This window comes from Sphingopyxis sp. GC21 (genome assembly GCF_025727575.1).
Lineage (GTDB): Bacteria > Pseudomonadota > Alphaproteobacteria > Sphingomonadales > Sphingomonadaceae > Sphingopyxis > Sphingopyxis terrae_A.
In genome coordinates, this window is record NZ_CP095845.1 from 453201 (window position 1) to 509727 (window position 56527).

Below are 56527 nucleotides of genomic sequence, written 5' to 3' on the forward strand. Positions count from 1 at the left end.
GAAGATGTAGCTGGAGCCATCGACCAGATAGAGATGATTCTTCTGTGACATGGCGCGGGGTGTAGCAGGGGGAAGGAAGGCGGCCTAGCTATGTCGGCGTGCTGTGTTGCGGAGGGTCTGCTTTGGGGTGATGGGGTGGACGCCCCCCGGCGGCATCGATGTGCCATAGTGGAGGTGTTATCACACCACTAGAGGAGGCGTCCGTGTTGGAAGTTAGCATAATCGGATTGGATATCGCGAAGAATGTTTTTCATGCGCACGGCGCGGATGCGAGCGGGCGAGCACTGTTCAGCCGCAAGATCGGCCGAGGGAAGCTGCTGGAGTTCTTTGCTGGGCACCAGCGTTGTACGGTCGCGCTGGAAGCCTGTGGGGGCGCGCACCATTGGGGCCGAGAGCTGACACGGCTGGGATACAAGGTGAAGCTGATCCCGCCGGCGTATGTGAAGCCGTTCGTGAAGCGGAACAAGAATGATGCGGCGGATGCGGAGGCGATCTGCGAGGCCGCCCAGCGCCCGAGCATGCGGTTCGTGGCGATCAAGAGCGAAGAGCAGCAGGCGTCAGGCCTGGTGTTCCGGACCCGTGACCTGCTGGTGCGGCAGCGCACCCAGCTGATCAATGCCATCCGAGGTCATCTTACCGAATATGGCTGGGTAGCGCCCAAGGGTCCCTCGCACGTCGCGATGCTCGGCGATCTGCTTGAGGACGAGATGGCCTCGTCGCTACCCGAGGCAGCCAGGGCGATGTTCCGCACGATGCTCGACCTGCTGGAGGAGCTGAACGAGAAGATCGGCGATCTCGACAAGGAGATTGCGCGCCGGGCTCGTGAGGATGCCGTCGCGAGGCGGCTTATGACGATCCCTGGGGTTGGACCGATTACGGCCACCGCATTGGCGGCTCTGGCGCCTCCAGCAGAAAGCTTCACCAAGGGACGGGACTTTGCGGCGTGGCTAGGTCTGGCGCCAAGGCAGATGTCGACGGGCGGCAAGCAGAAGCTGGGCTCGATATCCAAAATGGGCGAGCGCACACTGCGGCGATTGCTCATCATCGGTTGCAGTGCGGTGGTCCTGCAGGCCAGCAAGCGAGGCGCGCCTCAAGGCTCCTGGCTCGAGCAGATGATGGCGAGGAAACCGCGTATGCTGGTCACGGTTGCCCTTGCCAACAAGACAGCGCGGATCATCTAGGCCGTGCTTGTAAAGGGAGAGGATTACAGAGCTCCGGTCGCAGCCGCGGCGTAAGCCAAGGCGGACCAGAGGTCGCCGGAAGGCGTAGTCGGTCGAAGGAGAGTATGGCACAACAGTCGGCGAGACGGAGCCGGAAGAACCAGGGCTTTCCACTGTGCCGCGAGCACGCTGTGGGTGATGTGGTTCCGGTCCGCGAACTCCCATACGGGCCCGCAGCCTCCGATGCTGCATTGCAAGGCCGGACAGATGGCCGCATCCGACTACGTGCACTACCTCCAAAAATCGCTTGCGTCTTTTGGGGCGTCCACAGATGGGAAGCGGACGTTGCGGCGCCAAGGCAAAATTGCGAGAAGGAGGAATGCATAAGTTTCCCCAATCGCCTGAGCTGCAGTTCCTAATTGGCAGAGAACTGGCCCAAATAGCACTTGATCCAAACTCGGTGCAATTTCGATGGTCTCAGGGCGGACAGATTACCGTCACCGGCGATCTAGAACATGTGGGCGAAGACCGTATTGTGCACCCTTACGACTGTGCGGCATTCGCGGGCCCGCCCCTCCTGCTACACAGGCTTCTCATGAAGAAGGTTGTAATGATTGAAGTGCAGCCTTTGTGCCTGACTCTTGGCTTTGAAGGTGGACAGCAGTTACGTCTGAAATCTGAGGAAGGCCCTTGGGAGTGTGGTCTGATCTCGTTCACGGACGACTTGGCAGACGGATGGATCGTATACTGAACGTCCGCAACCGGCGGCTTGCCGACGAACCTCTTTTCCCGTTCGTGTCGAGCGAAGTCGAGACACCCGTCAACGCGACGCCTGGCCCGAGGGGCATCTCGACTTCGGCCAAAGGCCGAAGTTTATCCTGAGCGCCTGCCAAGGCAGTCGAAGGGCTCGATGCGAACGGGTCAGGATAGGCCAGAACGTCCGCAATCGGTCGCAATCCGCCAACCCGCCGCCCAATCACCCCGGATATCGGATCGCAAGCCTGTCCGCGGCCGCGACGGCGGCTGCCCGCGCGTCTTCGGTGGTGCCGCCCGCGACCTTGGCCAGTGCCACTCCCATGCGGCGATAGGGCCGCGTGACGGGTTTGCCGAAGAGGCGCGCGTCAACCGAGGTTTCGGCGTTCGGCGGCGTCAGGGCTTCGGCGAGGCCGGTGATCGCGAAATCACTTGCGTCGCGGTCGGCGAGCAGCACGGCGCTGGCGCTGGGGTGCGGCACGTCGACCGGCGGAATCGGCAATCCCAGTATCGCGCGCGCGTGAAGGTCGAATTCCGAATACTGCTGCGAGATCAGCGTCACCATGCCGGTGTCGTGCGGGCGCGGGGAAAGTTCGGAGAAGATGACATCGTCGCCCTTCACGAAAAATTCGACCCCGAAAATGCCATGGCCGCCGAGCGCATCGACGACCTTCGTCGCCATCGCCTGCGCGGCCTGCAGCGCCGCCGCCGACATGGCTGCGGGTTGCCAGCTTTCGCGATAGTCGCCGCGTTCCTGCCGATGTCCGATCGGCGGGCAGAAGGCGACGCCGTCCTTGTGGCGCACCGTCAGCAGCGTGATCTCATAATCGAAATCGATGAAGGCCTCTGCGATCACGCGCAGCCGGTCGCCGCGCATCCCGGCGGCCGCATAATCCCATGCGGCGTCGATCCCGGCGGCGTCCTTCACAGTGCTCTGCCCCTTGCCCGAGGAGGACATCACCGGCTTCACGACGAGCGGAAAGCCGATCCGCGCCGCGGCGGCGGCGAGTTCTTCGCGGCTGGTGGCATATTCGAAGGTCGAGGTCGTCAGGCTCAGCTCGCTTGCGGCAAGGTCGCGGATCGCATCGCGGTTCATCGTGAGCTGGGCCGCGCGTGCCGAGGGGACGATGTGAAACCCTTCGGCCTCGAGTTCGGCCAGCACTTCGGTCCGGATCGCTTCGATCTCGGGCACGACATGGTCGGGGCGGTGCTTTTCGATCGCGGCACCCAGCGCGTCGCCATCGAGCATCGAGAAAACCTCGGCCTCGTCCGCGACCTGCATCGCGGGCGCGCCGGCGTAACTGTCGCAGGCGATAACATGGCAGCCGAGCCGTTTTGCCGAAATGACGAACTCGCGGCCAAGCTCACCGGAACCGAGCAGGAGAATCTTTGCAGTGGGGGTCATTCAGGCCAGCTTTCGGTATCGTGGTCGGGATGTTGATGATTGGTCGCCGCGATCGCCGCGACAAGATCGGCCATGGTTTCCTCGGTCGTGCCTTCGGCCTGGATCGGCAGATCGGCAAAGACGGGCAGGCGGGCCTCCAGCCCGAACTGGAAACGCGGCGCGAAACGGCTGGGGTCGTCGAACGACCCCGTGGTCAGATTGATATGCTTGCTCTCGAAATAATCGTAGAGCAGCGGCGTGCCGCAATCGGCGCAGAAGCCGCGCGCCGCCTTGTCCGAACTGTTGAAGGTCGCGGGCATCCCGCGCGTCCAAGCGATGGCATCGCGCGGAACGCCGATCAGCGCGATGAAGAAGTTGCCAGCGGCCTTCTGGCACATGCGGCAGTGGCAGATGTGCGACGTGTCGAGCACCGCGCTGACGCGATAGCGCACCGCACCGCACTGGCAGCCGCCGGACGCATCGACCTCAAGTCGTTCGTGGCTGCCCATGATGCGTCACTCCCACTCGATAGTTCCCGGCGGCTTCGAGGTATAATCGTACACCACGCGGTTGATGCCCTGCACCTCGTTGATGATGCGCGTCGCGCAGCGGCTGAGAAAGCTCGCGTCGAAGGGGTAGATGTCGGCGGTCATGCCGTCGGTCGAGGTCACGGCGCGCAGCGCGCAGACATGGTCGTAGGTGCGCCCGTCACCCATCACGCCGACGGTCTTGACAGGCAGCAGCACCGCGAAAGCCTGCCAGATCGCATCGTAGAGGCCGGCATTGCGGATCTCTTCCAGATAGACGGCATCGGCCTTGCGGAGGATGTCACAGCGCTCCTTCGACACCTCACCGGGGATGCGGATTGCGAGCCCGGGGCCGGGGAAGGGGTGGCGGCCGACGAAGATGTCGGGGAGACCGAGTTCCTTGCCGAGCAGGCGGACCTCGTCCTTGAACAGTTCACGCAGCGGTTCGACGAGCTTCATGTTCATCCGCTCGGGAAGGCCGCCGACATTGTGGTGGCTCTTGATCGTGACGCTCGGCCCGCCGGTGAAGCTGACGCTCTCGATGACGTCGGGATAGAGCGTGCCTTGCGCGAGGAAATCGGCGCCGCCGATCTTCTTCGCTTCCTCCTCGAAGACGTTGATGAATTCGGCGCCGATGAATTTGCGCTTCTTTTCGGGGTCGGTGACCCCTGCGAGGCCGGCCATGAAGCGTTCCTCCGCATCGACGACGACAAGCGGGATGTTGTAATGGTCGCGGAACAGGCGTTCGACCTGCTCGCGCTCGTTCATGCGCAGCAGGCCATGGTCGACGAAGACACAGGTGAGTTGCTCGCCGATCGCTTCATGGATCAGCACCGCGGCGACCGCGCTGTCGACGCCGCCCGACAGGCCGCAGAGGACGCGCTGGTCACCGACCTGCGCCCGGATCTCGGCGATTTTCGTCGCGCGGAACTCGGCCATCGTCCAGTCGCCGCTGCAACCGCAGACATGGCGCACGAAATTGGCGATCAGCTTGGCGCCGTCGGGCGTGTGGACGACCTCGGGGTGGAATTGCGTGCCATAATAACGGCGTTCGTCGTCGGCGATCAGCGCGAAGGGGGCGCCGTCGCTGACCGCGACGATGCGGAAGCCGGGAGCGAAGCGGGTAACGCGGTCGCCGTGGCTCATCCACACCTGATGCCGTTCACCGACCTCCCACAGCCCGTCGAAGAGCACGCAGGGTTCGGTGACGGTCAGGAAGGCGCGGCCGAATTCGCCGTCGCGCTCGCCATCGGCGCCGCCCGGTTCGACCTGCCCGCCGAGCTGCTGGCTCATCACCTGCTGGCCGTAGCAGATACCGAGGATGGGAAGGCCGCTTTCGAATACCGATTGCGGGGCGCGCGGGCTGCCCGCCGCAGGGACCGATGCCGGTGAGCCCGAGAGGATCACGCCCTTGGGCTTCATCCGTTCGAGCGCGGCCTCGGCGGCGTTGAACGGAACAATCTCGCTGTAGACGCCGGCTTCGCGGACACGGCGGGCGATGAGCTGGGTGACCTGGCTGCCGAAATCGACGATCAGGATCGATTCGGGGGCGGCGGAAGAGGCTGGAGTCGGCATGGCTGGCCGATACGGATGCCGGCGCCGACTGTCTAGGGTCAAGCCGGGCGCTCGGGCGCTTCGTCGGTCCGGGACAGGCGTTGGTGGAAGCGCCCTCGCGATGCCATAGTGTTGCGACAATTGGCGAATAGCTGCCCGGCAAGACCGAAATTCGCTTCATCGCCGGTTCAATCGGGTCCGGCATGATGACCAAAAGACAAGATAAAGGTTCTCCCCACCATGTATCTTCGACCGCTCCTTCCCATGCGCGCCCTGTTGCTGACCGGCGCCGCGATTGCCGCCGCCCCGGCCGCGATGGCGCAGGATCAGGCGACCGTCCCCGTCGTTTCGAGCTCGGGGACCCCGACCGACGACGATATCGACTATGCCGACGAGATCGTCGTGACCGCGCCGCGGATCGCGGGGCAACTCGATACCGATATCGCGGCCGAGGCCGAACTCGATGAAGCCGCGATCGCCAGCTATGGCGCCTCGTCGATCGAGGAATTGTTGACGGCGCTCGAACCGATCACGCGGTCGGGACGCGGGCGCGGTAGCGGGCGGCCCGTGATCCTGGTCAATGGGCGCCGAATCGGCGGCTTCGGCGCGGTGCGCAACCTTCCGCCCGAAGCGATCGCCAAGGTCGAGATTTTCCCCGAGGAAGTCGCGCTGCAATATGGCTATGCCGCAACCGACCGCGTCGTGAATTTCGTGCTCAAGCCCGATTTTAAACAGGTGTCGGTGGAGGGCGAGGCAGGCGTGCCGACGCAGGGCGGGCAGTTCAAGAGCGAGCTGGAACCCGCGGTCGTCGCGATCGGACAGAATGGCCGCTTCAACCTCAACGGGGGGTGGGAGCATCAGGCGATGCTGCTCGAGCGCGAGCGCGACCTTGGCGACACGGGGCGCAGCCTGCTGCCCGCCAGCGACACCTATATCATCGACGGCACGATCGTCCGCAATCTCGACAAGGTCACCGACCTGTCGGCAAGCCTGCGGTTCGACCAGACCGACAGCCTCAGCCTTCTCGGCCCCGGCGCGGGCGGTGTCAGCGATCCGCTGCGCCGCGACAGCCGGACGCAGAACTGGACGGGTTCGGCAAGCGCCAACGGCATGCTCGGCGCGTGGCGCTGGTCGGTTACGGGCAATTATGCCGACAGCGATCAGCGCATCTTTACCGAACGCCTGAGTGGCGGGCGCGACCGTTTCGACAGCAGCCAGCAGAGCTTCGGCGGCAATGCCAATATCTCGGGGAGCGTGGTCGAGGGATGGGCCGGCCCGATCCGCGCATCGATCACCGGCGCTTATACCGGCCTGCGTTATGATAGCCGCGCCGACCGCAGCGGCGTCATCACGACGAGCGACCTCGCGCGCGACACGCCGAGCGTTTTCGGATCGCTGACCGTGCCGATCCTCGATCCCGACTATGATGTCGGCAAGATCGGTCGCATTTCGCTGACGCTGAACGGCCAGGTCGAAAACCCCAGCGATTTCGCCGCGCTCAAAAGCTGGGGCGCGACGCTCAATTGGGGGCTGACCGACAATCTGTCGTTGCTCGCAAGCTTCAACCGCGACGAGGCGGCGCCTTCGGTGACACAGCTTGGCGCGGCGCCGCTGGTTACCGACAATGTCACCTACTACGACTTCCGCACCGGCCAGACGGTGCAGATCCAGACGACGACCGGCGGCAATCCTTTCCTCCTCGCCGAACAGCGCCGCGATGTGAAGCTCGGGCTCAACTGGTCGCCGCCGATGGTCGAGGGGTTGAACCTTTCGATCAACTACAACAGCAACCGTAGCGACGACACCAGCAACGGCTTCCCGCTGTTGACGCCCGAGATCGAGGCCGCTTTCCCGGATCGCGCGACGCGCGTCGGCGGCGTGCTTGTCGCGCTCGACCAGCGCCCGGTGAATTTCGACCGCGCAACCAATTCACAAATTCGCTGGGGGATCAATTTCGGCCGCAGTTTCGGCCAGTCGCAAGCGGGTCCGGGTGCGGGCCGCTTCGGTGGCGGTCGTCCGGCTGGCGGCGCCGAGCGACGTCCGCAGCCGGCGCAGGGCGACGCCCCGCCGCCGCCCGACGGGCAGGCCGCTAAACCCGCCGGATCGGGCGATGCGCCCGCCGCAGCGCCTGCACGCCCGCGTGGCCCCGGCGGCGGCTTTCGCGGCGGGCGCGGTGGTCCGGGCGGCATGTTCGGCGGACCGCAGGGCGGCCGCTGGCAATTGTCGCTCTATCACACGATCAAGCTGGCCGACCGCGTGCTGATACGGCCCGGCGTCCCTGAACTCGATCTGCTGAACGGATCGGCGATCGGCAATGGTGGCGGCAGCAACCGCAATCTGGTCGAACTCGACGGCGGCGTCTTTTACAAGGGCGTCGGTGCCCGGGTCAGCGCCAAATATGACAGCGGCAGCCGCGTCGTCGGCGGCGCCAACGGCGACCTGGCCTTCCACGATCTTGCGACCTTCAACCTGCGCTTCTTCGTCGATTTCAATCAGAAGCCCGAACTGACCAAGGCGCTGCCGATCCTGAAGGGATCGCGCCTGCGCCTGTCGATCGATAATCTGTTCGATGCGCAGCGCAAGGTCACCGACGCCAGCGGCGTCGTGCCGCTCACCTACGCGCCGGGCTATATTGACCCGCTCGGCCGCTATATCGAGCTGGAGTGGCGCAAGGCCTTCTAGAGTCCTGACTCACTCTAAACCAGGCGGGCCGAAACCGTGGCCGGCGCCGATGCGGATTCGGCGGGCACGAAGGTCAGTGCGCGCAGAAACTGCCGGGTGCAGTTCGGCCAGCTGTAGCGTTGGCCCAAGGCCGCGGCGCGGGCCGGATCGCGTGTCAGTGCCAGCGCGATCGCACGATCGAGATTGGTATCGAGAGCGCCAGCATCGTCGGTGACGATGTCGGCCGGGCCGGCAACGGGATAGGCCGCGACCGGCGTGCCGCACGACAGCGCTTCGATGACGACAAGGCCGAAGGTGTCGGTACGGCTGGGGAAGACGAAGACGTCGGCCCCGGCATAGGCGCCGGCAAGACGCTCGCCGCCGAGCTTGCCGAGGAAGCGGACATCCGGAAAGCGGGCGCGCAGATCATCGAGCGCCGGACCGTCCCCTACGATCACCTTCGTTCCCGGATGTCGGGCTTCGAGGAAGGCTTCGATGTTTTTTTCCACCGCGACGCGGCCGACATAGAGCTGGATCGGGCGGGCGAGGCCCGCGAAATCGGGATGGGGCGTGCGATCGGGATGAAAGAGGGCGTGATCGACGCCGCGTTCCCACATCATCGTCTGCCCAAGACCCTGCTCCGCAAGCTCGCGTTTCAGCGAGCGCGTTGCGACCATGATGTGCTGCGCGGGGCGATGGAACCAGCGGATAAAGCGCCACACGAACTGCGGCGACACCGGGATGCGCGCCGCGACATATTCCGGAAAGCGCGTGTGATAGGCGGTGGTGAAGGGAAAGCCGGTATCGATGCACCAGCGCCGCGCCGCAAGGCCGAGCGGTCCCTCGGTCGAGATATGAATCGCCTCGGGAGCGAAGGCGCGTATGCGCCGTGCGACGGCGCGCTTGCCCGCAAAGGCCAGGCGGATCTCGCCATAGGTCGGGCAGGGGATTGACCGGAACAGATCGGGCGAGATCACCCCGACGACATGCCCCAGCGCGCGCAACTCGGCGATCGTCGCCTGCAGCGTGCGCACGACACCGTTTACCTGTGGCTCCCAGGCGTCGGTAACGATCAATATCCGCATGCGGCGCTCACGCGGCCTTGGCGGCAGCGGGTAGGCCGAGCGGTGCCGGCGATTCGCGTGCGGCGAATTCTTCGGCCCAGTGCAGGATTTCCATCCGGCCGTCATGATGTTCTACCAGCGCGGTGCAACCTTCGACCCAGTCGCCGTCGTTGTAATAATCGACGCCGTCGATCGCGCGCATTTCGGCGCTGTGGATATGGCCGCACACTACCCCGTCGACCCCGCGCGAGCGCGCCGCATGGGCGACCACCTCTTCATAGTGACCGATGAACTGGACGGCGTTCTTGACCTTGTGCTTGGCGACCATCGACAGCGACCAATAGGGCAGGCCGAGGCGGCTGCGGACCGCGTTGACGACCACATTGCACTTCATCAGCGCGGTGTAGGCCGCGTCGCCGACAAAGGCGAGCCAGCGGTGCGCGAGCATTACCGCGTCGAATTCGTCGCCGTGGACGATCAGCAGCTTTCGGCCATCGGCGGTCTCGTGAACCGCCTCCCGCCGGATTTCGACGCCGCCGAAATCGAAGCCGTCGAACGGCTTGACCATCTCGTCGTGATTGCCGGGGACATAGACGACGCGCGTGCCGCGCTTCGCGCGCTTCAGCACGCGCCAGACGACGTCATTATGCTCGGGCGGCCAGAAGTGCCGCTTCTTCAGCCGCCAGCCGTCGATGATGTCGCCGACGAGATAAAGCGTCTCGCAATCGACATGGTCGAAAAAGTCGATCAGCAGCCCGGCGTTGCAGCCGCGCGTGCCGAGGTGGATGTCGCTGACCCACACGGTGCGGTAATTGCGCCGTTCGCCGATAACCCGCTCGGGCACATGCGGTTCGGTGGTGAAGGGATCGGGAAAGCGGTTCGGGATCGGCAGGGTCGAGATCGAGGCCATGTCTCACTCCGTAGGCAGCCTTGGCTGCCCACGGCCTAGACACGAGTTTTGTTACATGCGGCGAATCAAAGCCGCGACAGTTTGAAGAATGTTTTGCGGCGGTTCGGTGACTATTGGCCGTTTCCAGACGCAGTTTATCGAGGATCAGACGCGCCGGATCACCAGGTTGCGGATTTCGCTCATATCCTCCATCGCGAAACGGATGCCCTCGCGCCCGAGGCCCGAATCCTTGACCCCGCCATAGGGCATATTGTCGACGCGGTAGGAGGAGACGTCATTGACGACGATGCCGCCGACGTCGAGGTCGTCCCACGCTTCCAATATCTTGTGAATGTCGCGGGTGAAGATCCCGGCCTGCAAGCCGAATTTGCTGTCGTTGACCTCCGCCAGTGCGGCGTTCCAGTCGGTGAAGCGCGACAGGACGACCACCGGGCCGAAGGCTTCCTCGCGCACCACGTCCGCCCCCTCGGGCACATTTTCGAGCAGTGTCGCCTCGAGCATATTGCCCCCGCAGCCGCCACCGGCGAGCAACGTCGCCCCGGCCGCGACGGCGTCGTCGATCCAGCCCTTGAGCCGCTCTGCTTCCTTTGCCGAAATCATCGGGCCGATGAAGGTGTCGCGCTTTTTGGGATCGCCCGATTTGAGCGTCTTCACCTTGGCAGCAAGCATATCGCGGAAACGGTCGTAGATGTCGGCGTGGATGATGACGCGCTGCACATGGATGCAGCTTTGCCCCGACTGGTAATAGCCACCGAAGATGATCCGCGCGAGCGCATGATCGAGCTCGGCGTCCTTGTCGACGATCACGGCAGCATTGCCGCCGAGTTCGAGCACGACCTTTTTCTTGCCGGCCTTGGCCTTGAGGTCCCAGCCGACGCCGGGCGAGCCGGTGAAGCTCAGCAATTTCAGCCGGTCATCGGTGGTGAACAGATCGGCGCCGTCGCGGCTCGCGGGCAGGATGCTGAACGCGCCTTCGGGCAATATGTCACATTCCGCCAGAACTTCGCCCATGATGATCGCGCCCAGCGGCGTCATCGAGGCGGGCTTCATCACGAAGGGGCAGCCCATCGCGATCGCGGGCGCGATCTTGTGCGCCGCAAGGTTGAGCGGAAAATTGAACGGCGAGATAAAGCTGCACGGGCCGATCGGCACCCGCTTCCACATCCCCATATAGCCCTTGGCGCGCGCCGATATGTCGAGCGGCTGGATCTCGCCATAGTTGCGCGTCGCCTCTTCGGCGGCGATGCGGAAGGTGTCGATCAGGCGCCCGACCTCACCCTCGCTGTCGGCGATCGGCTTTCCCGCTTCCACGCACAGCGCATAGGCAAGCTCGTCAAAGCGTTCCTTGAAGCGCGCGACACAATGATTGAGGACATCCTGCTTCTCGTAACTCGCGAGCCGCGCCATCGGCTCGGCGGCGCGCACCGCGCCGGCGATGGCTTCATCGATGACATCGGGGGTCGCCAGTGCGGTACAGAAAGCGATTTCGCCGGTGAATTTGTCGATCACCTTGAGGTCGGTGTTCGGCTGCACCGCCTTGTTGTTGAGATAGAGCGGGTAGACGTCCTTGAGCTGCATTTCTTACTCCGTTCGGGCTGAGCCTGTCGAAGCCCTGTCCTTCCTTGAAGACAAAAACGGCCCTTCGACAAGCTCAGGGCGAACGGGTTTCGCGACCGTCAGAGTTCCTTCGACAGCTTCTTGATGTCGATGTTCAAAATCTGGTCATTCTCCGAATAATCTACCGGGCAATCGATCAGGTGCACACCGGGAGTATCGCGCGTATGCGCAAGAAGTTCCTTGAGGTGCGCCGCGCTTTCGACGCGGTGGCCGTGCGCGCCATAGCTTTCGGCATATTTCACGAAATCGGGGTTGCCATAGGTCAGGCCCCAATCCTTGAACCCCATATTCGCCTGTTTCCAGCGGATCATGCCATAGCTTGAATCGTTGAGGATCAGCACGGTCAGGTTGAGCCCCAAGCGGACCGCGGTCTCCATCTCCTGACTGTTCATCATGAAACCGCCGTCGCCGCAGATCGCCATGACCTTGCGGTCGGGGTAGACCATCGCCGACATCATCGCGCTGGGCAGGCCTGCGCCCATCGTCGCGAGCGCATTGTCGAGCAGCACGGTGTTCGGGCGGTAGGCGGTGTAGCCGCGCGCGAACCAGATCTTGTAGACGCCATTGTCGAGGCAGATGATGCCGTCGTCGGGCATCGCGTCGCGGACCTGCTGCACCAGATGCGGCGGAAAGATCGGGAAGCGCGTGTCGGCGGCGAGCGGGGCGGTATGCTCGACCTCGGCTTTGCGATAAGCGAGCATATGGTCGAACGACCATCCGCCGTTCGGCACGATATCCTCCTTCATCTGCCAGATCGCATTGGCAATATCGCCAATGACCTCGATGCCGGGGAAATAGACCGGATCGACCTCGGCGGTCTTGGTGGACACATGGATAACGGTGGGCCCGCCGCGCTGCATGAAGAAGGGCGGCTTTTCAATCACATCGTGACCGATGTTGACAATGCAGTCCGACGCCTCGACCGCGCGGTGCACGAAATCTCCGGATGACAGCGCCGCGCACCCGAGGAATTTCGGATGCCGCTCGTCGATCACGCCCTTGCCGAGCTGGGTGGTCAGAAAGGGGATGCCGGTCTTTTCGATGAACTGCAGCAGCATCCGGCTGGTCATCGTGCGGTTCGCGCCCGCGCCGATTACCAGTACCGGCGCCTTCGCACTTTCGAGCGCCTTCACCGCCTCGCGGATCGATTTGACGTCGGCGGTGGGGCGGCGGGAATGGCTGCGCTTCAGCGGCAGGCTTTCGGTATGTTCGTCGGCGATATCCTCGGGCAGTTCGATATGCACCGCGCCGGGTTTTTCTTCCTCCGCGAGGCGGAAAGCCTCGCGCACGCGGCTCGGGATATTGTCCGACGAGGCCATCTGGTGCGTATATTTGGTGATCGGCCCCATCATCGCGACGACGTCGAGGATCTGGAACCGGCCCTGCTTCGATTTCTTGATCGGCTTCTGCCCGGTGATCATCATCATCGGCATGCCGCCAAGCTGGGCATAGGCGGCAGCGGTGACGAAATTGGTCGCGCCGGGCCCCAGTGTCGCAAGGCACACGCCGGTCTTGCCGGTGTGACGGCCATAGGTCGCGGCCATGAAGCCCGCCCCCTGCTCATGGCGGGTCAGGATCAGCTTGATTTTTTTCGAACGCGACAGGCTGTCGAGAAAGTCGAGATTTTCCTCGCCCGGAACGCCGAAGATATATTCGACGCCTTCTTCTTCCAGACATTCGATGAACAGGTCAGATGCTTTTTTCACGGTCACTCGCCCCCTTCAGCAGCGCACCCCAAATCGGTGCGGCCCAAGCCCGTGCCGGCGACCATCGGCCCGTCAATCGGCGTAGCGAGTCCCGTCGTGGGGCTGCGAGTCCCTGCGGCGCCGGCGGCAATGTGTAACCGGCAGCGAAGGGGTTGTCACCAGCGCTCAAGCACATCCAAAAGTGATTGAATTGCTCTTGTTGGTCACATCCCTTCGTGGCAATCGGCGCCTGTAAGTTTTTAAGGGGGATATTGTGGGGCGTTTTGCAAATTATCTTGCGGTTACTGGGTTGGTCATTCTTGCCCCCTATCCCGCCCAAGCGGAGACGCTGTCGAACGACACCATCGTATTGCTCCACAATGCCGGCATCAGCGACGAGGCGATCATCGCAAAGATCGCGAATGAGGATGCGGAATTTGATACATCCACCGATGCGTTGATCCAACTTAGTGGCAAGGGCATTACCGGATCGGTAATCGCGGCGATGATTGAACGGAATGCCGCGAAGGCGCCGCCACCTTCGTCACTGTCGCTCGACTCGCCTGATCCGATGATACCTCACCCTGCTGGGTTGTATATTCTTCAAAGTGATGCCGCGCCCCGGATGCACAGGATCGACTACACGGTCTCAAATCAAGCGAAGACAGGTGGCATTTTTGGGTATGCGCTTACCGGGGGCATCGCGTCCATGAGCATAAAGGTTGCGATCGCTAACGAAAGCGCGCGGACCATCACCCCTTCGAAACGGCCCATCTTCTACTTCTTTTTTGACGAGTCCAATCCGGCCACAGCCAGTAATGTCAGTCCGTGGGCGGGCGCCACGGTGGCCGCTGCGGCGTCGCCTAACGAATTTTCTCTGATCGGGCTGATGCCAAAGAAGGGGCGACGTGAGGCAAGGGTCGGAAGCATGAATATCGGTGGCAGCAAAATGGGGGTAATGGACAAGGATCGTCTGTCTTTCGATTATGATCTGGTTCGTCCGGGCGTCTATAAAGTTACGCCGACAGTCGACCTTTCTCCCGGAGAATATGGGTTCATCCAAGCGATGCCTGGTGCTGCGGTCGGTGGTGCAATGACAGCTCGTGTGTTTGATTTCACGGTTAAATGATGTTGCTTTTCCCTATTTTTTTTGATGCTCGCGGGAACCGGAGACCAGTTACCAGTAGATTTGGCGATCGAGGGTGAACGCAAGGTAGGGGGCGTAAAAAAGGCTTGGTTTGCGTTCCGGCGGGAGCCCTTAAGGCGCGCGACATCGCGCTTCCGTCTCGACGCAATGTGGCTGAGCGTGTTGGCACGGATGACGCCCTCCCTAGCATTGTCAGTATCGAGGCAAGCGTGTGCACGGCGTACATGGGCATTGGGAAGGCGCCAAAATCCCAACTTAGAATCCAGGTAGAATGGAGTTCCGCATCGGGGTCGTTGTGCGAAAAGTCGTGGGAAGGCGAAGCCAAAATCAAAGGGCGAGATTTGCGCGATGATCCAACCGTTATGCTTGAGGCAATAGACGTATCGTTCAAGCGGTGGGCAGCGGGGCGAGCGAGCTCTCCGGACTGCTCAGGCTAGCGCCCCCCCTCCGCTACGCTCATTCTATGTCGAACAACCCCGCCAATTGTTCGACCATCGTGCCGCCCAATTGCTCGGCATCCATGATCGTGACCGCGCGGCTGTAATAGCGCGTTACGTCGTGGCCGATGCCGATCGCGCACAGCTCGACCGGCGATTTCTTTTCGATCCAATCGATCACCTGGCGCAGATGCTGGTCGAGATAGGCGCCATGATTGACCGACAGCGTGCTGTCGTCGACCGGCGCGCCGTCGCTGATCACCATCAGAATGCGGCGTTCTTCGGGCCGATTGACGATGCGGGCGTGCGCCCACATCAGCGCTTCGCCGTCGATATTCTCTTTCAGCAACCCCTCGCGCATCATCAGGCCGAGCGACTTGCGCGCGCGGCGATAGGGTTCGTCGGCGGGCTTGTAGATAATGTGCCGCAGGTCGTTGAGGCGGCCGGGGTGCGGTGGGCGTCCCGCGGCGAGCCAGTCCTCGCGGCTCTGCCCGCCCTTCCACGTCCGCGTCGTGAAGCCCAGAATCTCGGTCTTCACGCCGCAGCGTTCGAGCGTGCGGGCCAGAATATCGGCGCTGATCGCCGCAATGCTGATCGGCCGCCCGCGCATCGACCCGCTATTGTCGAGGAGCAGCGTGACGACGGTATCGCGAAAATCGGTATCGCGCTCGATCTTGTAGGACAGCGAATGGCCCGGCGACACGACGATGCGGGCAAGACGCGAGGCGTCGAGCTGGCCTTCCTCCTGATCGAAATCCCAGGCGCGGTTCTGCTGCGCCATCAGGCGGCGCTGCAACCGGTTGGCGAGCTTCGTCACCGCGCCCTGCAGATGCGTCATCTGCTGGTCGAGATAGGCGCGCAGCCGCGTCAATTCCTCTTCGTCGCACAATTCGGTGGCGGCGACGATCTCGTCATGCTTCTCGGTGAAGCGGACATAGTTGAAATCGGGAACGTCGGTGGGCAGGCGGTTGGGCCGCACGGGCAACATGCCCTCGTCGCCTTCGCCGCCCATCTCCGGCTCGCCGTCGGCTTCCATTTCCTGCGCGTCGGGATCGCTTTCGCCATCGTCGGCCTGATCGCCCGACATTTCGGCGCGCGCGTCGACCTGACTCTCGCCGGTGCCGCCGTCCTCGCTTTCCTGTTCTTCCTGGCTCTCTTCGGCTTCGGTCTGATCGTCCTCGCCGCCGTCCTCGGCGCCTTCCTCCAGCGGGTCGTCGGCCTGCATCAGGTCGAGGTGGCGCAGCGCCAGCCGCGCGGTTTCGGCAAAGGCGGCTTGATCGTCGATCAACATCGCGAGCGCGGTCAGGTCGGCGCCGGCGTCCTGGCTGATCCACTCGCGCACCAGCGACAGCCCGGTTTCGGTGCCCTGCGGCGCCTGTTCGCCGGTCAGCGCCTCGCGCAGCATCAGTTCGAGCGCGCTCGATATCGGGACTTCGCCGCGATCCTGCGCGCGGCTGATCGGGTCGCTGCGCATCCGCATGGCCAGGCTGGCGCGCAGATTGGCGCGCATACCCGCCATGCTGCGGGCGCCCAGCGCCTCGACCCGCGCGCGCTCCATCGCATCGAAGGCCGCGGCGGCGAGCGGTTCGACCGGTCGCGCTGCGGCATGCACCGTGTCGCTATGATGCTTCATGCGCAGCGCATAGCTGTCGGCAAAGCCGCGCGCCTCGGCCACCTGATCGGGCGGAAGGGTGCGCGACGGGGTCGGCACCTTGATCTGCTTGCCGATCTGTACCGGCGCGTCAGCGGTGAAACCCACCTCGACCTCGGCATCGCGCGTCACGGCGCGCGCTACACTCGACAGCGCGGTCTTGAAATCGTCGAGGGGAGACTGGCCGGACATCGAATCGGCTCTAACGGGCTTTCACCGACGAAGGAAGAGCATCGGCTCTAATCCGTGTCGCCATCGGGGAGACGGTTGCAAATCGTCTCGTCGAGCCGGCTCGGCACCTGTGGATCGGGGGCGAGGCGAAAGACATGGGCGAGATGCGTGGGCGTGCGTTCGGGCCGGCTGCGCTTGTCGCGGATCATGTCGACAAAATCCATACAGGCGAGCGCGCTGCGCAGGAAATCGCTGTGCCCCGTCGATCCGCGCGAAATGTCGGTGGTGTCGACGATCGTCAGGCCCGGAATGGCGGCGGCGTAGCAGCGTTCGGGCAGGCCCTTTGCGCGCAGATCGGCCGCCTCGAACGGATCGAAGCAATAGGGAGAGCCGAGCCGCGGATAGCCGTGCAGCGCGCGCGATGCGGCCAGCGCCTTGTCGCTGCGCGACACATAGGCGGTGATGCGTCGGTCGCGCGCGACCCGCGCGGTGGCGAGTACGTCGTTCGCAATGTCGCGCTCGAACGTCTCGCGGTCGAAATCGGGCGAGGCGAGGATGATGTTGGAAATGTTGCTGCTGTCCGCGCTCGGCGCCGTCCGGTCGACATAGGCGATTGCGGGTATCACCAACCGCGCGCCGAGCGAGTGCGAAACGACGACGATTTCCTTTACCCACGGACGCTCGGCCAGCGCCTTCAGGAACAGGCGGAAATTGCGCACGTCATGATACATGTTGGTTTCGTCGACGGCATAGCTCAGCAGCTTGCCCTGCGACGGCCAGCTATATTCGACGATCGGCCCGTCGAATCCCGTCATCCGCGCGATCTGCGCCGCATCCTTCGACGTCGTTTCGAACGTCTCGCGATAACCATGGACATAAAGGAGGACGCGGCCTTGGCGGCGATCGGTTTCGGCCTGCAGACCCGCCCACCAGTCGCCCGCCTCCTGAAACGCAAGCGGGGTCAGAAAGCGCGTCTTGCCGTCGACCTTTCTGTCGTGCGGCGCGGCGAAGCGGCCATAGCGGATGCGGTCGCCGCGATTGTTGGTCAGCCGGATGTCGGGCGTCCGGCAATCGGGAAGGCGGCTCGTGACGAAGAAGAGCGGCAACGCCGCGGTATCGACCTCCGCCCCGGCCTGCGCGGTGCAGCGTGCGTCGGCGACATAGGCCGAATGCGGAACCTTGCCATAATCGACCGCGGTCGCGCATCCTGCAAGCGGGAAGGCGAGAGCGAAAGCGAACAGGCGCTTGGGGAGGCGGGGCATGCGCGGGAATCGCCGGATCATGGCGGCGACGCTGGCAGAGCGCAGCGGGCTTTGGAAGCGCGAAGTGCGGCTTCAGGCTGTATTGATGAATTAATACACGTTGTTATAGTGGCTCCGCTGCGCGCGGTTGGCCGTGCAGCGACAGGGAAGGAAAATCATGTTCGCACTTGCCGCGCTGATGCTCGCTGCAACCGCCGCGCCCGCGGCTCCCGCCTATGAGCCGAGCTTCGACCCGAGCCGGCTCAAGCAGACTGTCGCGGGCGAGCCGGGGCAGGCGCTCGTGCTCGGATCGCCGCACCTGTCTGGCTTTCCCAAGGATTTCGATGCCAAAGCCCTCGACCCGCTGCTGGCCAGGCTCGCCGCGTGGCAGCCGCAGATCGTCACCATCGAAGGGCTCTCGGGCCCCGATTGCGAGATGCTGCTGCGCTACAAGCCGATCTATCCCGGCGTGTATGACGATTATTGCTGGAGCCCCGAACCTGCGCGCGCGGCGACGGGGCTCGACGTTCCGGCAGCGACGGTCGAGGCGGAGCGGCTCCTCGCCGACTGGCCCGCCGAGCCCACCGCGGCGCAGCGCCGGCATCTCGCCGCGGTTTTCCTGGCCGGCGGCGAGCAGGCATCGGCGCTGGTCCAATGGCTGCGCTTGCCCGCGACCGAACGGCGCGCGGGCGACGGGCTCGATGCGGTGCTGGCCGAACGGCTGACGATGCTGACGACGCGTCGCAACGAAAATTTCCTGATCGGCGCGGCGCTCGCCGCGCGGCTGGGGCTCGAGCGTGTCTATTCGGTCGACGATCACAGCGCCGATGCGGCGACCAATCGCGTCTCGGGTGAAGCGGGTTATGGCGAAGCGATCCAGCGCGCTTGGGACAATCCGGTGACCGCGAAGCGCAGCGCTATCGACGCCGACCTCAGAAAGCGGCTCGACGGTGACGGCGTGCTCGCCCTCTATCGCGCCTACAACAGCCCGGAGGCGACGCGGATGGCGTTCGACAGCGATTTCGGTGCCGCGCTCGCCGAGCCGTCGCCGCAGCATTACGGCCGCTACTACACCGGCTGGTGGGAAACGCGGAACCTGCGCATGGTCGCCAATATCCGCGCCGCGATGGCGGCGCAGCCCGGTGCGCGTGCGCTCGTCATCGTCGGCGCGTCGCACAAGGGCTATTTCGAAGCCTATCTGCACATGATGCACGACATCCGGCTCGTCGATGCCGAGGCGGTGCTGCGCTGAACGGGAGGGGAAAGGCGCGCGCTCTCTCGCCTTATTTGCCGACGACGCCTTCGGGCAGGTCTTCGCCGAACACGCGCTGATAATATTCGGCGACGATCATCCGTTCGGCCTCGTCGCACTTGTTGAGGAACGACAGACGGAAGGCGAAGCCCAGGCTGTGGAAGATCGCCGCATTCTGGGCCCAGCTGATGACGGTGCGCGGCGACATGACAGTCGAGATATCGCCGTTGACGAAGCCCTGACGCGTCAGATCCGCAACCTTCACCATATTGGCGACGGTGGCATCGTCGGTACCCGGCACCTTCTTCAGGATGATCTCGCTCTCGGTCGCCGCGGGCAGATAGTTCAGCGTCACAACGATGTTCCAGCGGTCCATCTGGCCCTGGTTGATCTGCTGCGTGCCGTGATAGAGCCCGCTCGTGTCGCCCAGCCCGACGGTGTTCGCGGTGGCGAACAGGCGGAAGTGCGGGTTCGGGCGGATGACGCGGTTCTGATCGAGCAGCGTCAGCTTGCCTTCGGCTTCCAGCACGCGCTGGATCACGAACATTACGTCGGGCCGCCCCGCGTCATATTCGTCGAAGACGAGCGCGGTCGGCGTCTGCAACGCCCAAGGGAGCAGGCCTTCGCGGAATTCGGTCACCTGCTTGCCGTCGCGCAGCACGATCGCATCGCGCCCGACAAGGTCGAGGCGGCTGATATGCGCGTCGAGGTTGATACGGATGCACGGCCATTTCAGCCGCGCCGCCACCTGTTCGATATGCGTCGATTTGCCGGTGCCGTGATAGCCCTGCACCATGACGCGGCGGTTATATTTGAAGCCCGCGAGGATCGCGAGCGTGGTGTCGCCGTCGAAGACATAGGAGGGGTCGAGGTCGGGAACCCGCTCGTCGGATTCGCTGAACGCCGGCACCTTCATGTCGATGTCGACCCCGAACAGCTCGCGCGCATCGACCTCGGTATCGGGCGCTGCCAGCAGCGTCGAACCATGATGGTCGGGAAGGCTGTTCGGAATATCGGTCATGATCGCGTCCATCAGTTTCATGCTCGTCATGCTGAACTTGTTTCAGCATCCATTCGGCGCACCGTCTGAAATGGAGCGCTGAATGGACCCTGAACCAAGTTCAGGGTGACGGGGAAGAGGAGTCGGCGGGGTACCGCCGACCTTGGGAGCGCGGTATCGCGATGGGTTGCCCCATGCAACGCCTTATTCAGAACAGATCAAGCGCCTTCATCACCGCCGACTGGTCGTAATAGGGGCGCTCGCAGACGATCCGGTCGCTGCCGGGGGCGAATTCGAAACTCGCCGCCATGCGAATGCGAAACGCCTTGCCCGTCGGCTCGACGGTTCGTAGCCCCAGCTTCAGCGGGCCGAGGTGCGTGCCGGTCAGCCAGAATTCGACGAGCACCGTGTCGGTCGCTGCGTCGGCGGCGATCGCGATGATCTCGTTCGCCTGATCGGGAAAGGGTTCGCGCGACGCGGCGAAATAGGATCGCACTGCGGCCTCGCCGTCAAAGACGGTGCCGGGGCCGAGCAGTTCGTAACGTGGATGATCGAATGTCGCGATCACTCCGTCCCAGTCGTGGGTGATCTCCAGCGCCATATGGCGTTTCACCGTTTCGATCCGCGCCGCGTCGAGTTCGCTCATCCGTGCCTCTCCTATGCAAATGGCCTGGCCTTGCGCAGCAATTGATAGGCCGCGACGACTTCGCCCAGCCGCACCTCATGGCTGCGGTCGCCGCCGTTGCGGTCGGGGTGATATTTGCGCACCAGCTCGCTGTAGCGGCGGCGCAGCGCCGCGCGGTCGGCATCGGTGGCGAGCCCCATCAGCTGCAGCGCGCGATGCTCCTCGCGGGTGAAGCGCGGGTCGGCGGCTTCGCGCCGCGCCTCGTCCATGCGCTGGCGAAAGCGCGCGCCGAGAGCATCCATCGGATCCTTGAAATCGGCCCAGCGCGGCGGCAGGTCGGCGCTGCCGGCAGCGCGAAAGGTGCGGCTTTCGGTCTCCCAACCCGCGGTCGGCGACTGCGCGGCCATGATCTGGTCGGCGTTCATGCCCTCGAAATAATTATAGCCCGCGTTGAATTCGCGAACATGGTCGAGGCACAGCCAGCGATAGGGTGGCGGTCCGTCGGGCGAGCGGTGCGGCGAAGCGGGGGCGCGAAATTCGCCGGGCTCTTGGCAGCCGGGAACCGCGCAAGGGGCCTCACGCGGAACGCGGCCGTGGAATCGGGGGGAGCGGGGGCTTGTCATGCTGGGTATCTGCTCCCAACATGGAGGCATGACGCAAAAAGGTCCAGCCCAACGCGAAATGGAAACGCTGCTCGCCGCGGCTTTCCCCGACGCCGATTTCACCCTGAATAACGACAGCGCGGCGCATCACGGCCACGCCGGCGATGACGGCAGCGGCGAATCGCATTTCAGCCTGACGATCCGATGGGCGGGCTTCGCGGGCCAGACCCGCGTCGCGCGCCAGCGGGCAGTAAACAAGGCGCTCGGCGACATGCCGGGCAACCGCGTTCACGCGCTGGCGATCCGGGCGCTCGCGCCGGGCGAATGAGGCGCGGATGACCGAGCATCGCATCTATCGGATGAGCTTCGCGAAGGTTTACCCGCTGCTGGTCACCAAGGCCGAACGCAAGGGACGAACGAAGGCCGAGGTGGATCAGGTTATCGGTTGGCTCACCGGCTACTGCCAGCAGGAGCTCGAGGCTTTGCTCGCGGCCGGCACCGATTACGCCGGCTTTATCGCGGGCGCGCCGGCGATGAATGCGGCACGCACGCAGATTCGCGGCGTCATCTGCGGCGTGCGTATCGAAGAAATCGACGATCCGCTGATGCGCGAGATACGCTATCTCGACAAGCTGATCGACGAACTGGCGAAGGGCAAGGCGATGGACAAGATATTGCGGGCGCCCGCGCCATGACGATCGGCAAGGTCAACCTCGCCGCAGCCTTTGCGACCTTCCACGATCACTGGAACCCGCGTGTCGCCGGCGACATCAATGATTTTCAGGTCAGGCTGGTCAAATTCGAAGGCAAGTTCGACTGGCATCACCATGAAACGGAAGATGAATTGTTTCTGGTGGTGCAGGGCCGGATGAAGATGGGCCTGCGTAGCGGCGACGTGATCGTCGGGCCGGGCGAATTCATCATCGTGCCGCACGGAACCGAACATTGCCCCGAGGCGCTGGACGGCGAGTGCCATGTGCTGCTGCTCGAACCGGGATCGACGCGCAACACCGGCACGGTCGAAACCGACAAGACGCGCAACAGGCTGGAAAGGATCGGCTGATGTTCACCGTCATTACCCCCTCGACCCATGACATCGGGGCTTTCGATGTGCGGCGCACGCTGCCGAACAAGGAGCGGACGATGGTCGGCCCCTTCATCTTCGTCGATCAGTTCGGACCGGCGCATTTCGACATCGGGCAGGGGATGGACGTGCGCCCGCATCCGCACATCAACCTCGCCACCGTCACCTATTTGTTCGAAGGCGCGATCGACCATCGCGACAGTCTTGGTACGTGGGCGACGATCCGGCCGGGCGCGTGCAACCTGATGACCGCCGGGCGCGGCATCGTCCATTCGGAGCGCACGCCCGCGGCCGAACGCGCGACCGGATCGCCGATCTCGGGCATGCAGACGTGGCTGGCGCTGCCCGACGGCAAAGAAGAGATCGACCCGGCGTTCGAACATGTCGCCAAGGAAGATCTGCCGCTGATTGAGGACGGCAAGGTGTCGGCACGCGTGATCATGGGGACGCTATGGGGCGCGACATCGCCGATCACCCAGCACGCCGCGACCATCTATGCTGACATATTGATGGCGGCGGGAGCCAGCCTGCCGATTGAGGCGGAGGCCGATGAGCGGGCGGTGCTGGTCGCGATGGGCGACGCGACCCTCGATGGCGAAGCGCTCGACCGTTACAGCCTCTATATATTGAAGCCGGGGCAGGCGATGACGCTGCGCGCCGCCACCGACGCGCGCGTGATGCTGCTCGGCGGCGAAGCCTTCCGCACCCCGCGGCACCTGTGGTGGAATTTCGTCAGCTCTTCGCGCGACCGGATCAATCAGGCGAAGCACGACTGGAAGGACGGCAATTTCCCGCTGGTCGCGGGCGACAGCGAAGAATTCATCCCGCTGCCCGACGCGCCCAAGACGCCGGGCTATCCGTGATCGATTGCGAGCTTGCAGGGCCTACCTTTCGCGGGTCGCGCCGAACGACTTTCTTCACCGTCATCTCGGACTTGATCTGGGATCCATTCACGCAGCGTCGGAACAATGGATCCCGGATCAAGTCCGGGATGACGAAAGGCGAATAGGCTCGCCTACCACACTCCGTTCACCCTTCTACAAGCTCAGGGTGAGCGGGTGGGGAAGTGGCAATGTCCGCATTCGATCCCAAAGCCGCCGTCAGCGCAGCCGTTCCAATATCCTTGCAAACAGCCAGTCCGCGTCGCCGCCCGCGAAGCTGTGCGACGCGCTGTCGAGACGCTTGACCGGGATGTTTGCGGGCCGGCAATGCGCGATGAATGCCTGCGCGGTGCGGTCGCCGGTCGCGAGCAGGATCGTCGCGGGGCAAGCCAGCGCGGTCATCGCCGCGTCGAGGCGCGCGGCGAGGCTGTCGGGTGCGGCGGCTTGCGGCGTCCGTTTCATCGCCGACAGGCCGCGGACCAGTTTGCCGATATCGATCTCGCCCTTCAGCAGGCGCAGCAGGCTTTTCGGATCCTTGATCCGCGCCAGATAGCGTGCGCGGATCGCCGAGGCTGGCGGCAGCGCCGGCTGTTCGCCTGCATCCGATTCCGCATCATCATAAGTCCACGGATTGGCGAGGATCAGACCGTCGAGTGGGAGCGGCTGGTGCAGCAGCAGCGCGCTCGCGGCATCGCAATTGCCGAAGGCAATGATGCGGGTGACGTGCGGCGCGGCCGTGCGAAACGCGGCGATCGCGGCGGCGATGTCGGGGCCGCTGTGCATATAGCCGCCATTCTCGCCTTCGCTGTCGCCGATCCCGCGGCGATCGAAGCGAAAGGCCGGGTGACCCGCCGCCGCGATCCGCTGTGCCAGCATCGCCATGCCGCGATGCGCGCCGCTGCGAATCTCGTTGCCGCCCGACACGATCAGCAGCCCGGTCGTGCCCGGCGCATCGTCGAAGCTTGCGGCCAGCGCCGCGCCTTCGCAGAGGAAGGTCAGCTGATGCCGCATGTCCGGCTCCATGCGGCGATGTCGGCCGCCATCGCGTCAGCCATGGCGGCGTCTTCGCCCGGTTCGGCGCGCAGCCACAGCGGCGTGCCGGCAATCGCTTCGTCGCCGCTGCCCAGCGCCACAGTGCGCAGCGGCGTGACCGCCTGCGGCTCGCTTGTCGCGAGGGACGCGACCATCGCCGGCGACAAGCAATTGCCGGCGAGCAGCAAGGGCTCGCTTTTCGCCTGTTCCTGAAGGCTGTCGAGCGAAGATGTCACGCCCGCCTCGCGATCGGCGCTGACGCGCGCACGCAGCAGGGTGCGGAGCAGCGAGCTGCCGCCGACGGGCGCCAGCCGCCACCATGCGGCGGCCGCGGCCTGATGGTCGATCAGCGCGCCGCCGCGCAGCGCGGCGATAATGATCGGCCCCTCTATTTCACCGGCCGTCTCGGCAAAGGCGCTCTGCCACCGGTTCAAATCGACATCGGCGAGCGCGACGGGGCTTTCATTCTGGCCCGGCAGGTCGGGAAGCACGGCGGCGAAACCTTGCGCCGCCAAGGCGCGCATCGCGCGTACGATAGTGCGGCGGCTGCGGTTCGCTTCCTCGAACAAGGGGGCCGCGACCAGGATCGTCGCGCGGGGCGTGCCGACGGGCGCGATGCGAAGCCTATGCTCGTCCATTCGCCCCTCGCATGTCGGTCAGCCCTGAACCTTGCGTTCGGCGAAGCGCAGCAGATTGCCATAGGTTTCGAAGATTTCGCCGTCGACGTCGTCATCGTCGATCAGGATGCCGAGACGGTCCTCCATCTCGGTCAGCACGGTTGCGACGGCCATGGAATCGAATTCGGGCAGTTCGCCGAACAGGCCGCTGTCTTCGGTCAGCGCTGCCGCGCGTTCGGCGCCAAGGCCGAGGACGTCGGCGAGCAGGGCGCGAAGGGTGGCGTCGACTTTATGGACTTCGGTCATGGGTCTTTCCTGAGCAGCGAACGGGCAAAGGCCTTCAATGCCGGTCCCCATGCCGCGATGCGCCCGCGATTGAAAGCCTCCAATCGCCACAAGGGCTCGTGCCGGTTCATCCAGTCGCGCTTGTAGGCGTCGTTGCCCGTCCCGAAATCGATACGGCGCACGCCATCGACCGCGATGACATGGCGAAACAGAGCCGCCGAAAGCAGGGTGCCGGGCGATGCCTTCAGACTGTCCTCGACATGCGCGAGCTTGTGGATGAAGGCGGTGCCGTCCTCCACCGTCCAATATTGCGCCGCCACCGCTTCGCCGTCGATCCGCGCCAGCCCCATGCGAAAGGTGCCGCGCGCGCTTTCTTCTTCGGCAAAGGCGCGGAGCAGAGCGGGGTTGCCCTCTTCGGGCTTCCAGCTCGCGGCGTAGATATGCTCATAGGCCGCCCAGGCATCGGCGTCGAATGCGGTCAGAATCTCGATCGCGACAATATTCTTTTTCGCCTTGCGCTGGACCGTGCTGCGCAGCGCGCCGGGGCGGGTGGCCCACCAGCCGTCATGATCGAGCCCCGTCAGGTCGAGCCAGTGGCGATCGCCCGCCGGCACCGCGCGCACCCACCATCCGGCGGCGCGCATCGCGGTTGCGATGCTGTCCTTTTCGGCATCGGGCACGGGATAGATCGTCAGGCGTGCGGCCTCGGCGCGGGCGCGTGCGAACAGGTCGCGCAGCGCCGCCATATGGTCGCCCTGGCCGGTATAAAGCGGGCGGATCGCAAAGCTGTACCAGTTGGCAAGCCCGGAAACCGCGCCCGATTTTTCACGCCGAAGCGGTAGCCACGCCGCGGTTTCGCCTGCGGAGCCCACCGCATCGATTCGGCCTTCTCCGGCAAATCCGTGCGCGGCGAGCAGGTCGAACCATTGGGGACGGTCGAACGGCGAAGCATGGCCCATGCCGCGTGCTGCGGCGGGCAGCTTGGCATCATTAGCGTGATGTTCACCGTTCCCATCCATGGTGCGGCGCTCTATCACCACTGTCCTAACAGCCGATGACCAAAGCCGAAAACCCGCCCTCATACCCCCTCGACCATCTCGCGCTGCGCGGCGCGGCCGATGCGCCTGCGCTGCTCATCGGCGACGCGCCGATGTCGTTTGCCGATCTCGATGCGGGTGTCGGCCGGCTGGCGGCATGGCTGCGCGCCGCGGGCGCCCGGCCCGGCGACCGGGTGGCGAGCTGGAGCGCGAAGACGCGCGCCGCCTGCCTGATGCCGCTCGCCGCGGCGCGCGCCGGGCTGATCCATGTGCCGGTCAATCCGCTGCTGAAGGCGCCGCAGGTCGCGCATATTCTGGTCGACAGCGGCGCAGCGCTGTTGCTTACCAATCGCGCGCGGGCCGACATGCTGGGCGACGGCCTTCCCGGCGGCTGTGCGCTGCGCGATCTGACTGCGGTCGAGGCGGCGATCGACGGCCATCCGGAGCGCTTGCCCCCTTCGGCGGGCGATCCCGGCGATCTGGTCGCCATTCTCTATACCAGCGGATCGACCGGGCGGCCCAAGGGCGTGATGCTCAACCACGCCAATCTGTGGCTTGGTGCCGAGAGTGTCGCGACCTATCTGGCGCTTGGCGCCGATGATCGCGTGCTGGCGGTGCTGCCTTTCAGCTTCGATTATGGCCAGAACCAGCTTCTTTCGGCCTGGTATGCAGGTGCGGCGGTGGCGCCGCTCGATTATCTGGCGCCGCGCGATGTGGTGAAGGCGGTGGCGCGGCACGGCGCGACGACGCTTGCCGGGGTGCCTCCCTTATGGGTGCAACTGGTCGAGGTCGATTGGCCGGTGGATGTCGCCGCATCGCTGCGCCGCCTGACCAACAGCGGCGGCGCACTGACGCCGTCGCTGATCGACGCGATGCGCGCGACTTTTGTCGAGGCCGACATTTATCCGATGTACGGCCTGACCGAAGCGTTCCGGTCGACCTGGCTCGACCCGGCGCTCGTCGCCGCGCATCCAACCTCGATGGGCCGTGCGATTCCGCACGCCGAAATCCTCGTCTGCCGACCCGATGGCAGCATCACCGCCGATGGCGAAGCGGGCGAGCTCGTCCATTGCGGGCCGCTCGTCGCGCAGGGCTATTGGCGCGACGCCGAACGCACCGCCGAGCGTTTCCGCGCGGCGCCTGCCGCATCGGCGTGGGGCGGCATCGCCGTGTGGTCGGGCGACACGGTGCGCCGCGATGGTGACGGCCTGCTCTATTTCGTCGGCCGCGACGATGCGATGATCAAGACCGCGGGCAACCGCGTCAGCCCGACCGAGGTCGAGGATGCCGCCGTTGCCACCGGCATGGTCTATGAAGCCGTCGCCTTCGGCGTGCCCGACGCGCGGCTGGGCGCTGCGATCCAGTTGATCGTGCGCGGCAAGGCCGATGCGGACCGCGAGGCGTTCGCCGCCGAACTGCGCCGGACGCTCCCCAACTTCATGCAGCCCAAGGCAGTCGAGTGGCGCGAGGCGTTGCCGCGCAATCCCAATGGCAAGCTCGACCGCGTCGCGATCGCGGCCGAATGGGGTGAAGGGGTGGCGGCATGAAGCCGCACGGCCCGATCCTGCCCGGCTTTGCTGCCGACGCCGACGGCATGCTGCGCATAGGGGGCCGGCGTGCCGATGCCCTCGCCGAGGCGGCGGGCGACACGCCGCTCTTTGTCTATGACCGCGCGATGCTGACCGCGCGCGCCGCCGAATGGCGCGCCGCAATGCCCCGTGAGGTGCAGCTCCATTATGCGATGAAGGCCAATCCCTTCGCGCCGCTACTCGCGCATATGGCGACCATCGTCGACGGGTTCGACGTGGCATCCGGCGGGGAATTGGCGTTGGCGCTGGCGAGCGGCATGGCGGCCGAACACATCAGCTTCGCTGGCCCCGGCAAGCGCGACCGCGAACTGGAAGCGGCGATTGTAGCGGGCGCGACGCTCAATCTCGAATCGGCGGGGGAGGGGGCACGGGCGCTGGCCATTGCCGACCGTATCGGGACGCGGCCTCGGCTCGCAGTGCGCGTCAATCCCGATTTCGACCTCAAGGGATCGGGCATGAAAATGGGCGGCGGCGCCAAGCCGTTCGGGGTCGATGCCGACGCGGTGCCGGCGCTGGTCCGCACGCTGATCGATGCCGGCGCCGATTGGCGCGGCTTTCATATTTTCGCAGGATCGCAGGCACTTGATGCCGATGCGATCGCCGATACGCAGGCGCAGACGGTCGCGCTCGCGGCGCGGCTTGCAGAGGCGGTCGGCGCCACGCCGCCGCTCGTCAACCTGGGCGGCGGCATGGGGGTTCCCTATTTCCCCGGCGACCGCGCGGTCGACGCTGCGACGGTCGGGGCGCGGCTCGCCGAAACGCTCGGCGCGCGAGGCGCCGCGCTGGCAGAGAGCGGCTTTGCGATGGAACTCGGCCGCTGGCTCGTCGCCGAGGCCGGGGTCTATCTCATGCGCGTCGTCGACCGGAAAGTCAGCCACGGCGAAACTTTCCTCGTCACCGACGGAGGACTGCATCACCAGCTCGCCGCGAGCGGCAATTTCGGGACGGTGATCCGGCGCAACTATCCGATCGCGGTTGCCGGCCGGTTCGGCCGCGAGGCCGTCGAAACCGTGTCAGTCGTCGGCTGTCTGTGCACCCCGCTCGACCGGCTGGGCGATCAGGTTGGCTTGCCGCGCGCCGATGTCGGCGATCTGATCGCGCTGTTCCAGGCGGGCGCCTATGGCGCCTCGGCGAGCCCCGCTGCATTCCTCGGACAGGGGCCGGCGCTCGAGATGCTCGTCTGAACCTTACCGAACGCGGTTAAATTTTGTGCCGAAGCGGCACAATGTGCGACAAGCGCGGACACAACTTATCCCAATACTAACGGTATGTTCACCCTTTTCCAGCATGGCTGACCCTGACGCATTGGCTGTTGCTGCGGGGATTGGCGCCGCGGCGGCACCCGTCCGCTCGAAAGGTGAATTGAACATGACGTCCTTCCCCTCGCTTCGCGCCGCCCGCGCCGCGCTGATTTCCGGCATCGCCGCGACCGCGCTGACCGGGTGCATGGGGGCCGGCACCACCGCGCCGCAGCTTCCCAGCGCCAATTTCGTCGCGAACCAGGAAGGGCCCGGCGAGGAATATATCATCGGGCCGCTCGACGAGCTGCAGATCTTCGTGTGGCGCAACCCCGAACTCGGCGGCAAGGTGCAGGTGCGTCCCGATGGCCGGATCACCACGCCGCTGATCACCGACATGCCCGCGGTCGGCAAGACGCCGACGATGCTCCAGCAGGACATCAAGCTCGCGCTCAGCCAATATATCACCGACCCCATCGTCAGCGTGATCGTCACCAGCTTCAACAGCACCTTCTCGCAGCAGGTGCGCGTCGTCGGCGCCACCGAAAAGCCGGCGTCGATTCCGTATCGCGCGAACATGACCGTGCTCGACGCGATGATCGCGGTCGGCGGTCTCGGCGACTATGCCGCTGGCAACAAGGCGCGACTCGTCCGCTTCGACAAGGGCAGCGGCAAGCAGCATGAATATGGGCTTCGCCTCAACGACCTGATCAAGCGCGGCGACATCAAGGCGAACGTCAAGCTTCAGCCGGGCGACGTCATCATCATCCCCGAAAGCATGTTCTGACGGCGTTTGCGCGCCCCCGACCGCCACTGCCCAGCAAGGACTGACGACAAGCGATGAACGGCCTTTACGACGAATTCCGGGTTGCGGTGCACAGCGTCTGGACGCGGCGCTGGCTCGTGCTCGCGGTCGCCTGGGGCATTTGCATCCTGGGCTGGCTGGCGATCGCGTCGATCCCGAACCGCTATGACAGCCGCGCGCGCCTGCTCGTCGATGTGAACCAGATCCTGCCCGACGATGCGCAGGGCGGATCGTTCGGCGGGCGCCAGCAGATCGACCAGATTCGCGAAACGCTGACCAGCGCGCGCAATCTGGAGAAGGTCGCGACGACCACCGGCCTGATCCCGGCGGGTGCGGGCGAGCGCGAGAAAGCGGGCGCGGTCGCGATGCTGCAAAAGAATATCAAGATCGTGCCGCAGCAGGACAATATCTTCGAAATCACGTCGAGCGTCGGCATCGGCAGCCTGTCGGACGCCGACAATGCCAAGCTGGCGAGCGGTGTGCTTGACAGCCTGATCACCGTCTTTCGCGACGATCAGTTGCGCGGGGGCCGCGTCGATGCACGCGAGGGGCTGAAATTCCTCGATTCGCAGATCGCTGACCGCGAAAAATCGCTGCGCGAGATCGAGGGGCGGCGCGCCGCGTTCGAGGCGCAGAATATCGGCCTGATTCCGGGCGGCGCCGGATCGCCCGCCCAGCGCGTCGATGCGGCGCGCGCCGAACTCAGCCAGATCGAAACACAACTGGTTGCGGCGCAGGCGGCGCTGGCGGCCGCGAACGGCCAGCTCGCCTCGACCCCCGCGACGGTGCCGGGCGCAGGCGGTGTCGGCGGCGGCGTCGCGCGGCAGCAGCTTGCGGGCGCGCAGAACGAGCTTGCATCGATGCGCGCACGCGGGCTGACCGACGCGCACCCCGATGTGATCGCGCTCAAGAGCCAGATCGCCTCGCTCAAGGCGCAGGCCGACCGCGAAGGCAATGGCGGTGGCGGCGGGATGCAGAACCCCGCCTATTCGTCGCTGGCCGCGATGCGCGCCGAGCGTCAGGCCACCGTCAGCGCGCTGTCGGCGCGCAAGGCGCAGCTCACTGGCGACATCGCGCGCATCACCTCGCAGCAGATCCAGAACCCGGGCATTGCCGCGGAATATGACCGGATCAACGGCGAATATACGGCGCAGAAGGCACAGTATGACAAGCTGCTCGCGCAGCGCGAACAGGTGCGGCTGCGCGGCGACGTGCAGACCGAAACCGACGCGATCCGGATCGAGTTGCTCGATCCGCCGTCGAAGCCGACCAGCCCTGCGGCGCCCAATCGCCCGCTGTTCCTGACGCTCGTCCTGCTCGCCGGGATTGGCGGCGGCATCGGCGCGGCTTTCGGCCTGGCGCAGGTGCGCACAAGCTATGCTACCGCCGCGAAGCTCGAGCGCGCGAGCGGACTTCCCGTCATCGGATCGATCACCGAGGTCGTGACGCCCGACCGGCACGTCGAGCGGCGCAAGCGGCTTGTCTGGCTTGCCAGCGGGGGCGCGGCGCTCGTCGGCCTCTATGCGCTGCTGCTGGTCGCCGAATTCGTCCAGCGTGGCATGGTCGCGTGAGCGAGGAAAAGGACATGAACGACCAACGCCCCGTCAAGCGCCAGCCCTCGCTGCTCGAACGCGCGGCCGACATGTTCGGCCTCGATCCCGCGAAGCATGCCCCGACGATCGACGTGTCGCAGCTTCCGCCCGAACCCGAGCGCAAGGGGAAGAGGGCAAAGCCTGCCGCCGAAGCGCCGCAGCCCGAAATCCTGCCGCCCGAAGCGCCGGTACCGGCGGTCGAGACCACGTCCGCGCCCGCGGCAAAGGCATCGCCGCGCAAGGAGGTGGCGCGCGCCGCCCCGGCGATCGCCGCCAACCGGCAGGGCAAGATCGATCGCGAGCGGCTCGCGGCGCGCGGGATGGTGGTACCTGGCGCGCCTGTCACCGGCATCGCCGAAGAATATCGTATCGTGAAGCGCGAGATCATTCGCAACTTCGCGGGCACCGCCAACCGTCCCGTCGTGCCGCGCGGTCACCGCGTACTGATCGCATCGGCCAATCCGGGCGAGGGTAAGACCTTTACCGCGGTCAATCTGGCGCTCAGCCTTGCGGTCGAGGCCGATCATGACGTGCTGCTCATCGATGCCGACATTGCCAAACCCAGCGTCCTCGAAACGCTGGGGCTGCCCGATGGGCCGGGCCTGATGGACGCGCTCGCCGATCCGCACTTGCCGCTCGGCGACTGCCTGATCCAGACCGATATTCCGGGACTGAAGGTCATGCCTGCTGGAACGCAGCATATGCACGACACCGAACTGCTGGCATCGGCCCGAACCGAGACGCTGCTCGCGCAGCTCGAACAGGGTGCGCCGGGGCGGATCATCATCCTCGATTCACCGCCGGTTCTCGCCGCATCGCCGGCCGCGGTGCTCGCGGGGCATGTCGGCCAGCTCATCATCGTGGTGCGCGCCGATCAGACGCTCGAATCCTCGCTGCGAGATGCGGTCGGGCTGATGGGCGGTTGCCCGCATATCCAGCTGCTCCTCAACGGGGTGAAATTCTCGCCGGGCGGCCGCCGCTTCGGCACCTATTACGGACAGGGAGGCGCGTCATGATGCGCGACCGGACTTATTTGCGCGGCGTGGCCGCAATCGCGGCGTTGTTGCTCGCCGGCACGGCGACGGGCGCGCAGGCCCAATGGTCGCAGGACAGCGGTTCCGGTTCGGGCTCGGGCTCGGGCTCGGGCGCAAGCAATGCTGCCCCGGCTTCGGGTGCGGCGTCCGGCGAAAGCGACCGCAAGGGCGGCAAGCGCGCCGAGAAGCAGAAGAAGCGCCGCCAGGTCGAGGTCAGCCCCTATCTCGAGATCGGCCAGGTACTCACTGCCGAGCTCAAGAATGGCGGCGACGTGCTCACCTACACGACCGTAGCGGCCGGGGTCGATGCGGTGATCGCGACGCGCCGCGCCGAGGCGGCAGCCACGATTCGCTACGAACATCGCTTTGGGGAATCGGGCGGTCTTGGAGATGCCGACGTGCTCAGCGGTCTCGCGCGGGCGCGCCTCGAACTGATGCAGGGCTTCAATATCGAAGGCGGCGCGCTTGCGACCCGTGCGCGCGCCGACGGTCGGGGCGCCGATAGCGGCCTGTTCATCGGCGGCGCGAACAATGTCGCCAATCTCTATTCCATCTATGCCGGTCCGACGCTGACCAAGCGCATCGGCAACCTCGACTTCGGAGCCGGCTATCGTTTCGGTTATACGAAGGTCGACATCGATACGCCCGCGGTGCTCGCACCGGGCGTTCCGGTCGGCGATGCCTATGACAGCTCGACCAACCATGTCGCTTGGGCCAGCCTCGGCCAGCGTCCGGGCGATCTGCCCTTCGGCTGGCAGGTTTCGGGCGGCTATGAGCGCGAGGATAGCAATCAGCTCGACCAGCGGTTCGAGGGCAAAGATGCCCGCGCGGACGTTACGGTGCCGATCAGCCCCAGCGTCGCCTTGCTGGGCGGCGTGGGCTATGAAAAGGTCCAGATTAGCCAGCGCGATCCGCTGCTCGACACCAATGGGGTGCCGGTGCGCGATTCGAACGGCCGTTTTGTCACCGACACGTCGCAGCCCCGACAGCTCTCGTTCGACACCGACGGGCTGATCTGGGATGCAGGCGTGATGTGGCGCCCGAGCCCGCGCACCTCACTGACCGCACGCGTCGGCCGCCGCTATGGCGACACGGTCTATACCGGCAGCTTCGCCTATCGTCCCGACGACAGGACGCTGTTCCAGCTTGGCGTGTATGACGGACTTTCGAGCTTCGGGCGCGGGCTGACCACAGGGCTGTCGGCGCTGCCGACGCAGTTCGACCCGACGCGCAACCCGATCAGCGGCGATGTGAACGCCTGCGTCTTCGGGCAGCAGAGTGGCGGATGCCTTGCCCCGCAGCTTGCCAATACGACAACCGCGCAGTTCCGCAGCAGCGGCGTGCAGGCGATCCTGTCGTCGCGCTATGGCCGCTGGAGCTATGGTGTCGGTGCGGGATACGACCGCCGCAAGCTGCTGGTGCCGACCGGATCGGTACTCGGCGCGATCAACGGCACGGTGGACGAGGCCTATTATCTTTTCGTCTCCGCCGGGCGCCAGCTCGATTCCTCGTCGGACCTCAGCATTTCGGGCTACCTCAACTATTTCGACAATGGTTCGCCTGGCGCGTCCGACGTCCAGTCGGCCGGTATCTCGGCGGCCTATTCGCGGCGCTTCTGGCGCGGCCTGACCGGAACGGCGGCGGCGGGACTCAACGCCTTCGACCAAGATGGCTTCAACAGCCAGCTTATCGGATCGGCGCTCGTCGGCCTGCGTTACAACTTCTGATCCAGCACAACGGGATTATTGCGATGTACGATCAATTCTACGGCTTCACCGGACGCCCGTTCCAGCTGACGCCCGATCCCGCTTTCTATTTCGAGAGCGGAACGCACCGCAAGGCGATGTCCTACCTTGGCTATGGGCTGGCGCAGGGCGAAGGCTTCATCGTCATCACCGGCGATGTCGGCGCGGGTAAGACGACGCTGGTCGGCCATTTGATGAACACGATCGATCCGAACCGGCTGACCGCGGTCAAGCTGGTGTCGACACAGGTCGAGGGCGACGATCTGCTGCGCCTTGTTGCCGAACAATTCGGCATCGAATGGGAAGGGCAGAGCAAGGCCGAACTGCTGCGCGCGATGGAGCAATATCTGCGCGAACAGGCGCGCGCCGGCCGCCGCACGCTGTTGATCGTCGACGAGGGGCAGAATCTCGCGATCTCGGCGCTCGAAGAGCTGCGGATGCTGTCGAACTTCCAGCTTGGCGGCCATTCGCTTTTGCAGATCTTCCTGCTCGGCCAGCCCGAGTTCCGCCAGACGCTGTTTCATTCGCCGACGCTGGAACAATTGCGCCAGCGCGTGATCGCGACGCACCATCTCGACCCGATGGAGCCTGAAGAAGTCGAACCCTATATCCTCCACCGCCTCGGCAAGGTGGGCTGGACGGGCAACCCGAGCTTCAGCCCCGACAGTTTCGAGCTGATGTATGATTATAGCGAAGGTGTGCCGCGCAAGCTCAACGTCCTCGTCAGTCGCCTGCTGCTGTTCGGCGCGGTCGAGGAACTCAACCGCATCAACGCCCAACATGTCCGCAATGTGATTGCCGAGATCGAATCGGACCGCGGCATCGACGAGGCGAGCCTTGCGCCGCTGCCGGTCGAGGAGGTGGTGGCGCAAGCCGCAACGGCGAGCGCGCCGCACGCCGCCGTGCCGCACGAATGGCCGGTGGCAAGCGCAGAGCGCGCGCCCTTCGCGGCGCCCGCGACAGACGCCGCTGCGCCGGCAGTCGCGGTTCCGCGGGATACGGCGCAGTTCGATGCGCTGCACGCGCAGATTTCGGCGCTAGAGACGCGGATTGCCGAACAGGACGAAGCGCTGCGGCGGGTTCTCGATCTGCTGATCGAATGGGTCGAGCGCGATCCCGAAAACGCCCCCAACCCCGCAAAATCGCAGGTTTGGGCGGCCTGACGGCAGCGCCGATTTCGGCTATGCGACCGGCAGAGGTGATGGACGATGCAGAACGGCCTGTCGGTCGATGTCGAGGACTGGTTCCAGGTTGGCGCCTTTGAGCGCACGATCGATCGCGCCGACTGGCCGGCGCTCGAATGCCGGGTCGAGGCGAATTGCGATGCGGTTTTGCACCTGTTCGCCGAGGCCGGGGTTCGGGGCACATTCTTCACGCTCGGCTGGGTCGCCGAACGCTATCCCGCGCTGATCCGGCGGATCGTCGATGCGGGGCACGAGCTTGCGAGCCACGGCTATGATCACAAGCGCGTGTTCCAGATGACGGCCGGCGAATTCGCCGCCGACCTTGAAAAGACGCGCACCATCCTCGAAAATCTCGGCGGCCAGCCTGTGCGCGGCTATCGCGCACCCAGCTTTTCGGTCGATGCGCGCACGCCCTGGGCGCATGCCGTCCTTGCCGAACAGGGCTATGCCTATTCGAGCAGCGTCGCGCCGGTGGTGCACGATCATTATGGCTGGGCGCAAAGCCCGCGCCATGCTTGGCAGCCGCTTCCCGACAGCGCGCTGATCGAATGGCCGGTGACGACCGCGCGCTTCGCGGGCCGGACGCTTGCCGCGGGCGGGGGCGGTTTCATGCGACTGCTTCCTTATGGTTTCACGCGCTGGGCGATCGAGCGGATGAATCGCGAAGGGCATCCCGCGATCCTGTATTTCCACCCGTGGGAGATCGACCCCGGTCAGCCGCGCGTTGCCGATGCGCCGCTGCGGTCGAAGGTCCGGCATTATACTGGCCTCTCCGCGATGGCGGGCAAGCTGAAGAAGCTGCTCGACGATTTCGAATGGACGCGCGCCGATGCGTTGCTTGCGGCGCAGCAGGAGCGCGCCCGGCCGTGGCGCGCCGCGGCGTGAACGCACCCGTCAAAACGATGAGCGACGCCTTTGCCGGTGCGCCACTTGCGGACGCGGCGGCGTGGGACGCCTATGTCGCCGCGCACCCCGATGCGACCCCCTTTCATACGCGCGCCTGGTGCGAAGCGATCACGAAGGCCACGGGGCACCGCTGCCATCTCGTCACGGCGCGCGATGCGCACGGCGCGCTGACGGGGCTCGTCCCGCTGCACCATGTCCGCTCGCCGCTGTTCGGACAGGCGCTGGTCGGCAGCGGCTTCGCCGTCGACGGCGGGCTGCTGGCGGACGATGCAGCGGTTGCCGCCACCCTGGCCAAGGGCGCCGCCGACCTGGCCCGCGCGCTCGGCGTTCCGTCGGTCGAACTGCGCGGCGGTCCGCTGCCCGAAGGCAAGGGGTGGCGCTGCGAAGACGATGTCTACGCCGGCTTCACGCGTGACCTCGCCGCCGATGACGAAGCCGAATTGCTCGCCGTCCCGCGCAAGCAGCGCGCCGAGGTGCGCAAGGCGCTGGCGGGCGATCTGTCGGTGAGCACGGGGCGCGATGCCACCGAGCGGCGCGACCATTACCGCATCTACGCGACGAGCGTTCGCAACCTCGGCACGCCGGTCTTTCCGAAGGCGCTGTTCGATGCGGTGCTCGACGCCTTTGGCGAGGATGCCGACATATTGACCGTGAGCGTCGACGGCCGACCGGTGGCGAGCGTGCTCAGCCTCTATTGGCGCGGCACGGTGATGCCCTATTGGGGCGGCGGGACGGCGGAAGCGCGCGGGCTGCGCGCCAACGAGCTGATGTATTACGCGCTGATGGGGCATGCCCGCGCGCGCGGCTGCACCCGTTTCGATTTCGGCCGTTCGAAGCTTGGCACCGGGCCCTTCGCCTACAAGAAGAATTGGGGGTTCGAACCCCGCCCGCTGGCCTATGCGCGCTGGCTCGCGCCAGGCCGGGCGCCGCGCGACACCAACCCGAACAGCGCCAAATACCGGTTGCAGGTCGACCTGTGGAAGAAGCTGCCACTGTGGGCGGCCAACCGCATCGGGCCGCTGATCGCGCGCGGATTGGGGTGACCGGCGCGATGGCCGAAATCCTGTTCCTGGTTCACCGCGCGCCCTGGCCACCCGACCGCGGCGACCGGATACGCAGCTGGCACATGTTCGAGGCGCTGCGCAAGCTGGCGCCCGTCCATGTCGCGGCGCTCGCCGACGATGCGAACGAGGCCGAAACGGCGCGGGCGAAAATGGCGCCGCTTTGTAAAAGCCTGTGCATCGACGCGCGCCGCGCCTCGCGGCCCATCGCGCTCGCGCAGGCGGTGCTGCGCGGCGAGCCGGTGTCGAACCGGCTGTTCCGCAGCGGCGTGGTCGCCTCCTACGTCGATGCCTTGCTGGCAACCGGGCGCATTACCCATATCGTCGCCTTCTCCGGCCAGATGGCGCAATATCTTCCGGCGCGCTTCGACGGACCGGTCATCATGGATTTTGTCGACGTCGATTCGGCCAAATTCGCGACCTATGCCGAACAGGACAGGCGCCAGCCGATGAACTGGGTTCACCGGCGCGAAGCGGCAAAGCTCGGCGCCTATGAAGCGAAAGTCGCACGTTCGGTCGATACCAGCCTGTTCGTCAGCGAGGCGGAGGCGGCGCTGTTCCGGACGCGCAGCGGCCTTGGCGGCGACATCGCCGTCGCGGTCGAAAATGGCATCGACACCGACCGTTTCGACCCGGCGCAGGATTTCGCGGCGGTGGATGAAGGCGATGGGCCGCTGGCGGTGTTCACCGGGCAGATGGACTATCGCCCCAATATCGACGCGGTGAGCTGGTTTGCGGCGGCGGTGCTGCCGCTGCTGCGCCAGCGCGAACCGCGGGCGCGCTTTGCGATCGTTGGCCGTGCGCCGACCGAAGAGGTGCGGCTGCTCGCCCGGCTGCCCGGCGTTGCCGTCACCGGCGAAGTCCCCGACGTGCGCCCGTGGCTCGCCGCCGCCGATGTCGTCGTTGCGCCGCTGCTGCTCGCGCGGGGGGTGCAGAACAAGCTGCTCGAAGCGATGGCGATGGCGCGGCCGGTCGTCGCGAGCGCCGCCGCCGCGACCGGGATCGACGCGGTCGAGGGTGACCATCTGCTCGTCGCCGACGGAGCCGCTGCGATGGCGGACGCAATCGCGCGCCTGTTCGCCGATCCGGGTTCCGCGGCGCAGATGGGCGCCCGCGCCCGCGATCGGATGATCGCGCGCTACGGGTGGGACGCGCGGCTGGAACCGCTCGGCGATTTGCTGGGGCTTCCGGAATGACCGCCCGGCCGATCGCATCGGCGCGCGGCTGGTCCCTGTGGCAGCGGCATCTCGCCGCGCTTGGCGCGCTCGCGGCGGCAATCCTGCTGTTGTTCGCGCGCGATGCCGCCGACATGGCGGGCATCTGGTGGCATAGTTCGACATTCACCCATTGCCTGTTGATGGTGCTGATGATCGGCTGGCTGGTGCAGCAGCGCTGGCCACAACTGCGCACGCTCGCTCCGGCCTGGTGGTGGCCGGGCACGATCTGGCTGGCGGGCGGCGGTTTCGTCTGGCTGGTGGGCGAGGCGGCGGGCGTCGGCCTGTTCCGGCAGTTGGGGCTTGTCCTGATGCTGCAGGGTGCGGTCGGTGCGGTGCTCGGTGAAAAGCTCGTGCGCGCGCTTCTCTTCCCGCTTGGCTATGCGCTGCTGCTCGTACCCTTCGGCGAGGAACTGGTACCGCTGCTCCAGACGCTGACGGCGCGGATCAGCGTCGTCCTGCTTCATCTGTCGGGGCTCGACGCGGCGATCGAGGGCGTGTTCATCACCACGCGCGCCGGCTTCTTCGAGGTGGCGGAGGCCTGTTCGGGGGTCAATTTCCTGATCGCGATGCTCGCCTATTCGGTGTTCGCTGCGCATCTCTGTTTCAAAAGCTGGACGCGTCGGATCGTCTTCGTTGCAGCGGCGCTCGCGACGACCGTCGCCGCCAATGCGCTGCGCGCCTATGGTACGATGGTCGCCGCCGAAATCTGGGGGATCGAGGCCGCGGGGGGCATCGACCATGTCTTCTATGGCTGGATATTCTTCGGGATCGTGATCCTGATCGTGATGCTGGTCGCGCGGCGCTGGTTCGACCGGCCCGCGAACGACGTGGCGGTCGACATCACCGGGCTGAATGCGCCGCCGCGCTTTGTCGGTCCGACGCCGGCGGTTCTGGCGCTCGCCTTCGCGCTGCCGCTCGCCTTTTTGGGGTGGGCCGCGCTGATTGGGGGCCGCGCAGCGCCGCTGCCCGCGACGATGGCGGTGGCGCCGCCGCCGGGCTGGCACGACGCAGCGAGCGAGGGCGCCGCCTGGCATCCGCGCTTCGACGGTGCCGACCGCCGGTTGGTCCGGCATTTCGTCGATGCCGCAGGACGCCGCGTCACGGTCGCGATCGGAGGCTATGAACGGCAGGCCGAAGGCCGCGAGGTCGTCGGTTTCGGTCAGGGCGCGATCGACCCCGACAGCAAATGGGCGTGGAGCGCGGCGCTGCCCGCGGTCGACGGCGCCAAGACCGAGCGGCTGCTTCATCCCGGCCCGGTGCTGCGCGACGCTGCGACCTGGTATGTCGTCGACGGCCGCGCGACGGGCAGCGCGCGCGCCGCGAAACTGGCCGAACTCAGGGCGCGGCTGCTCGGCGGCGATCCGCGCGCGCTGGCGCTGATTCTGACGGCGGAGGAGCGCGCGGGCGGCCGCGATGCGATCGCAGATTTCCTTTCCGCGTCGGGCGGAGCGCAGGCGATGGCTGACCGCGCGCTGAAACTGCGCTAGGGCTGCTTCCCATATGTGTGGGATCGCGGGCATTTATCATCTGGAGACGGCCAAGCCCGTCGATCCCGCGCGGCTGCGCGCGATGCTGCATCCCATGAGTCATCGCGGTCCCGACGGATCGGGCGAATGGACCGCACCGGGCGTCGGGCTGGGGCATCTGCGGCTGTCGATCATCGATATCGAAGGCAGCCCGCAGCCGATGGCGAGCGACGACGAGGCGGTGACGATCAGCTTCAACGGCGAGATCTATAATTTCCGGCAGTTGCGCGCCGAACTCGAAGACCGTGGCCACCGCTTTCGCACCAGCGGCGATACCGAGGTGATTCTGGCGGCGTGGCGGCAGTGGGGTCCGGATTGCCTGTCGCGGCTCAACGGCATGTTCGCCTTTGCAATTCACGACCATCAGCGGGGTTGCCTGTTCCTGGCGCGCGACCGGCTGGGCGTGAAGCCGCTGCATTTCGCGCGGCTGTCGGACGGATCGATCGCCTTTGCGTCCGAACTCAAGGGCCTGCTGCGGCATCCGCTGCTGCGGCGCGAGGCCAATCTGTCGGCGGTCGAGGACTTTCTGGCGCTCGGCTATGTGCCCGACGACAATTGCATGATGGCAGGCGTCAGCAAATTGGGCGCGGGCCATTATCTGCTGCTCGAACGCGGCAAGCCGTTTCCGGCCCCGACCTGCTGGTGGTCGCCCGATTTTTCGAACCGCATCCGCGCCAGCGAAGGCGAGGCGGCCGAGCATCTCGTCCATCTGATGCGCGCCGCGGTCACCGACCGCATGGTCGCCGACGTGCCGCTCGGCGCGTTTCTGTCGGGCGGCGTCGATTCGAGCGCGGTGGTGGCGCTGATGGCCGAGGCGAGCGCGAAAGCGGTCAAGACCTGCACCATCGGTTTCGATCAGGCAGCGCTCGACGAAACGGCCTATGCGGCGACGATCGCGGACCGCTTCGCAACCGACCACCGCACCCGCACCGTCGCGGCCGCCGATTTCGCGCTGGTCGACCGCATCGCCGACATGTTCGACGAACCCTTCGCCGACGCGAGCGCGCTGCCGACCTATCGCGTCTGCGAACTGGCGCGCGAAGAGGTGACGGTCGCGCTGTCGGGAGACGGCGCCGATGAGGCGTTTGCGGGCTATCGCCGGCTGGTCTTCCATCATCAGGAGGAACGGTTGCGGTCGCTGATCCCCGCCGTGCTGCGGCGCAATCTTCTGGGGCCGCTCGCCCGCATCTGGCCGCAGATGGACTGGGCGCCGCGCCCGCTGCGCGCCCGTGCGACACTAGCCAGCCTGTCGAAGAGTGGCGCCGAAGGCTACGCCGAAGCGGTTGGCGTCACCGGCCCGGACCAGCGCGCGCGATTGTTCAACGATGCCGCGATCCGCGCGCTCGGCGATCATGTCGCGGAAACGCGCTATTGGCAGGCGATGGCCGAGGCGCCGGCGCGCGAACGGCTCGACCGCGCGCAATATGCCGATCTCAAGATCTGGCTGCCCGGCGACATTTTGACCAAGACCGACCGGATGAGCATGGCGGTCAGCCTGGAAGCCCGCGAGCCGCTGCTCGATTACCGGCTCGTCGAATTCGCAGCCTCGCTCCCCGCCGCGATGCGGGTGAAGGGCGGGACGGGGAAAGCGATCCTGAAACAGGCGATGGAGCGCTATCTGCCGCACGACATTTTGTACCGGCCCAAGATGGGGTTCGTGACGCCGGTGTCGCACTGGTTCCGCGGCGCGCTGACCGAACAGGCGCGCGCGCTTGCCCATTCGGGAACACTTGCGCGGGCGGGATGGTTCGACATGGCGGAGATCGAACGCGTTGTCGTCGCGCACCAGTCGGGCCGCCGCGATCATGGGCGGCTGATCTGGCAATTTTTCATGCTGGAAAAGTCGCTGGCGAAGCTTTTTGGTATCTAGTTTCTCGGCGGCGCGCGTGGTGCGAAGCCGCTGAATCGCCACCGCTTCTTAACAACTCGCTGCTAGGCTCGCCGCCGATGACGGTGCATCCCGCCTTTCCGACCCATGCCGCCGAAGCCGCGCCGCTGACCGTTCGTGTTGTCGAGCCGCTCGCGTTGTCGGACGATCTTGCCGCGGCCTGGGACGGCTTGGCCGCGGCGGCGAGCGAGCCCAATCCCTTCGTCGAACGCTGGTGCCTGCAATCGGCGCTGCACCTGCTCGATCCCGAGCGGCAGGCGCGGCTGGTGATGGTGATGACGGGCAGCGACGGGCCGCTGATCGGCGTGATGCCGCTGGCGCCCGCCGCCCGCTACGGCCCGCTGCCGCTCCGCCATGTTGTCGGCTGGGCGCATCCCAATCATTTTCACGGCGCCCCGCTGGTGCGCGCGGGCTACGAGACGCTTTTCTGGTCGATCCTGCTTGGCTGGTGCGATGCTGCGCCGTGGGCGCAAACGCTGGTTCAGGTGTCGCGATTGACCGAAGACGGCCCGCTGCATCGCGCGCTGGCCGAAGTCGTGCGCGGTCGCGGCGACGAGGCCGAAGCGGTCCACCGCGAGGAGCGCGCGCTGCTCGAAAGCGACCTGTCGCCGGCCGCCTATTGGGAAGCCGCCATGCGCGGCAAGAAGCGCAAGGAATTGCGGCGCCAGGCCAACCGCCTTGCCGAACTGGGGCCGCTGGCGTTCCGCCAGTGGCGCAGCGGCGACGCGATCGAGGGCTGGATCGATGCTTTCCTCGACCTCGAAGCGCGCGGCTGGAAGGGGCGCGCGGGGTCGGCGCTTGCGAGCCAGAGCGAAACCGAGGCCTGGTTCCGCGCGATCCTTGCCGCAGCGGCCCAGGCGGGCCGGCTCGACATGCGCGCGCTCGATCTTGGCGAGCGGCCGATCGCGCTGCTGATCAATTTCGTGACGCCACCAGGCGCCTTTTCCTTCAAGACCGCCTTCGACGAGGAATATGCCCGCTTCTCGCCCGGCGTGCTGCTTCAGCAGGCGAATCTCGACATTCTCGGCGACGTGCGCGTCGCATGGGTCGACAGCTGCGCGGCGCCCGATCATCCGATGATCGACAGCGTCTGGCGCGAACGGCGCCGGCTGGTGTGGATCAACGCGCCCCTGTCGGGCGCCTCGGATCGCTGGCGCTTTCGCGCGCTGGCGCGTGCCGAGAAAATCTGGCGCCGTCTGAAGCGCGCCGCCCCCAAACCGCCGATCGAACAGGATCCGTCATGACCGCGCAATCCGCCGACCAAGTTCGTGTCTTTCCGCCCGAAACGCTGGAGCGTATGACCGCGCTCTATCCGGCGCAGGCGGGGCTGCTGCACCACCGCCTGCCCGACCATCCGTTGCTCTCGCTCGATGCGCTGGCGGCGCTCGCCGACACTTTGCCGGGGTCGCAGGTCGAATATAATCCGGGCGATCTGCCTGTCGGTATCCGGCCCGAGGATGTGCCATCGAACGGGCTGTCGATTGCCGAAACGATCCGCACCATCGACAGCAACCGCAGTTGGGCGGTACTCAAGAATATCGAAACGGTCGATGCCTATCGGGCGCTGTTGATGGACCTGCTCGGCGAGCTGGAACCCATTGTTTCGCCGCGCACCGGCGCGATGCTGACGCCGCAGGGGTTCGTCTTCATCTCGTCGCCGGGATCGATCACGCCCTATCACTTCGATCCCGAGCACAACATCCTGCTCCAGCTTCGCGGCAGCAAGGTGATGCACGTCTGGCCTGCGGGCGACGAACGCTTTGCCCACCGGATCGAGCACGAGCGCTACCACACCGGCGGTCACCGCAACCTGCCGTGGGATGATGGCTTTGAAGGCGCCGAACAGGCGGTCCCGCTCGCGCCGGGCGATGCGGTGCTGATGCCGGTGATGGCGCCGCATTATGTCCGCAACGGCGACGCGCCCTCGATCTCGCTCTCGATCACCTGGCGCAGCGAATGGAGCTACCGCGAATCCGAAGCCCATGCCGCCAACGCCGCGCTGCGCCGGATGGGATTGAACCCCGCAATGCCGCCACGCTGGCCGAGCTATGCCCGGGCAAAGACCGTCGGCTGGCGTGTCGCGCGCAAGCTGAAACTCGTGTCCTGACGCCGCGGCGACAGATGGCTTTCAATTGCGCGCATTTGGAGCTATGGGCGCGCATCCTTAAATTTCGAGCCCATAGAGGATAGATGGCGAAAGAAGAACTTCTCGAAATGCGCGGCCAGGTGGTCGAACTTCTGCCCAACGCGATGTTCCGCGTCCGGCTGGAAAACGACCATGAAATTCTGGGCCATACGGCCGGCAAGATGCGCAAGAACCGCATCCGCGTTCTGGTGGGCGACGAAGTGCTCGTCGAACTCACCCCCTATGACCTGACCAAGGGTCGGATCACCTATCGCTTCAAGTGAGCGGGGCGGCGATCTTGCCCGCACCGTCGCTCGTGCTCGCATCGACGTCGCCGCGTCGGCTCGAACTGCTGGCGCGCATCGGTCTCGAGCCGGCGCGCATTGCGGCTCCCGACATCGATGAAACCCCGCTGAAGGGCGAACTGCCGCGCGCCTATGTCGCGCGCCTCGCCGAGAGCAAGGCCCGCGCCGTCGACCGCGCGGCGGACGAGGTGGTGCTGGCGGGCGACACGACCGTCGCGGTCGGGCGCCGCATCCTCGAAAAGCCAGCCGACGAGGCCGATCTGCGCCGGATGCTCGGCCTGTTGTCGGGACGGCGCCATCATGTCTATTCGGGGGTTTGCGTCGTCGCGGCGGATGGCCGCCCGCGCGTTCGCGTCGCCGATACCGTCGTCGCCTTCAAACGGCTGACGCCCGCCGAGATCGACTGGTATGTCGCGAGCGGCGAGGGGATGGGCAAGGCCGGCGGCTATGCCATCCAGGGCAAGGCCGAGATGTTCGTGCGCTTCCTTTCGGGCAGCCATTCCAACGTCGTCGGCCTGCCGATCTTCGAGACGCGCGCGCTGCTGACGAGTGCCGGAGTGCCACTTGGCTGAGTGGCTATACGAAGCCGGCATCGGCGAGGCGCGGGCCGCGCTAATCGAAGACGGTCATATTATCGAAGCGCGGATCGAACGCGAGGGCGAGCGGCCGCGCGTCGGTGCTATTATCACCGGGCGGTTGATCGAACCGGGGGTGGTGCGGCTCGACCTGCCGGGCGACCCCGTCGCGACCGTGGCGGCAAGGGGCGTTCCGCTCGGCACGCGGCTGGCGGTCGAGATCACGCGCATGGCGCTGCGCGAGCGCGGCCGCGACAAGCCCGCGCGCGGTCGGCTTAGCGACGCCGAGCCGGATGACGGTCCCGACCTGCGCGCGCGCATCGCCGCGAGCGGCCTGCCGGTGACCGACCTGGCGCCGACCGGTCCCGACCGGCTTGAGGAAGCGGGCTGGTCCGATCTGATCGATCATGTTCGCACCGGCCATTGGCCTTTCGCCGGCGGCGCGCTGTGGGTCGATGCCACGCCGGCGATGCTGCTCATCGACATCGACGGCGACGGCGATCCGCTGGCGCTGGCGCAGGCCGGCGCGGCAGCTGCGGCGCATGTTGTACGCTGCTGCGATATCGGCGGTTCGATCGGCATCGATTTTCCCTCGCTGCCGGGCCGCGCCGAGCGGCGGGCGGTCGATGGCTGGGTCGATGCGTATTTCCCGCAGCCGTTCGAGCGCACCGGGACCAACGGGTTCGGCTTTCTGCAGATCATCCGGCGCCGCGAGCGCCCGTCGCTGATCGAACAGGTCCGCTTCGATCCCGTGGCGACCGACGCCGCGCTGCTGTTGCGCCAGGCAGAGCGCGCGGTTGGTGCCGGACCGCTGCAACTCACGGCGCGACCGGCCGTTGCCCAATGGATCGGCGCGCACCCGCACTGGAGCGCGCTGCTCGAACGGCGCACCGGGCGCGCGGTTGCGATTGCCGCCGATGCGCAAGTGAAAGGAACGGGCCATGCCCAGTAATGCCGCCGCCAGATCGCGCCGCTGCCCCTTGTGCGGCAAGCCGCGCGACGAGGCTTACAAGCCCTTTTGCAGCCGCGGCTGCCGCGACCGCGACCTCAATCGCTGGTTCGACGAAGGCTATCGCGTACCGGTCGATCAGGCGCCCGACGGGGGCCTCGACGGCGACCGTTTCGAGGATGAATGACAGGAAGAAATTTGCGCAACAAAGGCTCTGGACAGGATCGAAACCCCTGCCTATAGCCGCGGCTCCCGAACAGGCCGCACGGCCTTGTGGAGCCCCTGCCCGGGTAGCTCAGTTGGTAGAGCATGCGACTGAAAATCGCAGTGTCGGTGGTTCGATCCCGCCCCCGGGCACCACGGTCCCTTGGCGACCGATCCGGAACATCTTGAAACCGAGATAATATTCCTGCGATGGCTCGCGTGGCTCGTCGGCGCGGCGTGGCGCGTCATGCCGCTCGGTTCCGATCCGAAAATTCCCGGCCAGCTTTCTGTGGGCGCGTGCATGGCGCGATATCCCGGGCCGGGGCGGGGGTGCCATGCGGCAATCGCTTGCCAAGGCTCTGGCGCGCGGCTAAAGGCCGCCCATTCGGACAGATGCGCCGTTTTCCTTCCGCCTTTCGCCGACATGCTCGGCGAGGGTGGGCGGACTATTGCCTGAAGCCGTGCTTGACGCGGCGGGGGCGGCAACCCATCTGGCCGTGAACTGAGACGCATGAAGGACGGGACGATCGATATGGCGAGGCCCAAAATTGGCGAATTCGTCAACCAGGTAAAGGCGGAAGCCGGCAAGATCGTGTGGCCGACGGGCCGCGAGACGATGCAGACGACGATCATGGTTCTGATCATGACGATCCTGCTGTCGCTGTTCTTCTTCGGCGTTGACACGGTATTCAAGCTGATCGTCGGCTGGCTGACGTCGCTCGCGGGCTGATCCGCGCTTCACACCCAATTTCAGGACAGGACACGCACAGATGGCGCGCTGGTACATCATTCACGCCTATTCGGGTTTCGAGAACAAGGTTCGCGATTCGGTCGTCACCGAAGCCGAGCGCCTTGGCCTCAGCGATTTCGTCGAGGCGGTCGAAGTGCCCGTCGAAACGGTGACCGAGGTCAAGCGCGGCAAGAAGGTTCAGTCCGAACGCAAATTCTTCCCCGGCTATGTGCTCGCCAAGCTGACGATGACCGACGATGTCTATCACCTCGTCAAGAATACGCCGAAGGTTACGGGCTTCCTGGGGTCGTCGGGCAAGCCCCAGCCGATCAGCGAAGCCGAAGCCGCGCGTATCCTGAACAGCAAGGAAGAAGCCGCTGCGCGCCCGAAGACCGAGATTCGCGTCGATTACGAAATCGGCGATCAGGTCAAGGTACTCGAAGGCCCGTTCGCGAGCTTCAACGGCGTGGTCGAAGAACTCGATTTCGACAAGGCGCGCGTCAAGGTCAGCGTATCGATCTTCGGCCGTGCGACGCCGGTCGAGCTCGATTTCGAGCAGGTCGAACGGATGAAGTGATGGCCGTGGGCCGTCGCTTTTCGCAGCACGGGATAATTGCATGAGTCTGAGTCAGGACGAGATTCAGGCCCGTGTTGCGCGCGCCCGCGAAATCAACGCGGGTGTTGCGGCCGAGAAGGTCGTCGCGGCGGTCGCGCGGCTGTTCGATCTCGACCCCGTGCCCGGCGTCGAGGATGAATTTACCTATCCCGCCCTTGCGACCACCGCGCGCGACCGGATTTTCGGCGGGCAGGTCATCGCGCAGGCGATGTTCGCGGCGTCGCGCACGGTCGAGACCGGAAAGCAGGTGCATTCGCTCCACGCATATTTCCTGCGTGGCGGCGACGAAACCAAACCGCTGCATTTCCGCATCCACCGCGATTTCGACGGGCGCAGCTTTTCGAACCGCCGTGTCGTCGTGCGCCAGGACGGCAAGGTGATCTTCAACCTGACCGCATCGTTCCAGATTCCGGCGAAAGGGCTGTCGCATCAGGTGCCGATGCCCGACCTGCTGCCGCCCGAGCAGTGCTGGGACTTCACCGATTTCATCGCTGCCGATCCCAATATTTCGGACCGCCATCTTGCCCATATGGCGCGGCGGCGGCCGTTCGAGGTGCGCAGCTATCGCCCGCCGGCTTCGGCCAAGGCGACGCAGCATTACCAGTGGTTCCGCGTCGCCGCGCCGATCGGCGACGATCCGCTGCTCCATCGCGGTTTCCTCGCTTTCGCATCCGACATGGGGCTTTTGTCGTCGGCGATGCTGCCGCACGGCGTCAACTTCTGGACGCCGGGCATGGTGTCGACCAGCCTCGATCATGCGATGTGGTTCCACGACGATATTCGCGTCGACGACTGGTTCGTGTTCGTGATGGACAGCCCGTGGACGGGCGGTGACCGCGGGCTGTGCCGCGGATCGATCTATCGCCAGGACGGCACGCTGATCGCAACCGTGGTGCAGGAAGGCCTGGTACGCTATCGCCCGGATGCCGCGCGATAGCGATTGCGCGGACCGCAGAGGGGGCTGCTTTTCGGATGGGAACAGACGGCACGGCCATCGGACGATTGAAGCAGCTTGACGGTGTGCGCGGGCTTGCCGCCTGCGCCGTCGCCTTCGGATATCATTCCAAGATATTGTTCGAACGCGCTGTTTTCGAAGACGGCTGGGGCGGTCCGGTAGCAGCGTGGCTGCGTGACAATGGCTGGACCGCAGTAGACCTGTTCTTCCTGCTATCGGGTTTCGTCTTCGCGCATGTTTACCGCTTCGGCGAGTCGCTGCAGTCGACGCGCGCACTTGCCGATTTCACCGTGGCGCGTATCGCGCGCCTCTACCCGCTTCACCTGTTCATGCTCGTCTGCTGCGCTGCAACCTTCTGGTGGATGCCGTATAACAACGTCGGTACCTTCATTGCGCATCTGTTCATGCTGCAGGTGTTTACGGAGCCGGTCGCGCGCACCTTCGATGGTCCATCCTGGTCGATCTCGGTCGAGGTTTTTTGCTATATTCTTTTCGCGGCGGCGGCTTTCGCGGGGCGACGGGCGGTCCTTACGGTCGCTTGCACCGCGATTCTGGCGAGCGGTATAGTGCTTCTTTTCGACGGGCACGCGGGCCAGCCGCTTACCTCCGCCAACAGCATCGCGCGTGGCGGCTTCGGCTTTTTCATCGGTGTGCTGCTGTGGCGCTACCGCGACCGTTTTGCGCGCGTTCCGGCGCTGGTGCTCGTGGCGATCGCCGTGGCGGGACTCCTGATCCCGACCGGGACAGCCAATCCGGTGCTGCCGCTCACCGCGCTGACCTGGCCGGCGGCGTTAATCTTGGCGCTGCGGACGCGCTTCATGGGAACAGCGCCGCTCGTGTGGCTCGGCGACCGCAGCTATTCGATCTATCTCGTCAATATTCCCGTCGCGGACGTGCTGTTGCGCGTCGCTGGCAAGTTCCGTGATTGGGACTACGGCCTGCTTTCGGCGCATATCCTCTTCGTCGCGATCGTCATGCTGCTGTCCGAATTCACCTATCGCTACATCGAACGTCCTGGCCAGCGGATGATCCGCGATCGCTGGAAGAGCCGGCGCGGCCAGCAGGCGGCCGCCGCCGTCTGATCGCGCCGCGCGGCGCGTCTTTCCTTGCATTTCGGGCGAAAGCCCGCTAACGGCCGCGCTTCGCGATCGCCCTCCTTTGGAACGGCGGCGTGATTCCGCGCGGGAGGAGGGCTGATAACCCTCTGCTTGACCGCTTATTTTGAGCCCCGGATCTGTCCGGGGCGACAGAAAGAAAGGAGGCCATCATGGCCAAGAAGATCAGCGGCTATATCAAGCTGCAGGTGCCCGCCGGCACCGCCAACCCCTCGCCGCCGCTCGGGCCGGCGCTGGGTCAGCGCGGCGTCAACATCATGGAATTCTGCAAGGCGTTCAACGCCGCGACCGACGGCATGGACAAGGGCACCCCGACCCCGACCATCATCACCGTCTTTGCGGACAAGAGCTTCTCGTTCGTCACCAAGACGCCCCCGGCGACCTACCTCATCAAGAAGGCCGCGAACCTGAAGTCGGGTTCGAAGGAGCCCGGCAAGATCAGCGGCGGCAAGATCGCGCGCTCGAAGCTCGCCGAGATCGCCGAGATCAAGATGAAGGATCTGAACGCCAACGACATCGAACAGGCGACCAAGATCATCGAAGGCAGCGCCCGCTCGATGGGCCTCGAAGTGACGGAGGGCTGAACCGATGGCAAAGCTGACCAAGAAGCAGAAGGCCCTCGAGGGCAAGGTCGACGCGACGAAGCTGCACAGCATCGAAGACGCGCTGAAGACCGTCCGTGAACTCGCTTCGGCGAAGTTCGACGAAACGCTCGAAATCGCGATGAACCTGGGCGTCGATCCGCGTCACGCCGACCAGATGGTCCGCGGCGTCGTCACGCTGCCCGCCGGTACCGGCAAGGACGTCAAGGTCGCGGTCTTCGCGCGCGGCGACAATGCCGAAAAGGCGCTGGCCGCCGGTGCCGACAAGGTCGGTGCCGAAGACCTGATGGAAGACATGCTCGCGGGTAACCTCGACTATGGCCGCGTCATCGCGACGCCGGACATGATGGGCATCGTCGGCCGCCTCGGCAAGACGCTGGGTCCGAAGGGCCTGATGCCGAACCCGAAGCTGGGCACCGTCACCCCGAACGTCGCCGAAGCGGTCAAGGCAGCCAAGGGCGGCCAGATCGAATTCCGCGTCGAAAAGGCCGGGATCATCCACGCGGGCCTCGGCAAGCTGTCGTTCGGCGAAGAAAAGCTCCGCCAGAATTTCGACGCGTTCGTCGACGCGATCGTCAAGGCCAAGCCGGCCGGTGCGAAGGGCAAATATGTCCGCAAGATCGCGCTGTCGTCGTCGATGGGCCCGGGCGTCAAGATCGACACCGCGGACGTCGCCGGCGCCTGATTTTCAGGCAAAGCAATTCAAGGAAAGGGCCGGGGGAAACTCCGGCCCTTTTCTTTTGGGCGGTGGGAAGCAGACGTTGCCGTTAACCGCTTGATGTTCCCCCGCGAAGGCCGGGGTCCAGGGCTTTACAGCACCAACATCAGCGTTCGACACTCCGGACCCCGGCCTTCGCCAGGGAACGCAATATCGACGCTGGACTACTATCTGTTCAGATGCGCCCTTCCGCTCGAAACCCGCTATTCCCGCAAGCCTCGCAATGCCGCCCCCGCCGCGAAGGGGCCGATCACCGTCAGCAGCAGGCTGGCAGCAGCGAGCAGTTTCGTCGCGCCGCGGCCCGATGGATCGAGCATTCCGGCGCCGAAGATCAGCAGCGGCACCGCGAGCGGCAGGACGAGCAGCCCGCCGATCGCATTGCCGCCCTTGAGGTTCGCCGTGAGCGCGGCGCTGAGTACCGCGAGCGAGGCGAGGGCGGGGATGGCGATGGCGAGGCCGGTGGCGATCGTCGCGACGCGCGCCGCGTCCTGCGCGAGCAGCGCCGCGGCGGGTAACAGTGCAATCAGCAACGGCAACCCGAAGCCGATCGCATGGGCGGCGATTTTGACCGCCGCGACGACCTCGTCAGCGACGCCGCGCACCGCAAGCTGATCGAGCACGCCCGCATCCTTATCGGGGCGGATCAGCCGGTCGATCGGCAGTAGCGCCGCGAGCAGCGCCGCGACCCACAGCATGCCGCCCCCCGTGCGCGCGAGCAGCGGCGCGTCGGGGCCCACCGCGAAGGGAAAGGCGGTCGCGACGAGCAGGAAGAAAACGACGGGCAGCCAAAGCGCGCCGCTGCCCCAGGCGCGGCGCAGGTCGCGCCAGAAGAGCGCGAGCAATGCGGTCATGCGCGCGCCCCCATGTCCAGCTCGGCGAGATTCGGGATGTCGAGCGCGAAGTGCGAGGCGAGCAATACCGCGCCGCCGTTCGCGCGATGCGCCGCGATCGCTGCGACGAGCCGCGTCCGGGCGGCGTCGTCCATGCCATTGGCAGGTTCGTCGAGCATCCAGATCGGCGCCGCGCTGCCGATGACGCGTGCCATCGCGGCGCGCTTGCGCTGGCCCGTCGATAGCATCGAAACCGGTACTTCGGCAAGGGCGCCGAGCGCCATCGCCTCCATCGCGCGCTGCGTCATGGGGCCGTCGATGCCGTCGATGCGCGCCCATAAGTCGAGCGCGCGGCGCAGCGGCAGTTCGGCATCGAGCGCCGCGGCTTCGTCGATCAGCGCGCAGCGTTCGTGCCGCGTCACCGTGCCCGCGGCGGCGCGGAGCAGGCCCGCGGCAACGCGGATCAGGCTCGATTTTCCGGCACCGTTGGGGCCACGCAGCCACAGCGCCTCGCCGCGCGCAAGCGCCAGCGACAGGCCTTCGAAGAGCAGCCGGTCGCCGCGGATGCAGGCAATGCGGTCGAGCTTAAGCAACAGCGTCACGCCATGTTTTCCAGCGCGTGCATATCGTCGTCCGAAAAGCCGAAATGATGTCCGATTTCGTGGATCAGGACGTGGCGCACCAGCCAGTCGAGCCGTTCGCCGCCTTCGATCCATTCGACCAGGATCGGGATGCGATAGAGCGTCACCCGGTCGGGCATGCCGCCGCTCATGTCGATGCTGCGCTCGGTCAGCGGCCGGCCTTCGTAGAGGCCGGTCAGATCATAGGGATGTTCGATACCGAGCGACGCGAGCGTTTCGTCGTCGGCAAATTCCTCGATCGCGACGACCACGCCGCGGATGTGCGGCTTGAAAATATCGGGCAGCGCGGCCAGCGCCGCGTCGGCCATCGCGTGAAAGGCATCGGCATCGGGGGCGCCGCCGGTCCAGCCGTCGGGCAATCGGGAAAGGGCGGCCTTGTCGCTCATCGCGCCCTTCCTTATGGCGGGGACACGGTCTTTACCAGCGGGAGAAAGCGGATGGTTCAGAAACTCGACGATGCGGCGCGTGCGGCGCTGCTCGCGCGCTTTCCCGAATGGACGCACGAGCCGCAGCGCGACGCGATTACGCGCCGGTTCCGGTTCGACGATTTCGCGCAGGCTTTCGGCTTCATGGCGAGCGTCGCGATCATCGCCGAAAAGATGGATCACCATCCCGAATGGTCGAACGTCTATAATCGCGTCGATATCCTGTTGACCACGCACGACGCCGACGGGCTGTCCGAGCGCGACGCGCGCCTGGCGGAAGCGATCGAAGCCTTGCTCTGATCCGCCGATGATCCGCTTCGATCAGGCTTATCGCACGCTCGCCGTCGGGATCGCGATTCTGGCGGGCTTCGTCGATGCGATCGGCTTCGTCGAATCGGCGGGCTTTTTCGTGTCGTTCATGACGGGCAATTCGACCCGCCTCGCGGTCGGGGTGGCGGAGGGGCATCGCGCCGCCCTGCTTGCGGGCAGCATCATCGCGATTTTCGTCACCGGCGTCGTCGCCGGATCGTTGATCGGCGCGCGCGCCGGACGGCGGCGTACGCCGGTGGTGCTGCTGTGCGTGACGTTATTGCTGATCGTCGCGGCGCTGCTGCGTGTCGCCGATACCGGCTGGGTCGCCATTCTCGGCCTCGCTTTTGCGATGGGCGTCGTCAATGCGGCGATCGAGGGCAGCGACGGCACTGTGGTCGGCGTTACCTATATGACGGGCACGCTCGTCCAGATGGGGCAGAAGATCGCCAACGCGCTTCGCGGCGAGGGCGACCGGCGGTGGCGTCATCATCTGGGGCTATGGGCGGGGCTGGCGGGCGGTGCCGTCCTCGGTGCGCGCACCGTTCTGTGGTCGGCACCGCTGGCTTACGGGCTCGCGATCGCGCTTGCCGCGGGGCTGGGGGCGCGCGCGATGTGGATGGCGAGACAGGCGCCATAAGGCGGCGCTTGCCTTCCCCGGCCGACCGTTCCAAAAGTCGGCAATAAAGTAACACGCCATATCGTGACACAGGGGAGTGTGCCGCATGTCCGACAGCCTATTTCGCCGCAAGGCGATCGTTCCCGACGCGCATGAACACAAGCTTGCGCGCACGCTCGGCTGGCCGCATCTCGTCGCGCTCGGTGTCGGCGCGATCGTCGGCACCGGTATCTTGACGCTGATCGGCGTCGGCGCCGACAAGGCGGGCCCCGCGGTCATCCTTTCGTTCGTCATCGCCGGACTGATCTGCGCCTGCGCCGCGCTCGCCTATGCCGAAATGGCGACGATGATCCCCGCGTCGGGCAGCGCCTATACCTACAGCTATGTGGTGATCGGCGAACTGATCGCGTGGATCGTCGGATGGAGCCTGATCCTCGAATATTCGCTGGTCGTCAGCGCGGTCGCGGTCGGCTGGTCGGGCTATGCCGCGCCGCTGCTCCACGAATGGGCGCAGGTGCCGCAGGAATTGATGCAAGGCCCCGAACTCGGCGGGATCGTCAACCTGCCGGCGATCGCGATCATCGCGGTGGTCGCAGGCATGCTGCTCTATGGCACGCGCGAAAGTGCGACGGTCAACGCCGTTCTCGTGCTGGTCAAGATCGTCGCGCTTGCGGTGTTCGCGGCGGTCGCGCTGCCCGCCTTCGACGCCGCCAATCTCGAACCCTTCAGCCCGTTCGGCTTTGCCAAGCATATGGGGCCTGACGGCGTCGAGCGCGGTGTAATGGCGGCGGCGGCGATCATCTTTTTTGCCTTCTACGGCTTCGACGCAATCGCGACGGCCGCCGAGGAGGCGAAGAATCCCGACCGCGACCTCAAGATCGGGATCGTCGGATCGATGATCGCCTGCGTCCTGATCTACATCGCCGTCGCGGTCGCCGCGGTCGGCGCAATTTCCTACAGCCGGTTCGCGAACAGCCCCGAGCCGCTGGCGCTGATCCTGCGTGAACTCGGCCAGCCGCTCGCTGCCCATTATCTGGCGATTTCCGCAGTCATCGCGCTGCCGACCGTGATCCTCGCCTTCTTCTATGGTCAAAGCCGTATCTTCTTCACCATGGCGCGCGACGGCCTGCTGCCCGCCAGCCTGGCGAAGCTGTCGGCGCGCGGGACGCCGGTGCGGATCACGATCTTCACCGCCGCAGTCGTCGCGGTGCTGGCGGGTTTCATCCCGCTCGGCGAGCTGGCGGCGCTGGCCAATGCGGGAACGCTGGCGGCCTTTACCGCAGTGTCGGTGTGCATGCTCATCATGCGCCGCCGCGCGCCCGACGCACCGCGGACCTTCCGCGCGCCGATGCCGTGGGTGGTCGGCGGCATCGCGGTGCTGGGGTGCATCTATCTTTTCTTCAGCCTGCCGGCAAAGACGCAGCTGTGGTTCCTCGTCTGGAACATCGGCGGTCTGGCCGTCTATTTCCTTTATGCGCGGGGCCGCGCCGTCGCCGGCTGACCAATAGATCCATGCTGGCATGGAATGGCGGTTGCATCGCGCCGTCAGCCCATGCAGGCTGGAATTTGTTTTGGGGCATTTGATTAGGGGAAAAGGCCGATGGCCGGATGGGGACGTGTTGCTGGTGTAGTTTTACTGATTGGTCCGGTCGGGTCGGCGTTGGCGGGCGAGCAACCGCTCTATCAGCCTGCCCCCGACTGGGCGCTGGCCACGACCTTGCCCGACGCTGCACCGGGCGGTGGGTTGCAGGTGCTGGATATCGAACAGCGTGTCGATGGCGCGACGGTCTGGAACTACACTGACACCGTCATCAAGCTCAACACGCCCGAAGAACTGGCGCAGAACAGCAATGTGACGGTCGGCTGGGCGCCGGACAAGGGCGATCTGATCGTCCACGAACTGTCGATCATCCGCGACGGGCAGGTGATCGACGCGCTGGCGGGCGGCCAGAAGTTTACCGTATTGCGCCGCGAAGAAGCGCTCGAACAGCGCGAGCTGACCGGCATCCTGTCGGCCAATCTGCCCGTCGAGGGACTGCGCGTGGGCGACATGTTGCGGCTGCGCATGTCGATTACCAACAAGGATGACGCGCTGGGCGGCCACGCGCAGCTGGCGGTGCCGCTGATCGCCGAACCCGCGCGCATCGGATCGGGCAGCTACCGCCTGTCCTGGCGCGCCGACGACAAGCTGCAATGGAAATCCTTCGCCAATGGCGTCACGCTGAAGCCGGTGCGCAAGGGCGCCTATTACGAGCTGCCCGTCACCCTGCCGATCGCGAAACAGGCGGAAATGCCGTCGGACGCGCCAATGCGCTTTCGCAGCCCGCCGCTGATCGAGGCATCGACCTTTTCGGGCTGGTCCGACGTGTCGAAGGTGATGGCGCCGCTGTACGCGACGGCCGGCACCATCGCGGACGACAGCCCGCTCGCCGCCGAAGTGGCGGCGATCAAGGCGGCGACGACCGACCCGCTCGAACGCGCCGCCAAAGCCTTGCAAATCGTGCAGGACAAGGTCCGCTATCTGGCGGTGGGCATGGACGGCGGCAATTATGTGCCGCAGACGCCCGCGAAGACATGGGACGTCCGCTATGGCGACTGCAAGGCGAAGACGCTGCTGTTGCTCGCGATGCTGCACGCGATGGACATT

At 65.7% G+C, this 56527-nt stretch carries 57 protein-coding genes and 1 tRNA gene (2 of these 58 only partly in view); 38 read left to right on the top strand and 20 right to left on the bottom strand.

Annotation, left to right across the window (positions count from 1 at the left end; translation table 11 throughout):
- Positions 1–51, bottom strand: partial view of a DNA polymerase I gene (gene polA / locus MU856_RS02145; RefSeq protein WP_234180628.1) — the beginning only. Its footprint begins 2763 nt before the window's first position; the window shows 51 of its 2814 coding nt (coding positions 1–51); it begins with the start codon at positions 49–51; the stop codon falls past the left edge of the window.
- A 152-nt stretch (positions 52–203) separates the two neighbouring features.
- On the opposite strand from polA, the gene MU856_RS02150 reads away from it, so the two are divergent.
- The gene (locus MU856_RS02150; RefSeq protein ID WP_263588275.1) at positions 204–1181 is read left to right on the top strand and encodes an IS110 family transposase; all 978 of its coding nucleotides are present in this window, start codon (positions 204–206) and stop codon (positions 1179–1181) included.
- A gap of 358 nt (positions 1182–1539) precedes the next feature.
- A complete protein-coding gene (locus MU856_RS02155) occupies positions 1540–1911 on the top strand; it encodes a hypothetical protein (protein ID WP_058812812.1) in 372 nt (123 codons plus the stop codon).
- A 225-nt stretch (positions 1912–2136) separates the two neighbouring features.
- Here MU856_RS02155 and purT read toward each other — a convergent pair whose 3' ends face one another.
- The 3 genes from purT to guaA are packed head-to-tail and all read right to left on the bottom strand — an operon-like array spanning position 2137 to position 5399.
- The gene (purT, locus tag MU856_RS02160) at positions 2137–3318 is read right to left on the bottom strand and encodes a formate-dependent phosphoribosylglycinamide formyltransferase (protein ID WP_234179388.1); all 1182 of its coding nucleotides are present in this window, start codon (positions 3316–3318) and stop codon (positions 2137–2139) included.
- Positions 3315–3806, bottom strand: a complete 492-nt coding sequence (locus tag MU856_RS02165) for a GFA family protein (protein WP_062768840.1) — start codon at positions 3804–3806, stop codon at positions 3315–3317. Before MU856_RS02165 ends, purT begins: the two co-directional genes overlap by 4 nt.
- A 6-nt stretch (positions 3807–3812) precedes the next feature.
- Entirely contained in the window at positions 3813–5399 is a 1587-nt protein-coding gene (gene guaA / locus MU856_RS02170; protein ID WP_186401747.1) for a glutamine-hydrolyzing GMP synthase, read from the bottom strand.
- Positions 5400–5642: 243 nt separating this feature from the next.
- Between guaA and MU856_RS02175 the strand changes: the two genes are divergently transcribed.
- On the top strand, positions 5643–8060 hold the full coding sequence (locus MU856_RS02175; RefSeq protein WP_263588276.1) for a TonB-dependent receptor plug domain-containing protein: 2418 nt from the start codon (positions 5643–5645) through the stop codon (positions 8058–8060).
- 14 nt (positions 8061–8074) lie between these two features.
- Here the strand turns inward: MU856_RS02175 and MU856_RS02180 are convergent, their stop codons facing one another.
- The 4 genes from MU856_RS02180 to MU856_RS02195 form a co-directional block, all read right to left on the bottom strand.
- Positions 8075–9124 carry a glycosyltransferase family 4 protein gene (locus MU856_RS02180; RefSeq protein ID WP_263588277.1) on the bottom strand — a complete coding sequence of 350 codons (1050 nt, stop codon included), beginning with the start codon at positions 9122–9124 and terminating at the stop codon, positions 8075–8077.
- 7 nt (positions 9125–9131) lie between these two features.
- Positions 9132–10013: a UDP-2,3-diacylglucosamine diphosphatase gene (locus MU856_RS02185; protein ID WP_062901963.1), complete on the bottom strand. Its 882-nt coding sequence runs from the start codon at positions 10011–10013 to the stop codon at positions 9132–9134.
- A 144-nt stretch (positions 10014–10157) separates the two neighbouring features.
- Positions 10158–11591, bottom strand: a complete 1434-nt coding sequence (locus MU856_RS02190) for an aldehyde dehydrogenase family protein (RefSeq protein WP_062901964.1) — start codon at positions 11589–11591, stop codon at positions 10158–10160.
- A gap of 98 nt (positions 11592–11689) precedes the next feature.
- Positions 11690–13336, bottom strand: a complete 1647-nt coding sequence (locus MU856_RS02195; RefSeq protein ID WP_202988252.1) for an acetolactate synthase large subunit — start codon at positions 13334–13336, stop codon at positions 11690–11692.
- 253 nt (positions 13337–13589) lie between these two features.
- On the opposite strand from MU856_RS02195, the gene MU856_RS02200 reads away from it, so the two are divergent.
- Positions 13590–14444 carry a hypothetical protein gene (locus MU856_RS02200; RefSeq protein WP_238929647.1) on the top strand — a complete coding sequence of 285 codons (855 nt, stop codon included), beginning with the start codon at positions 13590–13592 and terminating at the stop codon, positions 14442–14444.
- Positions 14445–14918: 474 nt separating this feature from the next.
- Here MU856_RS02200 and cobT read toward each other — a convergent pair whose 3' ends face one another.
- Both cobT and MU856_RS02210 read right to left on the bottom strand, forming a co-directional pair.
- Complete coding sequence (gene cobT, locus MU856_RS02205; protein WP_062901967.1) at positions 14919–16742, bottom strand: cobaltochelatase subunit CobT; 1824 nt, start codon at positions 16740–16742, stop codon at positions 14919–14921.
- 47 nt (positions 16743–16789) lie between these two features.
- Positions 16790–17983, bottom strand: coding sequence for an alpha/beta hydrolase (locus MU856_RS02210; protein WP_263588278.1), 1194 nt, complete (start codon positions 17981–17983; stop codon positions 16790–16792).
- Positions 17984–18137: 154 nt separating this feature from the next.
- On the opposite strand from MU856_RS02210, the gene MU856_RS02215 reads away from it, so the two are divergent.
- The gene (locus tag MU856_RS02215; protein ID WP_234179720.1) at positions 18138–19214 is read left to right on the top strand and encodes a DUF5694 domain-containing protein; all 1077 of its coding nucleotides are present in this window, start codon (positions 18138–18140) and stop codon (positions 19212–19214) included.
- A 31-nt stretch (positions 19215–19245) separates the two neighbouring features.
- Here MU856_RS02215 and cobS read toward each other — a convergent pair whose 3' ends face one another.
- The 3 genes from cobS to MU856_RS02230 form a co-directional block, all read right to left on the bottom strand.
- Positions 19246–20235, bottom strand: a complete 990-nt coding sequence (gene cobS, locus MU856_RS02220) for a cobaltochelatase subunit CobS (RefSeq protein ID WP_003049013.1) — start codon at positions 20233–20235, stop codon at positions 19246–19248.
- Between the two features lie 187 nt (positions 20236–20422).
- Entirely contained in the window at positions 20423–20860 is a 438-nt protein-coding gene (locus MU856_RS02225) for a nuclear transport factor 2 family protein (RefSeq protein ID WP_003049016.1), read from the bottom strand.
- Positions 20861–20871: 11 nt separating this feature from the next.
- Positions 20872–21462, bottom strand: a complete 591-nt coding sequence (locus MU856_RS02230; protein ID WP_003049017.1) for a DnaJ domain-containing protein — start codon at positions 21460–21462, stop codon at positions 20872–20874.
- A 58-nt stretch (positions 21463–21520) separates the two neighbouring features.
- Between MU856_RS02230 and MU856_RS02235 the strand changes: the two genes are divergently transcribed.
- Genes MU856_RS02235 through MU856_RS02250 form a run of 4 tightly spaced genes read left to right on the top strand, consistent with a single transcriptional unit; the run spans position 21521 to position 23388 of the window.
- Positions 21521–21769 (top strand): BolA family protein, encoded by a 249-nt coding sequence (locus tag MU856_RS02235; RefSeq protein WP_062901970.1) that lies wholly within the window; start codon positions 21521–21523, stop codon positions 21767–21769.
- A 7-nt stretch (positions 21770–21776) separates the two neighbouring features.
- Positions 21777–22136, top strand: a complete 360-nt coding sequence (locus MU856_RS02240) for a DUF2200 domain-containing protein (RefSeq protein WP_062901971.1) — start codon at positions 21777–21779, stop codon at positions 22134–22136.
- Complete coding sequence (locus MU856_RS02245; protein ID WP_263588279.1) at positions 22133–22504, top strand: cupin domain-containing protein; 372 nt, start codon at positions 22133–22135, stop codon at positions 22502–22504. The genes MU856_RS02240 and MU856_RS02245 overlap by 4 nt, the downstream gene beginning before the upstream one ends.
- A complete protein-coding gene (locus MU856_RS02250; RefSeq protein WP_058812839.1) occupies positions 22504–23388 on the top strand; it encodes a pirin family protein in 885 nt (294 codons plus the stop codon). Before MU856_RS02245 ends, MU856_RS02250 begins: the two co-directional genes overlap by 1 nt.
- A 237-nt stretch (positions 23389–23625) precedes the next feature.
- Here the strand turns inward: MU856_RS02250 and MU856_RS02255 are convergent, their stop codons facing one another.
- Genes MU856_RS02255 through MU856_RS02270 form a run of 4 tightly spaced genes read right to left on the bottom strand, consistent with a single transcriptional unit; the run spans position 23626 to position 26359 of the window.
- Positions 23626–24417, bottom strand: a complete 792-nt coding sequence (locus MU856_RS02255) for a hydrolase 1, exosortase A system-associated (RefSeq protein ID WP_062901972.1) — start codon at positions 24415–24417, stop codon at positions 23626–23628.
- Entirely contained in the window at positions 24402–25076 is a 675-nt protein-coding gene (locus MU856_RS02260) for a hypothetical protein (RefSeq protein WP_263588280.1), read from the bottom strand. Before MU856_RS02260 ends, MU856_RS02255 begins: the two co-directional genes overlap by 16 nt.
- A gap of 18 nt (positions 25077–25094) precedes the next feature.
- Positions 25095–25361, bottom strand: a complete 267-nt coding sequence (locus MU856_RS02265; RefSeq protein WP_062901974.1) for an acyl carrier protein — start codon at positions 25359–25361, stop codon at positions 25095–25097.
- A complete protein-coding gene (locus tag MU856_RS02270; protein WP_062901975.1) occupies positions 25358–26359 on the bottom strand; it encodes a GNAT family N-acetyltransferase in 1002 nt (333 codons plus the stop codon). The genes MU856_RS02265 and MU856_RS02270 overlap by 4 nt, the downstream gene beginning before the upstream one ends.
- A 35-nt stretch (positions 26360–26394) precedes the next feature.
- On the opposite strand from MU856_RS02270, the gene MU856_RS02275 reads away from it, so the two are divergent.
- The 25 genes from MU856_RS02275 (at position 26395) to rplA (ending at position 51023) form a co-directional block, all read left to right on the top strand.
- Positions 26395–27924 (top strand): acyl-CoA ligase (AMP-forming), exosortase A system-associated, encoded by a 1530-nt coding sequence (locus MU856_RS02275; protein ID WP_263588281.1) that lies wholly within the window; start codon positions 26395–26397, stop codon positions 27922–27924.
- Positions 27921–29150 (top strand): pyridoxal-dependent decarboxylase, exosortase A system-associated, encoded by a 1230-nt coding sequence (locus MU856_RS02280; RefSeq protein WP_263588282.1) that lies wholly within the window; start codon positions 27921–27923, stop codon positions 29148–29150. The genes MU856_RS02275 and MU856_RS02280 overlap by 4 nt, the downstream gene beginning before the upstream one ends.
- Positions 29151–29334: 184 nt before the next feature.
- Complete coding sequence (locus tag MU856_RS02285; RefSeq protein ID WP_058812850.1) at positions 29335–29991, top strand: XrtA/PEP-CTERM system exopolysaccharide export protein; 657 nt, start codon at positions 29335–29337, stop codon at positions 29989–29991.
- A 53-nt stretch (positions 29992–30044) separates the two neighbouring features.
- A complete protein-coding gene (locus MU856_RS02290; RefSeq protein ID WP_062901978.1) occupies positions 30045–31580 on the top strand; it encodes an XrtA system polysaccharide chain length determinant in 1536 nt (511 codons plus the stop codon).
- Between the two features lie 14 nt (positions 31581–31594).
- The gene (locus tag MU856_RS02295) at positions 31595–32617 is read left to right on the top strand and encodes an AAA family ATPase (RefSeq protein ID WP_062903139.1); all 1023 of its coding nucleotides are present in this window, start codon (positions 31595–31597) and stop codon (positions 32615–32617) included.
- Positions 32614–34362: a hypothetical protein gene (locus MU856_RS02300; protein ID WP_263588283.1), complete on the top strand. Its 1749-nt coding sequence runs from the start codon at positions 32614–32616 to the stop codon at positions 34360–34362. Before MU856_RS02295 ends, MU856_RS02300 begins: the two co-directional genes overlap by 4 nt.
- Positions 34363–34385: 23 nt before the next feature.
- Entirely contained in the window at positions 34386–35543 is a 1158-nt protein-coding gene (locus MU856_RS02305; RefSeq protein WP_234179411.1) for an XrtA/PEP-CTERM system-associated ATPase, read from the top strand.
- Between the two features lie 45 nt (positions 35544–35588).
- Positions 35589–36449, top strand: coding sequence for an XrtA system polysaccharide deacetylase (locus MU856_RS02310; RefSeq protein WP_234179413.1), 861 nt, complete (start codon positions 35589–35591; stop codon positions 36447–36449).
- Between the two features lie 17 nt (positions 36450–36466).
- A complete protein-coding gene (locus tag MU856_RS02315) occupies positions 36467–37513 on the top strand; it encodes a FemAB family XrtA/PEP-CTERM system-associated protein (RefSeq protein WP_062903141.1) in 1047 nt (348 codons plus the stop codon).
- Between the two features lie 8 nt (positions 37514–37521).
- Positions 37522–38727 carry a TIGR03087 family PEP-CTERM/XrtA system glycosyltransferase gene (locus tag MU856_RS02320; protein WP_062903140.1) on the top strand — a complete coding sequence of 402 codons (1206 nt, stop codon included), beginning with the start codon at positions 37522–37524 and terminating at the stop codon, positions 38725–38727.
- Positions 38724–40235 (top strand): EpsI domain-containing exosortase, encoded by a 1512-nt coding sequence (locus MU856_RS02325; RefSeq protein WP_062901982.1) that lies wholly within the window; start codon positions 38724–38726, stop codon positions 40233–40235. Before MU856_RS02320 ends, MU856_RS02325 begins: the two co-directional genes overlap by 4 nt.
- A gap of 13 nt (positions 40236–40248) precedes the next feature.
- Positions 40249–42144, top strand: coding sequence for an XrtA/PEP-CTERM system amidotransferase (locus MU856_RS02330; protein ID WP_263588284.1), 1896 nt, complete (start codon positions 40249–40251; stop codon positions 42142–42144).
- 77 nt (positions 42145–42221) lie between these two features.
- Entirely contained in the window at positions 42222–43406 is a 1185-nt protein-coding gene (locus MU856_RS02335; protein ID WP_062901984.1) for a GNAT family N-acetyltransferase, read from the top strand.
- On the top strand, positions 43403–44269 hold the full coding sequence (locus MU856_RS02340; RefSeq protein WP_062901985.1) for a cupin-like domain-containing protein: 867 nt from the start codon (positions 43403–43405) through the stop codon (positions 44267–44269). The genes MU856_RS02335 and MU856_RS02340 overlap by 4 nt, the downstream gene beginning before the upstream one ends.
- Before the next feature lie 83 nt (positions 44270–44352).
- The gene (infA, locus tag MU856_RS02345; RefSeq protein ID WP_003049127.1) at positions 44353–44571 is read left to right on the top strand and encodes a translation initiation factor IF-1; all 219 of its coding nucleotides are present in this window, start codon (positions 44353–44355) and stop codon (positions 44569–44571) included.
- On the top strand, positions 44568–45164 hold the full coding sequence (locus tag MU856_RS02350; RefSeq protein WP_082819915.1) for a Maf family protein: 597 nt from the start codon (positions 44568–44570) through the stop codon (positions 45162–45164). Before infA ends, MU856_RS02350 begins: the two co-directional genes overlap by 4 nt.
- Positions 45157–46119, top strand: coding sequence for a hypothetical protein (locus MU856_RS02355; protein WP_062901986.1), 963 nt, complete (start codon positions 45157–45159; stop codon positions 46117–46119). The genes MU856_RS02350 and MU856_RS02355 overlap by 8 nt, the downstream gene beginning before the upstream one ends.
- Entirely contained in the window at positions 46109–46303 is a 195-nt protein-coding gene (locus MU856_RS02360) for a DNA gyrase inhibitor YacG (protein ID WP_062901987.1), read from the top strand. The genes MU856_RS02355 and MU856_RS02360 overlap by 11 nt, the downstream gene beginning before the upstream one ends.
- Before the next feature lie 97 nt (positions 46304–46400).
- Positions 46401–46476 (top strand) — tRNA-Phe (locus tag MU856_RS02365).
- Positions 46477–46852: 376 nt separating this feature from the next.
- The gene (gene secE / locus MU856_RS02370; protein ID WP_040590458.1) at positions 46853–47050 is read left to right on the top strand and encodes a preprotein translocase subunit SecE; all 198 of its coding nucleotides are present in this window, start codon (positions 46853–46855) and stop codon (positions 47048–47050) included.
- Positions 47051–47090: 40 nt separating this feature from the next.
- Positions 47091–47627: a transcription termination/antitermination protein NusG gene (gene nusG, locus MU856_RS02375; protein WP_003049140.1), complete on the top strand. Its 537-nt coding sequence runs from the start codon at positions 47091–47093 to the stop codon at positions 47625–47627.
- Between the two features lie 40 nt (positions 47628–47667).
- A complete protein-coding gene (locus MU856_RS02380; RefSeq protein WP_062901988.1) occupies positions 47668–48603 on the top strand; it encodes an acyl-CoA thioesterase in 936 nt (311 codons plus the stop codon).
- A gap of 65 nt (positions 48604–48668) precedes the next feature.
- Positions 48669–49703, top strand: coding sequence for an acyltransferase family protein (locus tag MU856_RS02385; RefSeq protein ID WP_238929648.1), 1035 nt, complete (start codon positions 48669–48671; stop codon positions 49701–49703).
- 185 nt (positions 49704–49888) lie between these two features.
- Positions 49889–50320, top strand: a complete 432-nt coding sequence (gene rplK, locus MU856_RS02390; RefSeq protein ID WP_003049146.1) for a 50S ribosomal protein L11 — start codon at positions 49889–49891, stop codon at positions 50318–50320.
- A 4-nt stretch (positions 50321–50324) separates the two neighbouring features.
- Entirely contained in the window at positions 50325–51023 is a 699-nt protein-coding gene (rplA, locus tag MU856_RS02395; protein WP_003049148.1) for a 50S ribosomal protein L1, read from the top strand.
- 236 nt (positions 51024–51259) lie between these two features.
- On the opposite strand, the gene MU856_RS02400 is transcribed toward rplA, so the two are convergent.
- From MU856_RS02400 to MU856_RS02410, 3 genes are read right to left on the bottom strand one after another with little or no spacing between them, the layout of a single operon-like run.
- Positions 51260–51907 (bottom strand): heme exporter protein CcmB, encoded by a 648-nt coding sequence (locus MU856_RS02400; protein WP_062901990.1) that lies wholly within the window; start codon positions 51905–51907, stop codon positions 51260–51262.
- On the bottom strand, positions 51904–52488 hold the full coding sequence (gene ccmA / locus MU856_RS02405; protein WP_062901991.1) for a heme ABC exporter ATP-binding protein CcmA: 585 nt from the start codon (positions 52486–52488) through the stop codon (positions 51904–51906). The genes MU856_RS02400 and ccmA overlap by 4 nt, the downstream gene beginning before the upstream one ends.
- Positions 52485–52913 carry a metallopeptidase family protein gene (locus MU856_RS02410; protein WP_062901992.1) on the bottom strand — a complete coding sequence of 143 codons (429 nt, stop codon included), beginning with the start codon at positions 52911–52913 and terminating at the stop codon, positions 52485–52487. Before MU856_RS02410 ends, ccmA begins: the two co-directional genes overlap by 4 nt.
- Positions 52914–52964: 51 nt before the next feature.
- On the opposite strand from MU856_RS02410, the gene MU856_RS02415 reads away from it, so the two are divergent.
- The 4 genes from MU856_RS02415 to MU856_RS02430 all read left to right on the top strand — a co-directional run.
- Positions 52965–53252, top strand: coding sequence for a 4a-hydroxytetrahydrobiopterin dehydratase (locus MU856_RS02415; protein WP_062901993.1), 288 nt, complete (start codon positions 52965–52967; stop codon positions 53250–53252).
- 7 nt (positions 53253–53259) lie between these two features.
- On the top strand, positions 53260–53901 hold the full coding sequence (locus MU856_RS02420) for a YoaK family protein (RefSeq protein ID WP_062901994.1): 642 nt from the start codon (positions 53260–53262) through the stop codon (positions 53899–53901).
- Between the two features lie 85 nt (positions 53902–53986).
- Positions 53987–55381, top strand: a complete 1395-nt coding sequence (locus tag MU856_RS02425; RefSeq protein ID WP_062901995.1) for an amino acid permease — start codon at positions 53987–53989, stop codon at positions 55379–55381.
- A gap of 99 nt (positions 55382–55480) precedes the next feature.
- Positions 55481–56527: the beginning of a DUF3857 domain-containing protein gene (locus MU856_RS02430; RefSeq protein ID WP_062901996.1), read on the top strand. The gene runs 1746 nt beyond the window's last position; the window shows 1047 of its 2793 coding nt (coding positions 1–1047); it begins with the start codon at positions 55481–55483; the stop codon falls past the right edge of the window.

Bases quoted from the DNA above. Each gene is read 5' to 3' on its own strand.
- MU856_RS02155 (WP_058812812.1), top strand. From the start codon at position 1,540: ATGCATAAGTTTCCCCAATCGCCTGAGCTGCAGTTCCTAATTGGCAGA.
- purT (WP_234179388.1), bottom strand. From the start codon at position 3,318: ATGACCCCCACTGCAAAGATTCTCCTGCTCGGTTCCGGTGAGCTTGGC.
- MU856_RS02165 (WP_062768840.1), bottom strand. From the start codon at position 3,806: ATGGGCAGCCACGAACGACTTGAGGTCGATGCGTCCGGCGGCTGCCAG.
- guaA (WP_186401747.1), bottom strand. From the start codon at position 5,399: ATGCCGACTCCAGCCTCTTCCGCCGCCCCCGAATCGATCCTGATCGTC.
- MU856_RS02175 (WP_263588276.1), top strand. From the start codon at position 5,643: ATGCGCGCCCTGTTGCTGACCGGCGCCGCGATTGCCGCCGCCCCGGCC.
- MU856_RS02180 (WP_263588277.1), bottom strand. From the start codon at position 9,124: ATGCGGATATTGATCGTTACCGACGCCTGGGAGCCACAGGTAAACGGT.
- MU856_RS02185 (WP_062901963.1), bottom strand. From the start codon at position 10,013: ATGGCCTCGATCTCGACCCTGCCGATCCCGAACCGCTTTCCCGATCCC.
- MU856_RS02190 (WP_062901964.1), bottom strand. From the start codon at position 11,591: ATGCAGCTCAAGGACGTCTACCCGCTCTATCTCAACAACAAGGCGGTG.
- cobT (WP_062901967.1), bottom strand. From the start codon at position 16,742: ATGTCCGGCCAGTCTCCCCTCGACGATTTCAAGACCGCGCTGTCGAGT.
- MU856_RS02210 (WP_263588278.1), bottom strand. From the start codon at position 17,983: ATGCCCCGCCTCCCCAAGCGCCTGTTCGCTTTCGCTCTCGCCTTCCCG.
- cobS (WP_003049013.1), bottom strand. From the start codon at position 20,235: ATGACCGATATTCCGAACAGCCTTCCCGACCATCATGGTTCGACGCTG.
- MU856_RS02225 (WP_003049016.1), bottom strand. From the start codon at position 20,860: ATGAGCGAACTCGACGCGGCGCGGATCGAAACGGTGAAACGCCATATG.
- MU856_RS02230 (WP_003049017.1), bottom strand. From the start codon at position 21,462: ATGACAAGCCCCCGCTCCCCCCGATTCCACGGCCGCGTTCCGCGTGAG.
- MU856_RS02235 (WP_062901970.1), top strand. From the start codon at position 21,521: ATGGAAACGCTGCTCGCCGCGGCTTTCCCCGACGCCGATTTCACCCTG.
- MU856_RS02240 (WP_062901971.1), top strand. From the start codon at position 21,777: ATGACCGAGCATCGCATCTATCGGATGAGCTTCGCGAAGGTTTACCCG.
- MU856_RS02245 (WP_263588279.1), top strand. From the start codon at position 22,133: ATGACGATCGGCAAGGTCAACCTCGCCGCAGCCTTTGCGACCTTCCAC.
- MU856_RS02250 (WP_058812839.1), top strand. From the start codon at position 22,504: ATGTTCACCGTCATTACCCCCTCGACCCATGACATCGGGGCTTTCGAT.
- MU856_RS02255 (WP_062901972.1), bottom strand. From the start codon at position 24,417: ATGCGGCATCAGCTGACCTTCCTCTGCGAAGGCGCGGCGCTGGCCGCA.
- MU856_RS02260 (WP_263588280.1), bottom strand. From the start codon at position 25,076: ATGGACGAGCATAGGCTTCGCATCGCGCCCGTCGGCACGCCCCGCGCG.
- MU856_RS02265 (WP_062901974.1), bottom strand. From the start codon at position 25,361: ATGACCGAAGTCCATAAAGTCGACGCCACCCTTCGCGCCCTGCTCGCC.
- MU856_RS02270 (WP_062901975.1), bottom strand. From the start codon at position 26,359: ATGGATGGGAACGGTGAACATCACGCTAATGATGCCAAGCTGCCCGCC.
- MU856_RS02275 (WP_263588281.1), top strand. From the start codon at position 26,395: ATGACCAAAGCCGAAAACCCGCCCTCATACCCCCTCGACCATCTCGCG.
- MU856_RS02280 (WP_263588282.1), top strand. From the start codon at position 27,921: ATGAAGCCGCACGGCCCGATCCTGCCCGGCTTTGCTGCCGACGCCGAC.
- MU856_RS02285 (WP_058812850.1), top strand. From the start codon at position 29,335: ATGACGTCCTTCCCCTCGCTTCGCGCCGCCCGCGCCGCGCTGATTTCC.
- MU856_RS02290 (WP_062901978.1), top strand. From the start codon at position 30,045: ATGAACGGCCTTTACGACGAATTCCGGGTTGCGGTGCACAGCGTCTGG.
- MU856_RS02295 (WP_062903139.1), top strand. From the start codon at position 31,595: ATGAACGACCAACGCCCCGTCAAGCGCCAGCCCTCGCTGCTCGAACGC.
- MU856_RS02300 (WP_263588283.1), top strand. From the start codon at position 32,614: ATGATGCGCGACCGGACTTATTTGCGCGGCGTGGCCGCAATCGCGGCG.
- MU856_RS02305 (WP_234179411.1), top strand. From the start codon at position 34,386: ATGTACGATCAATTCTACGGCTTCACCGGACGCCCGTTCCAGCTGACG.
- MU856_RS02310 (WP_234179413.1), top strand. From the start codon at position 35,589: ATGCAGAACGGCCTGTCGGTCGATGTCGAGGACTGGTTCCAGGTTGGC.
- MU856_RS02315 (WP_062903141.1), top strand. From the start codon at position 36,467: ATGAGCGACGCCTTTGCCGGTGCGCCACTTGCGGACGCGGCGGCGTGG.
- MU856_RS02320 (WP_062903140.1), top strand. From the start codon at position 37,522: ATGGCCGAAATCCTGTTCCTGGTTCACCGCGCGCCCTGGCCACCCGAC.
- MU856_RS02325 (WP_062901982.1), top strand. From the start codon at position 38,724: ATGACCGCCCGGCCGATCGCATCGGCGCGCGGCTGGTCCCTGTGGCAG.
- MU856_RS02330 (WP_263588284.1), top strand. From the start codon at position 40,249: ATGTGTGGGATCGCGGGCATTTATCATCTGGAGACGGCCAAGCCCGTC.
- MU856_RS02335 (WP_062901984.1), top strand. From the start codon at position 42,222: ATGACGGTGCATCCCGCCTTTCCGACCCATGCCGCCGAAGCCGCGCCG.
- MU856_RS02340 (WP_062901985.1), top strand. From the start codon at position 43,403: ATGACCGCGCAATCCGCCGACCAAGTTCGTGTCTTTCCGCCCGAAACG.
- infA (WP_003049127.1), top strand. From the start codon at position 44,353: ATGGCGAAAGAAGAACTTCTCGAAATGCGCGGCCAGGTGGTCGAACTT.
- MU856_RS02360 (WP_062901987.1), top strand. From the start codon at position 46,109: ATGCCCAGTAATGCCGCCGCCAGATCGCGCCGCTGCCCCTTGTGCGGC.
- secE (WP_040590458.1), top strand. From the start codon at position 46,853: ATGGCGAGGCCCAAAATTGGCGAATTCGTCAACCAGGTAAAGGCGGAA.
- nusG (WP_003049140.1), top strand. From the start codon at position 47,091: ATGGCGCGCTGGTACATCATTCACGCCTATTCGGGTTTCGAGAACAAG.
- MU856_RS02380 (WP_062901988.1), top strand. From the start codon at position 47,668: ATGAGTCTGAGTCAGGACGAGATTCAGGCCCGTGTTGCGCGCGCCCGC.
- rplK (WP_003049146.1), top strand. From the start codon at position 49,889: ATGGCCAAGAAGATCAGCGGCTATATCAAGCTGCAGGTGCCCGCCGGC.
- rplA (WP_003049148.1), top strand. From the start codon at position 50,325: ATGGCAAAGCTGACCAAGAAGCAGAAGGCCCTCGAGGGCAAGGTCGAC.
- MU856_RS02400 (WP_062901990.1), bottom strand. From the start codon at position 51,907: ATGACCGCATTGCTCGCGCTCTTCTGGCGCGACCTGCGCCGCGCCTGG.
- MU856_RS02410 (WP_062901992.1), bottom strand. From the start codon at position 52,913: ATGAGCGACAAGGCCGCCCTTTCCCGATTGCCCGACGGCTGGACCGGC.
- MU856_RS02415 (WP_062901993.1), top strand. From the start codon at position 52,965: ATGGTTCAGAAACTCGACGATGCGGCGCGTGCGGCGCTGCTCGCGCGC.
- MU856_RS02420 (WP_062901994.1), top strand. From the start codon at position 53,260: ATGATCCGCTTCGATCAGGCTTATCGCACGCTCGCCGTCGGGATCGCG.
- MU856_RS02425 (WP_062901995.1), top strand. From the start codon at position 53,987: ATGTCCGACAGCCTATTTCGCCGCAAGGCGATCGTTCCCGACGCGCAT.